General features: G+C 70.2%; 48 protein-coding genes, 1 tRNA gene and 1 riboswitch (2 of these 50 only partly in view). Of the genes, 21 read left to right on the plus strand and 28 right to left on the minus strand.

Annotated features, from left to right (window positions below; genetic code table 11):
• A protein-coding gene (locus HBH26_RS15330) for a S8 family serine peptidase (protein ID WP_168135512.1) crosses the window boundary here: on the minus strand, window positions 1–2,969 show its 5' portion. The gene continues 2,008 nt to the left of window position 1, outside the view; the window shows 2,969 of its 4,977 coding nt (coding positions 1–2,969); the start codon lies at window positions 2,967–2,969; the stop codon falls past the left edge of the window.
• A 121-nt stretch (window positions 2,970–3,090) separates the two neighbouring features.
• Between HBH26_RS15330 and HBH26_RS15335 the strand changes: the two genes are divergently transcribed.
• The gene (locus HBH26_RS15335; protein WP_168135513.1) at window positions 3,091–3,438 is read left to right on the plus strand and encodes a hypothetical protein; all 348 of its coding nucleotides are present in this window, start codon (window positions 3,091–3,093) and stop codon (window positions 3,436–3,438) included.
• Between the two features lie 91 nt (window positions 3,439–3,529).
• Here the strand turns inward: HBH26_RS15335 and HBH26_RS15340 are convergent, their stop codons facing one another.
• The 8 genes from HBH26_RS15340 to HBH26_RS15375 form a co-directional block, all read right to left on the minus strand.
• Window positions 3,530–3,949 (minus strand): hypothetical protein, encoded by a 420-nt coding sequence (locus HBH26_RS15340; RefSeq protein WP_338057416.1) that lies wholly within the window; start codon window positions 3,947–3,949, stop codon window positions 3,530–3,532.
• The gene (locus tag HBH26_RS15345) at window positions 3,936–4,142 is read right to left on the minus strand and encodes a hypothetical protein (RefSeq protein WP_168135514.1); all 207 of its coding nucleotides are present in this window, start codon (window positions 4,140–4,142) and stop codon (window positions 3,936–3,938) included. Before HBH26_RS15345 ends, HBH26_RS15340 begins: the two co-directional genes overlap by 14 nt.
• Before the next feature lie 782 nt (window positions 4,143–4,924).
• The gene (locus tag HBH26_RS15350) at window positions 4,925–5,344 is read right to left on the minus strand and encodes a hypothetical protein (RefSeq protein WP_338057417.1); all 420 of its coding nucleotides are present in this window, start codon (window positions 5,342–5,344) and stop codon (window positions 4,925–4,927) included.
• Window positions 5,331–5,753, minus strand: a complete 423-nt coding sequence (locus HBH26_RS21230; RefSeq protein ID WP_168135515.1) for a DNA/RNA non-specific endonuclease — start codon at window positions 5,751–5,753, stop codon at window positions 5,331–5,333. The genes HBH26_RS15350 and HBH26_RS21230 overlap by 14 nt, the downstream gene beginning before the upstream one ends.
• Before the next feature lie 788 nt (window positions 5,754–6,541).
• Entirely contained in the window at window positions 6,542–6,961 is a 420-nt protein-coding gene (locus HBH26_RS15360) for a hypothetical protein (RefSeq protein WP_338057418.1), read from the minus strand.
• A complete protein-coding gene (locus HBH26_RS21075; protein WP_275402976.1) occupies window positions 6,948–7,634 on the minus strand; it encodes a DNA/RNA non-specific endonuclease in 687 nt (228 codons plus the stop codon). The genes HBH26_RS15360 and HBH26_RS21075 overlap by 14 nt, the downstream gene beginning before the upstream one ends.
• Window positions 7,635–7,681: 47 nt before the next feature.
• Window positions 7,682–7,828 (minus strand): hypothetical protein, encoded by a 147-nt coding sequence (locus tag HBH26_RS15370; RefSeq protein ID WP_168135517.1) that lies wholly within the window; start codon window positions 7,826–7,828, stop codon window positions 7,682–7,684.
• 256 nt (window positions 7,829–8,084) lie between these two features.
• Window positions 8,085–8,160, minus strand: a tRNA-Thr gene (locus tag HBH26_RS15375).
• Between the two features lie 170 nt (window positions 8,161–8,330).
• Here HBH26_RS15375 and HBH26_RS15380 point away from each other — a divergent pair.
• Together HBH26_RS15380 and HBH26_RS15385 are read left to right on the plus strand one after the other, a co-directional pair.
• Complete coding sequence (locus HBH26_RS15380; protein ID WP_168135518.1) at window positions 8,331–9,605, plus strand: PAS domain-containing protein; 1,275 nt, start codon at window positions 8,331–8,333, stop codon at window positions 9,603–9,605.
• Window positions 9,606–9,683: 78 nt separating this feature from the next.
• Window positions 9,684–14,306: an NAD-glutamate dehydrogenase gene (locus HBH26_RS15385; protein ID WP_168135519.1), complete on the plus strand. Its 4,623-nt coding sequence runs from the start codon at window positions 9,684–9,686 to the stop codon at window positions 14,304–14,306.
• Between the two features lie 109 nt (window positions 14,307–14,415).
• On the opposite strand, the gene HBH26_RS15390 is transcribed toward HBH26_RS15385, so the two are convergent.
• On the minus strand, window positions 14,416–15,939 hold the full coding sequence (locus HBH26_RS15390) for a TadA family conjugal transfer-associated ATPase (protein WP_168135520.1): 1,524 nt from the start codon (window positions 15,937–15,939) through the stop codon (window positions 14,416–14,418).
• Window positions 15,940–16,070: 131 nt separating this feature from the next.
• On the opposite strand from HBH26_RS15390, the gene HBH26_RS15395 reads away from it, so the two are divergent.
• The 6 genes from HBH26_RS15395 (at window position 16,071) to HBH26_RS15420 (ending at window position 22,490) form a co-directional block, all read left to right on the plus strand.
• Entirely contained in the window at window positions 16,071–17,336 is a 1,266-nt protein-coding gene (locus HBH26_RS15395) for an acyltransferase family protein (protein WP_275402979.1), read from the plus strand.
• Between the two features lie 187 nt (window positions 17,337–17,523).
• Window positions 17,524–18,093, plus strand: coding sequence for a F0F1 ATP synthase subunit delta (locus HBH26_RS15400; protein ID WP_338057419.1), 570 nt, complete (start codon window positions 17,524–17,526; stop codon window positions 18,091–18,093).
• Window positions 18,094–18,097: 4 nt separating this feature from the next.
• Window positions 18,098–19,627, plus strand: coding sequence for a F0F1 ATP synthase subunit alpha (gene atpA, locus HBH26_RS15405; RefSeq protein WP_168135522.1), 1,530 nt, complete (start codon window positions 18,098–18,100; stop codon window positions 19,625–19,627).
• Window positions 19,628–19,724: 97 nt separating this feature from the next.
• Window positions 19,725–20,603: a F0F1 ATP synthase subunit gamma gene (locus tag HBH26_RS15410; RefSeq protein ID WP_168135523.1), complete on the plus strand. Its 879-nt coding sequence runs from the start codon at window positions 19,725–19,727 to the stop codon at window positions 20,601–20,603.
• 23 nt (window positions 20,604–20,626) lie between these two features.
• Complete coding sequence (atpD, locus tag HBH26_RS15415; RefSeq protein ID WP_168135524.1) at window positions 20,627–22,108, plus strand: F0F1 ATP synthase subunit beta; 1,482 nt, start codon at window positions 20,627–20,629, stop codon at window positions 22,106–22,108.
• Window positions 22,109–22,238: 130 nt separating this feature from the next.
• Window positions 22,239–22,490, plus strand: a complete 252-nt coding sequence (locus HBH26_RS15420; protein WP_168135525.1) for an ATP synthase F1 subunit epsilon — start codon at window positions 22,239–22,241, stop codon at window positions 22,488–22,490.
• A 90-nt stretch (window positions 22,491–22,580) separates the two neighbouring features.
• On the opposite strand, the gene HBH26_RS15425 is transcribed toward HBH26_RS15420, so the two are convergent.
• The 4 genes from HBH26_RS15425 to HBH26_RS15440 form a co-directional block, all read right to left on the minus strand.
• Window positions 22,581–23,510, minus strand: a complete 930-nt coding sequence (locus HBH26_RS15425) for a cobalamin-binding protein (protein ID WP_168135526.1) — start codon at window positions 23,508–23,510, stop codon at window positions 22,581–22,583.
• Complete coding sequence (locus HBH26_RS15430; protein WP_168135527.1) at window positions 23,510–24,049, minus strand: hypothetical protein; 540 nt, start codon at window positions 24,047–24,049, stop codon at window positions 23,510–23,512. Before HBH26_RS15430 ends, HBH26_RS15425 begins: the two co-directional genes overlap by 1 nt.
• A gap of 282 nt (window positions 24,050–24,331) precedes the next feature.
• Window positions 24,332–24,548: riboswitch (cobalamin riboswitch) on the minus strand.
• Window positions 24,549–24,568: 20 nt separating this feature from the next.
• The gene (locus tag HBH26_RS15435; protein ID WP_168135528.1) at window positions 24,569–25,090 is read right to left on the minus strand and encodes a metallophosphoesterase family protein; all 522 of its coding nucleotides are present in this window, start codon (window positions 25,088–25,090) and stop codon (window positions 24,569–24,571) included.
• Window positions 25,087–26,172 carry an SPL family radical SAM protein gene (locus HBH26_RS15440; RefSeq protein ID WP_168135529.1) on the minus strand — a complete coding sequence of 362 codons (1,086 nt, stop codon included), beginning with the start codon at window positions 26,170–26,172 and terminating at the stop codon, window positions 25,087–25,089. Before HBH26_RS15440 ends, HBH26_RS15435 begins: the two co-directional genes overlap by 4 nt.
• A gap of 90 nt (window positions 26,173–26,262) precedes the next feature.
• On the opposite strand from HBH26_RS15440, the gene HBH26_RS15445 reads away from it, so the two are divergent.
• Complete coding sequence (locus HBH26_RS15445) at window positions 26,263–26,445, plus strand: hypothetical protein (RefSeq protein ID WP_168135530.1); 183 nt, start codon at window positions 26,263–26,265, stop codon at window positions 26,443–26,445.
• A gap of 26 nt (window positions 26,446–26,471) precedes the next feature.
• Here HBH26_RS15445 and glsA read toward each other — a convergent pair whose 3' ends face one another.
• The 8 genes from glsA to HBH26_RS15485 all read right to left on the minus strand — a co-directional run bounded on the left by glsA (window position 26,472) and on the right by HBH26_RS15485 (window position 36,988).
• Window positions 26,472–27,392 (minus strand): glutaminase A, encoded by a 921-nt coding sequence (glsA, locus tag HBH26_RS15450; protein ID WP_168135531.1) that lies wholly within the window; start codon window positions 27,390–27,392, stop codon window positions 26,472–26,474.
• Window positions 27,393–27,410: 18 nt separating this feature from the next.
• Window positions 27,411–28,718, minus strand: a complete 1,308-nt coding sequence (gene pncB, locus HBH26_RS15455) for a nicotinate phosphoribosyltransferase (protein ID WP_168135532.1) — start codon at window positions 28,716–28,718, stop codon at window positions 27,411–27,413.
• Complete coding sequence (locus tag HBH26_RS15460) at window positions 28,718–29,602, minus strand: NAD(P)H-hydrate dehydratase (RefSeq protein ID WP_168135533.1); 885 nt, start codon at window positions 29,600–29,602, stop codon at window positions 28,718–28,720. Before HBH26_RS15460 ends, pncB begins: the two co-directional genes overlap by 1 nt.
• On the minus strand, window positions 29,599–30,372 hold the full coding sequence (locus tag HBH26_RS15465) for a histidine phosphatase family protein (protein ID WP_168135534.1): 774 nt from the start codon (window positions 30,370–30,372) through the stop codon (window positions 29,599–29,601). Before HBH26_RS15465 ends, HBH26_RS15460 begins: the two co-directional genes overlap by 4 nt.
• A 61-nt stretch (window positions 30,373–30,433) precedes the next feature.
• The gene (locus tag HBH26_RS15470; RefSeq protein WP_168135564.1) at window positions 30,434–31,927 is read right to left on the minus strand and encodes a tryptophan halogenase family protein; all 1,494 of its coding nucleotides are present in this window, start codon (window positions 31,925–31,927) and stop codon (window positions 30,434–30,436) included.
• Window positions 31,928–31,929: 2 nt separating this feature from the next.
• A complete protein-coding gene (locus HBH26_RS15475) occupies window positions 31,930–32,970 on the minus strand; it encodes a cupin-like domain-containing protein (RefSeq protein ID WP_168135535.1) in 1,041 nt (346 codons plus the stop codon).
• The gene (locus tag HBH26_RS15480; protein WP_168135536.1) at window positions 32,967–33,677 is read right to left on the minus strand and encodes a SapC family protein; all 711 of its coding nucleotides are present in this window, start codon (window positions 33,675–33,677) and stop codon (window positions 32,967–32,969) included. Before HBH26_RS15480 ends, HBH26_RS15475 begins: the two co-directional genes overlap by 4 nt.
• A gap of 128 nt (window positions 33,678–33,805) precedes the next feature.
• Entirely contained in the window at window positions 33,806–36,988 is a 3,183-nt protein-coding gene (locus HBH26_RS15485; protein ID WP_239024845.1) for a TonB-dependent receptor, read from the minus strand.
• Between the two features lie 238 nt (window positions 36,989–37,226).
• Between HBH26_RS15485 and HBH26_RS15490 the strand changes: the two genes are divergently transcribed.
• From HBH26_RS15490 to HBH26_RS15540, 10 genes are all read left to right on the plus strand, one after another.
• Window positions 37,227–38,246, plus strand: coding sequence for a LacI family DNA-binding transcriptional regulator (locus HBH26_RS15490; RefSeq protein WP_168135538.1), 1,020 nt, complete (start codon window positions 37,227–37,229; stop codon window positions 38,244–38,246).
• A 69-nt stretch (window positions 38,247–38,315) separates the two neighbouring features.
• Window positions 38,316–40,850, plus strand: coding sequence for a glycoside hydrolase family 3 protein (locus tag HBH26_RS15495; protein WP_239024846.1), 2,535 nt, complete (start codon window positions 38,316–38,318; stop codon window positions 40,848–40,850).
• A gap of 192 nt (window positions 40,851–41,042) precedes the next feature.
• Window positions 41,043–43,412 carry a TonB-dependent receptor gene (locus HBH26_RS15500; protein ID WP_168135539.1) on the plus strand — a complete coding sequence of 790 codons (2,370 nt, stop codon included), beginning with the start codon at window positions 41,043–41,045 and terminating at the stop codon, window positions 43,410–43,412.
• A 1-nt stretch (window position 43,413) separates the two neighbouring features.
• Window positions 43,414–44,724, plus strand: a complete 1,311-nt coding sequence (locus HBH26_RS15505) for a spinster family MFS transporter (RefSeq protein ID WP_168135540.1) — start codon at window positions 43,414–43,416, stop codon at window positions 44,722–44,724.
• Window positions 44,721–46,337: a carboxylesterase/lipase family protein gene (locus HBH26_RS15510; protein ID WP_168135541.1), complete on the plus strand. Its 1,617-nt coding sequence runs from the start codon at window positions 44,721–44,723 to the stop codon at window positions 46,335–46,337. Before HBH26_RS15505 ends, HBH26_RS15510 begins: the two co-directional genes overlap by 4 nt.
• Window positions 46,334–47,890: an AMP-binding protein gene (locus tag HBH26_RS15515; RefSeq protein WP_168135542.1), complete on the plus strand. Its 1,557-nt coding sequence runs from the start codon at window positions 46,334–46,336 to the stop codon at window positions 47,888–47,890. The genes HBH26_RS15510 and HBH26_RS15515 overlap by 4 nt, the downstream gene beginning before the upstream one ends.
• A gap of 40 nt (window positions 47,891–47,930) precedes the next feature.
• Window positions 47,931–48,629 (plus strand): TetR/AcrR family transcriptional regulator, encoded by a 699-nt coding sequence (locus tag HBH26_RS15520; RefSeq protein ID WP_338057423.1) that lies wholly within the window; start codon window positions 47,931–47,933, stop codon window positions 48,627–48,629.
• Window positions 48,630–48,698: 69 nt separating this feature from the next.
• Window positions 48,699–49,565, plus strand: a complete 867-nt coding sequence (locus tag HBH26_RS15525) for an SDR family NAD(P)-dependent oxidoreductase (protein WP_168135543.1) — start codon at window positions 48,699–48,701, stop codon at window positions 49,563–49,565.
• A gap of 47 nt (window positions 49,566–49,612) precedes the next feature.
• Complete coding sequence (locus HBH26_RS15530) at window positions 49,613–51,325, plus strand: tryptophan-rich sensory protein (RefSeq protein WP_239024847.1); 1,713 nt, start codon at window positions 49,613–49,615, stop codon at window positions 51,323–51,325.
• Window positions 51,322–51,816, plus strand: coding sequence for a DUF427 domain-containing protein (locus HBH26_RS15540; protein WP_168135544.1), 495 nt, complete (start codon window positions 51,322–51,324; stop codon window positions 51,814–51,816). The genes HBH26_RS15530 and HBH26_RS15540 overlap by 4 nt, the downstream gene beginning before the upstream one ends.
• A 7-nt stretch (window positions 51,817–51,823) precedes the next feature.
• On the opposite strand, the gene HBH26_RS15545 is transcribed toward HBH26_RS15540, so the two are convergent.
• Entirely contained in the window at window positions 51,824–52,228 is a 405-nt protein-coding gene (locus HBH26_RS15545) for a DUF4174 domain-containing protein (RefSeq protein WP_338057425.1), read from the minus strand.
• 87 nt (window positions 52,229–52,315) lie between these two features.
• Between HBH26_RS15545 and HBH26_RS15550 the strand changes: the two genes are divergently transcribed.
• Window positions 52,316–53,950 (plus strand): FAD-dependent oxidoreductase, encoded by a 1,635-nt coding sequence (locus HBH26_RS15550; RefSeq protein WP_168135545.1) that lies wholly within the window; start codon window positions 52,316–52,318, stop codon window positions 53,948–53,950.
• Window positions 53,951–53,958: 8 nt separating this feature from the next.
• Here HBH26_RS15550 and HBH26_RS15555 read toward each other — a convergent pair whose 3' ends face one another.
• The 5 genes from HBH26_RS15555 to HBH26_RS15575 all read right to left on the minus strand — a co-directional run.
• On the minus strand, window positions 53,959–54,549 hold the full coding sequence (locus HBH26_RS15555) for an NADPH-dependent FMN reductase (RefSeq protein WP_168135546.1): 591 nt from the start codon (window positions 54,547–54,549) through the stop codon (window positions 53,959–53,961).
• 323 nt (window positions 54,550–54,872) lie between these two features.
• Window positions 54,873–55,142, minus strand: coding sequence for a hypothetical protein (locus HBH26_RS15560; protein ID WP_168135547.1), 270 nt, complete (start codon window positions 55,140–55,142; stop codon window positions 54,873–54,875).
• 93 nt (window positions 55,143–55,235) lie between these two features.
• Entirely contained in the window at window positions 55,236–55,607 is a 372-nt protein-coding gene (locus HBH26_RS15565; protein ID WP_168135548.1) for a response regulator, read from the minus strand.
• On the minus strand, window positions 55,604–57,136 hold the full coding sequence (locus HBH26_RS15570; protein ID WP_168135549.1) for a sensor histidine kinase: 1,533 nt from the start codon (window positions 57,134–57,136) through the stop codon (window positions 55,604–55,606). The genes HBH26_RS15565 and HBH26_RS15570 overlap by 4 nt, the downstream gene beginning before the upstream one ends.
• Before the next feature lie 221 nt (window positions 57,137–57,357).
• Window positions 57,358–57,671 carry the end of a hypothetical protein gene (locus tag HBH26_RS15575; RefSeq protein WP_168135550.1) on the minus strand. 1,054 nt of this gene lie beyond the right edge of the window, so only the last 314 of its 1,368 coding nucleotides appear in the window; its start codon lies beyond the right edge, outside the window; the stop codon is at window positions 57,358–57,360.

A 57,671-nucleotide genomic window follows, 5' to 3' on the forward strand; every position in this document is an offset into this window, starting at 1 on the left:
GCGATGTCGAATCTGGCGGCCTGCCGCATCGCCTCGACAAAGGCGGTGCGGTCGGTCGCGTTGACATAGATGCCGGGGTTCAGCCCGCCCCCGGAATAGGGGTCGAAGATGTTGATCCCCGTCACCGTCGCATCATAGGCGACGCCCACCGCGCCGATGCCGTTGCGCGACGCCGCGATCAGGCCCGCGACCGAGGTGCCGTGCCCGCCCGACAGGGGGCGGAAATCGCCGTCGAAGGTCTTGCCACCGATCACCACGTGCAGGCCGGCGTCGTAATTGGCCGCCAGATCCTCGTGGCCATATTCCACGCCGCTGTCGTAGACGCCGACCTTGACGCCCTTGCCCGTGTAATCCCGCCAGATCGCATCCATGTCGCCCAGCTTGGCGAGGTGCCATTGCTCGGCGGCGAACGGATCGGTGATGCTGGCGGGCGCCGGGTACGTCGCGGCCGGGGCGGCGCGCGCCGCATCGCGGGCCAGCGTTTCGGGGCCCCAGGTCGTGTAGCGCGAGGTCGTGTCGGCAGTCGCCTGCGTGACCGCCCGGCCCATCGAGTCGAGCGGAACGTCGGCATCGACGACGGCGCCCAGCGCAGCCAGGCCGGGCGCGTCGGTGATCGCCGCCGGCCGCGCCGGCGTCGGGGCGACCGCCCCGTCCTCCGCCTCGTCCGCTTTCTCGATCGCGCCGTGCGGTGCGGGCACGATCCGCATCACCGCGTCGTGATCCACCGCATTGCCCGACACCCAGGCGTAGCGGTTGAACCCCGTTCCGCTGCCCAGCGACCTCAGCACCGCGCCGGCCTGACCGACCAGTTCGATCGAGTTGCCGGTCGCCCCCAGCAGCAGCAGGCCGTCCGGGCCCACGGTGATGGTGCCGTTGCCATCCACGCCGGACAGGGCGGTGGTCGTCTCGATCAGGTCGCCCGCTTCCCAGTCCAGCACCCGGTCCTGCCCGGACGTGCCGGTGAAGCGGAAGATGTCGACGCCCCGCCCGCCGGCCAGCGTGTCGTTGCCCGCGCCGCCGTTCAGCGTGTCGTTGCCGCGCATCCCGTAGAGGATGTTCGCGCCGGCGGTGCCCGTCAGCACGTCGTTGCCGTCGCCGGTCACGGCATTCTCGATTGGGGCCGCGCGCGCGATCGTGAAGGCGGCGACGCCGCCGAACGTGGTGCGCGTTCCCGCGACCAGCGAGAGGTTGACGTTCGAGGTGACGGCGGCGGCGTTGATCCAGTCGGTGCCGCCGTCCGTGTCGGTCAGGATGCGGCGACCGCCCCGGGGGTCGACCCGCACCATGGTGAGATATTCGTCGGTATAGGTGTGGACGTCGTCGGCGTCGGGCGCGCTGCCGTAGAGGTCGAGCTTGGCGCTCACGATGTCGGTGATCATGTTCGGACCGGCATTCTCGAACTGCAGCGTCCACGTGCCTTCCGACCGGACGCCCCGAAGGTTGGCCAGGCCGAAGGTGAAGCTCTGCTCGCCTGACGTGGCCACCACCGCCGCCAGGTTGGTGTCCACGAACGAAACGGTGCCGTCGGGCGCGATCAATTTGATCTTGGTGCCCCACAGGGCGGTGGGCCGACCGACGAAGCTGTTCAGGTAATTGATCGTCAGGTCGGCGTGTTCGACATCGACGGTCCCGTCGACCTCGAACGTATATTCGGTCGGCTCGCCCACGAAATCGTCGCCGTAGAACGAGGTGTCGATCAGGTTGTTGGCCGATCGCAGCCCCACGGCCATGGTGCCCGTGGTGGCGCCGGACTCGTTGGCGGACGTCCTGGCGGGGCCGAACAGCGAGGCGACCTCCGCCATGCGGACCGCGGCATGGGCGTTGACCGCACCATAGCCGTAATCGCTGGAATAATGGTGGCCGCCGCCGTTCCAGTTCGCCCCCGAAGCGCCGGCGACGGAGAAGTAGCTCTCGTTGGCCCTGACCTGCGACGTCGCGCCGTTCGCCAGCGTCACCGGCACGGTGCCGTTGCGGTCGTTCCAGTCGATCGGCAGCGATGCGGAGGCGGCCAGGATGCCGGACACGTCGCGCCAGCCCAGTCCCGCGTTCGCCTCCAGCATCAGCGCCACCACGGCGGCGGTGGTGGAGGCCGCGGCGGCCGTACCGGTCACCAGGTTCGTGACGTCCTGGTCGCCGCCCGGATCAAGGCGAAGGTTGCTGCCGAAACGGCCCAGAAGGTCCGTCGCGATCAGGCTGCTGCCGTTCGGATCGCCCGACGGCGCGGAAACCAGCAGGCTTGCGCCGCGGCCGCTGGTCGTGGTGGCATACCCTTCTTCCTGCCGATAGGCACCGACGGTGATCGTGTGGCGCGAGGTGAAGGCGCTGTCCGCCTGCGCGTCCTGGCGCGTGTTGCCGGCGCCGTTCAGGCTGATCGTGCCCAAGCCGCCGCGACCGGTCTGCGCCGCGTCCTCGAACGCCGCGGCGAAGCGCGCGGCGTCGGTGCCGGCGACGCCGCGCGACGACGCGCCGGCGAAATCGGGTGTCGTGCGCCCCCATCCGTCGACGGCGACGTCCATCGTGTTGCGCTGCTGAAGCGCCCGCGCGAACAGTTGGCGACCGGGCACGTTGATCCAGATGCCCGGATCGAGGCCCTCGCCCGAATAGGGATCGAGGATGTTCACGCCCGTGATCGTCGCGCCATAGGCGACGCCGACCGTCCCGGCGCCGTTGTTCTCGGCCGCGATCAGGCCGGCCAGCGAGGTGCCGCGCCCGCCCGACGCCGGGCGATAGTCGCCGTCAAAGGTCTTGCCGGCGATCGTGACGTGCAGGCCGGTGTCGTAGTTCGCGTCCAGGTCCCAGTGCGAATATTGCACGCCGCTGTCGTAGATGCCGACCTTGACGCCCCGGCCGCTATACTCGGCCCAGACCGCCCCGATATTGCCCAGCTTGCCGAGATGCCATTGTCCGCTCGCCAGCTCGGCAGACAGGACGGGGGGGGCGGACGACGCCGGCGCATCGGCGTGACTCATCGTTGCTGCGGCGTCACCGGACATGAATTCCCCCGTTTTCTGGTGTACGCGGCACTAATCCATCCCTCCCACGGTCAGTCAACGCGAAATCGTTAACATACCGGAGTCAGGGGGAATTGAGGTGTTGGTCGCGATCTGGTCCACGGTTTCGCAGGAGAATCGTACCAGACAATTGTTCCGGCCAGCCGGAGAGCAGATGTGGCGGCGTAACGATTTGTCGATAAACATGCCGATATTGCGTGGCAGGTCACTGATTACCAAGCAGAACTTGGCGATGTCGGGCGGACGGCGGTTTGTGCGGCTCGCGCGACCGGCCGATCTGCCCGTGGATCCCGGTGCCACGGCATTCGTCGTCCCGGCGGCTGGCGGGCCGGTCGTCGGCTACCGTGGCGATGACGTCGGCAACATCGGACTGCGGGTCGACGCCGCGGAGCGGCGATGCCGCTGTGACCAGGGTGCCCGATCTTGACCGGAAGCGGTGCCCCACAAAGGACAAAGCTGGGCACTCAGATCATCGGAGAATATCGATTCCGCGCCGAACGCCCGCGACAGGACATGACCTATACTTCGGAGTTTTGAGTTTCGTCCTCCAAGAGCAGGGGAGGGTAGACGATCGGCTTCTCTCCGAAATGCCGCCGCAGTGCACGCTCCCGGCGTTCGATCACATCTTCCTGGAAATCGATTTCGTCCGGATAGAAATACGCCACCTCGAATGGACCGTCGTGCAGCACATATTCCAGTTCCGACCACCGATCCCGCTCGTCCTGCGCTTCCCACAATTCGAGAAGCGCGTAGGTCAATCGCTCGTTTGCGGGCCATCGATAGAGCAACTGATTGCCGAGTTCCTTGAAGATCGACTCGCCAATCATATTATGATCGAGTTGCGCATAGAGCAGCGTGGGTTCCGACGGATAGTCGCTGTCCTCCATCAGTAATCGACCGATCTCGTTCAGCAGACGCTCCGATTCAGTTTCCGCCACGGCGCTTCTCCGGTTGTTCGTTGGCAAATCCTAGGCTCTTTGTCTTGCCATCGTCGCTCGCCCGACGTTCTGGGCCGCCCGCCTGCGCTTGCGACGCGCGAGAACGGATCGGAACATCGGTAACCGTCAGCGCACCAGAAACACGCCGCGTCCGCTCGCGTGCGTCGATTTGGTAGATATAGCCGTTGCGCACGACCGTGCGGAATTGTTCGCTGGACGCGCTTGCGGGTCGCGCGGCTGCTCTGTTCGTCTCGGAAGCGCGATCCGAAGACGCAACGGCAGTTGCCGAACCTGGTGAATTCTCCGGACGACGGTTCGGATCGGGTGATACCCACGTTCCTGACGCTCCCGCTCCACCGAAGCTGCCGCCGCCTCCCGAAAAACCGCCACCAGTCCCTGCGCGTTGGGTGGACGGTTTGTGAGCCGCGACATGATTGCCTTGGGAGGCGCGGGTCCGTTCTTTGGAAATGGCGCGGTTCGCCGAAATTTGCGATCTTGGTCGGGAGGACCGGGTTGGCCAATCTCCCGAACCGGTCGCGCCGCCACCGCCACCCCTGCCGCCTCCGCCACCAGGAAACCCACCGCCGCCCCACTGGCTATAATGCCGTCCGGCACCGACGAAGGTGAACCGTCCGGTTTCTGGATCATGCCAGGGATTGAACTTGAGCTCGATCCCTTCCGCATTTCTCAAGGAGGGCAACCTGCCGGTCCGCAGCCATATTGAAAAGGCGCGCCGTCGCTCGGTATATCGATCATGATGCCCCGCTATACACGCGGCAAGAACATCTGAGCAACATTTTCCAGCATGTCAAGCCGAAGTCGGCCGCCATCTTGCTCGGCACCGCGATGAGGTGTCCATTTTCGTCCTCTACGAGGTGCATTTTCGGGAGAATGGTGCCCCACAGAGGACAAAGATGGGCGCTCAGATCACTGGGAAATTTCCATGCTTCGCTGAACGATCGGCCAGGTCGCGACCTAAAGGTCGTAGTCCGGCGCGTCGTCCTCGGGGGGCCAGGGCGGATACACGATCGGCTTCTCGCCGAAGTGTCGCCGAACCGCCCGTGCGCGCCGCTCCACAACATCCTCTTCGGCATCGATCTCATCGGGATAGATATAGGCGACTTCGAACTTACCGTCGCGAAGCACATATTCCATCTCTGACCACCGATCGCCGCCGCCTTGCGCTTCCCACAGGTCGAGCAGCGCATACGGCAACCCCTCGATCACCGGCCGCCGATACAGGATCTGGTTGCCGAGTTCCTTGAAGATCGATTCGCCGACCATGTTCCGATCGAGCTGGGCGTAGAGCAGCGTCGGTTCGACCGGATACTCACGATCCTCCATCAGCAATTGGCCGATCTCGTTCAGCAGCTTCTCGGCTTCATCGTCCGCCACGGCTTTTCTCCGATCGTTCGTTGGGGAATTTCAGACTCTTCTCGTCGCCATCGACCGTCCACCACACGTCGATCGCCGATGGTCGCACGGACTCGTCCTCGAACCGCGGCACGATCCTGACCGTGACAGTCTTTCCGCCTCGCTTCTCTCTCGCCCACTCATCCTCGAGCACGCGATAGCCGCCCCGATTGAAGTTGGCATCCTGCGCAAAGTGGTTGAACGCCTCGGTCGGTCCATTGAAGCGCGCCGCGATGTAGTGGCCGCCATCGTCGCTCGCCCGACGTTCTGCGCCGCCCGCCTGCACTTGCGAAGCGCGAGAACGGATCGGAACATCGGTAACCGTCAGCGCACCAGAAACGCGCCGCGTCCGCTCGCGCGCGTCGATTTGGTAGGTATAGCCGTTGCGCACGACCGTGCGGAATTGTTCGCTGGACGCGCTTGCGGGTCGGGTGACAGTTCTGTTCGTCTCGGAAGCGCGATCTGAAGACGCAACAGCGGTTGCCGAACCTGGTGAGTTCTTCGGACGACGGTTTGGATCGGGTGATCCCCATGTTCCCGACGCGCCCGCTCCACCGAAGCTACCGCCGCCTCCCGAAAAACCGCCACCAGTCCCTGCGCGTTGGGTGAACGGTTTGTGAGCCGCGACATGATTGCCTTGGGAGGCGCGGGTCCGTTCTTTGGAAATGGCGCGGTTTGCCGACTCTTGCGATCTTGGCCGGGATGACCGGGCCGGCCAGTCTCCTGAACCGGTCGCGCCGCCACCGCCACCCTTGCCGCCTCCGCCACCAGAAAATCCACCGCCGCCCCACTGGCTATAATGCCGTCCGGCACCGACGAAGGTGAAACGCCCGGTTTCTGGATCATGCCAGGGATTGAACTTGAGCTCGACTCCCTCCGCATTTCTCAAGGAGGGCAACCTGCCGGTCCGCAGTCATATCGAAAAGGCGCGCCGTCGCTCGTTATCCGATATATCAATCATGATGCCCCGCTATCCACGCGGCAAGAACATATGAGCAACATTCTACAACATGTCAAGCCAAAGTTGGCCGCCATCTTGCTCGGCACCGCGAGGCTGTGTCGATTTTCGTCCCCAATGGGCTGCGATTTCCTGAGTATGGTGCCCCACAGGAGACAAAGCTGGGCACTCTAATCATTGGAGAATTTCGATCTCGCGCCAAACGCCCAACATGATGTGACCTACAAGCCATAGCTCTGAAGTTCGTCGTCCGTGGGTAAGGGTGGGTAGACAATCGGCTTCTCTCCGAAATGTCGCCGCAGCGCACGCTCGCGGCGCTCGATCACGTTTTCCTGCGGATCGATCTCGTCCGGGTAAAAGTAGGCCACTTCGAATTGGCCGTCGCGAAGCACATATTCCAGTTCCGACCATCGGTCCTGTCCGTCCTGCGCCTCCCACAATTCGAGGAGTGCGTCGGGAAGGCGTTCGTTCACCGGCCACCTGAAAAGGAGCTGATTGCCAAGCTCCTTTACGATCGATTCGCCGATCATATTATTATCGAGTTGAGCGTAGAGCAGCGTGGGTTCCAAAGGATATTCGCTGTCCTCCATCAACAATCCGCCGATCTCAACCAGCAGCTTCTCCGATTCAGTTTCCGCCACGGCGCTTCTCCGATCGTTCATTGGGAAATTGCAGGCTGTTGATTTTGCCATCGACCGTCCACCACACATTGATCGTCGATGGTCGCACAGAACCGCCGTTGAATTGCGGAACGACCTTCACTGTAACCGCCCGTCCGGCACGCTTGTCGCGCGCCCACTCATCCTCGAGCAGGCGATAACCGCCCCGGTTGAAGTTGGCATCCTGCGCGAAATGGTTGAACGCCTCGGTCGGACCGTTGAAGCGCGCCGCAATGTAATGGCCACCGTCGTCGCTCTTGCGGCGCTCTGCTCCACCAGCGTGTCGCTGTGACGTACGAGACCGCGATGGGGCGTCGGCAACCGTCAACGTGCCGGATACTCTCCGCGTCCGCTCTCGCGCGTCTATCTGATACGTATAGCCGTTGCGAACGACCGTACGGAATCGCTCGCTTTGTGCGCTGGCAGATCGTGGCGATGCCGTGTTCGTCGCGCCGGAACGATCCGAAAACCCGATGGCAGTCGCCGAACCGCGTGAAACCGGCCGACGTGTCGCCTCGGGGGACCCCCACGTGCCGGATGCTCCCGCCCCACCAAAGCTACCACCGCCACCTCCCGTGAACCCACCACCGGTCCATGTGTCTCGAGCGGACGGCTGCGAAGGGGCCGGCCGCTTGCTCGGAGAAGCAGTCCGCATCGAGCTTCTTGAAGTCGTGTGCTTTGCCGAATTCTGCGATTTTGGTCTCAATGGTCGAACCGGCCAATCCCCTGATTCGGTCGCACCGCCACCCCCGCCGTTCCCGCCGCCACCGCCGGAAAAACCACCGCCGCCCCACTGACCGTAATGCCGCCCAGCACCGGCGAAGGTGAACCGTCCCGTTTGAGTGTCATGCCACGGATTGAATATAAGCTCTATCCCATCAGCACTTCTGACCGATGGCAGCCTACCGGTCCGCAGCCATATCGAGAAGGCGCGTCGCCGTTCGTCGTCTGATATGTCGATCATGCTGCTGCCCCGCTATCTACGCGGCGAGAACATCTGAGCAACATTCTCCAACATGTCAAGCGGGAGCCCCCCGGGCAGGGAGTAGCTCGGCACCTGGGCGGTGCCCAGTTTTGTCCGGTACGAGGCTCGCTTTCACGAGTATGGTGCCGCTTACAGGACTCGAACCTGTGACCCCCGCATTACGAATGCGATGCTCTACCAGCTGAGCTAAAGCGGCCTGGTCGTCCACGCCATGGGCGCGTCGTGGGGCGGGCGCTTAACAGGGCGGGCGGGGGCTGGCAAGCGGGTCGGGGGACAATCGCGCGTTAACAGCGTCTTTACCATGCCGGGCGCACACGGACCGTCGCAACCCGCGCCACGCACGGCGCCACGACGGGACAGCAGACGATGGATAGCGCGCACGGCTACGACCAGATGGGCGACGATCGCCGCCACGACGACGATCCGACCGAGGGCGGCGTCGGCGAGGCCGAGATGGCGATCGTCGACGAGCGGCGGATGCACGTGCGCGCGTACAACCATTGGGTGTCGCTGCTGGGCGAGCGGCCGTTCCCCGCCATCGCCGACCTCGATCCGGCCAGCATCGCCGATTTCGGGCCGCACAGCGTGCTGCTCGACTTCACGGAGAGCCTGGAGAACCCGGCGATCCAGTTCCTCGGCCGCGCGCTGCGCGAGGAATGCGGCATGGGCGATCCGGATGCGTCGCGCATCGCCGACGTGCCCGCGCGCTCGCTGCTGTCGCGGCTGACCGACCATTACCTGCAGATCATCGCCAATCGCGCGCCGATCGGGTTCGAGGCGGAGTTCGTCGGCACCCGCGGGCTGCCCACGCTGTACCGCGGCATCCTGATGCCCTTCTCCTCCGACGCGGAGACGATCGACTATATCTACGGCGTCATCAACTGGAAGGAGCTGGTCGCGCCCGAGGAGGAAGCCGCCATCGCCGCCGAGCTGGTCGCCGCGCGCGCGCCGCAGCGGCCGGACGCCGCGCTCGCCTGGGCCGACGGGCCGGGGGCGGGAACGCCCGCCGGGGCGGGGCTGGCGCCCGATCATGGGGGCACCGAGCACGGAAGCGTCGATCAGGGCGGCGCCTCGCTGGAGGACCGGCTGGCCGCCGCGCGCGCCAGCGCCGCCGCGGCGCGGGCCGCCGACACGCGCAGCCACGCCGCGCTCTATCGCGCGCTAGGCCGCGCGCACGATTTCGCGCTGGCCGCGCAGCAGGCTCCCGCCGGGCTGGAGGCGCTGCTGGCCGACGCCGGCATCGTCGCGCAGGCGCGCGCGCCGCTGACCGCGGTGGCCAAGCTCGTCTTCGGCGCCGACCACGACAAGACCCGGCTGACCGAGATCGCGACCGTGCTGGCGCACGCGCGCCGCCACGCCGTGCCCGAGGGCGGCCTGCCGCGCGTGCTGGAGGCGACGCCCGGCGGCATCAAGGCGATCGTCGCGGACGAGCGCGCCGCGCGACGCCCGGTGAAGCCGCGCGCAGAGCCCGCGCCGCTGGCCAGGCGGACGACACTGGCCACCGTGCCGCTGGCCACCGGCGCGGCGGAGGGCGAGGCGGTGGTGCTGCTGGGCCGCGCCGCGGCGGACGGGACGATCGAGGTGGTCGGCGCGATCGCCGACGCGCGGCTGGCCGGCACGCTGATGAAGCGCATCGGCTGAACCGGGGATACGGGGAACGAGGGGGGGGGACCCGGAGCGGGGGTTGAGCAAAGCCGGCCGCGGGCGCATAGCGCGCGCATGTCGGAAAAGTCTCAACGGATACTGTCCCAGGCACTGGCCGAACGGCTGACGCAGCGCGCGCTGCCGGGCGAACTCGACGATTTCGGCGCCGCCGAACAGGGCGAGGCTGCCGCCTTCCTGATCGCGACGGGCCTGTCGCGCGCGCCGGGCACGCCCGCGATGGCGCTGGACCAGCTGCCGGAAACGGGCGGGCGCCGGCGGATGCGGCTGGCCATCGTCAACGACGACATGCCGTTCCTGGTCGATTCGATCGCCGCCGCCATCGGCGAGCGCGACATCGCGATCGACCGCATCATCCACCCCGTCGTGCGGGTGACGCGCGACGCGGGAGGCGTGCTGAGCGCGATCGGCGATGCCGGCGGCACGACCGAGTCGATGATCTACATCGAGCTGGAGCGCGTGGACGCGCGCGACCGGCGCGAGCTGACCGACGAGATCGCCAAGGTGCTGGCCGACGTGCGCGCCGCGGTGCGCGACTGGCGCGCGATGCAGGCGCAGCTGGCGTCGGACGCGGGGATGCTGGACGACACCGGCGGCGACGCGGAGGGAGCGAGCCTGCTGCGCTGGTTCCTCGACCGGCATTTCACGCTGCTGGGTCACGAGCGCTGGCACGCCGACGGGCGGCAGGAGGCCGCGCCGCTGGGCATCGCGGGGAACGCGCACGACGTGCCGATCCTGGCCGAGCGGTCGCGCCAGCTGGCGGTGGATTATTTCCAGTCGGGCGGCCCGGCACCGCTGCTACTGAAGTCCAGCCTGATCTCCCCCGTCCACCGCCGCGTGCCGCTGGACCTGGTCGTCGCGCCGCTCGCCACCGCGGGCAGGGTGACGGGGCTGTCGATCCATTCCGGCCTGTGGACCTCCGCCGCGCTCAACGCGCCGCCGCGCAGCGTGCCGCGGCTGCGCCAGCGGCTGGCCGAGTTCGAGGCGAAGTTCGGCTTCGATCCGACGAGCCACACGGGCAAGGCGCTGACCCACGCGCTCGCCTCGCTGCCGCACGATCTGGTCACGGGCGTATCGGCGGAGGCGCTGGAGGAACTGGCGCTGACGGCGATGAGCCTGGCCGACCGGCCGCGGCCCAAGCTGGTGCTGGTGCCCTCGCCGCTCGGGCGACACCTGTTCGCGTTCGTGTGGCTGCCGCGCGACGACGTGACCACCGCGCGACGCGTGGCGATCGGCGACATGCTGGCGAAGGCGGCGAACGCGCGGCTGCTCAACTGGTCGATCAGCCTGGAGGACGGCGTGGTGGCGATGCTGCGCTACACGCTGGACCTGCGCGACGGCGGCACGCTGCCCGACGTCGGCCCGCTCGACACGCGGCTGGCACGGATGGTGCGCGGCTGGGTGCCCGAGGTGGAAGGCGCGCTGGCGGAGCGGATCGCGCCGGCGCGCGCGGCGCGGCTGGCGCTGCGCTGGGCCGCGGCCTTCCCGCCCAATTACCGCAACGTGTCCACCGCGGCGGAGGCGGCGGAGGACATCGTGCGCCTGTCCGCGCTGGAGACCGCGGCGGACCGGCAGGTCCACCTGTACCCGACCGTGGCAGGCGAAGACCACCGGCTGAAGATCTACAAGCTGGACGGCGCGTTGGCGCTGTCGGACGCGGTGCCGGTGCTGGAAAATTTCGGTTTCCGTGTGATCGGCGAGCTGCCGACGCGGCTGAAGGAGGCGGAGAACGCCTTCGTCCACGATTTCGTCGTGGAGGCCGCCGACGCCGCGTTCGACCATCAGCCCGAGGTGCTGGAACAGGCGATCGCCGACGCGCTGCGCGGCGTGGGCGAGAACGACGCCTTCAACAGCCTGATCGTGGACGCCGGGCTGACCCCGCAGGCGGTGGTGCTGTTCCGCGCCTGGTTCCGCTACCTGCGGCAGGCGGGGCTGACGTACGGCATGACCACCGTGGTCGATGCGCTGCGCCGTGCGCCGGACCTCGCGCGCGCGCTGGTGACGCGCTTCGGCGAGGCGCACGACCCGTCCGCCAGCCGCGACTGCGCGGACACCGACGCCGCGATCGAAGCGGGGCTGGACCAGGTGACGGCGATCGACGACGACCGCATCCTGCGCGCGTTCCACGCGCTGATCGGCGCGACGCTGCGCACCAACGCCTATACCCCCGCCGCCAACGAGGCGCTGGCGTTCAAGCTGGACAGCGCCAAGATCCCGGGCCTGCCCAAGCCGCTGCCGTGGCGCGAGGTGTGGGTGTATTCGCCGCGCGTGGAGGGCATCCACCTGCGCGCGGGCCCGGTTGCGCGCGGAGGCCTGCGCTGGTCCGACCGGCGCGACGATTTCCGCACCGAGATCCTGGGCCTGATGAAGGCGCAGCGGGTGAAGAACGCCGTGATCGTGCCGACCGGCGCGAAGGGCGGCTTCTACGCCAAGCAGCTGCCCAGCCCGTCGAACCGCGACGCCTGGCTGGCGGAGGGGACGGAGGCGTATCGCATCTTCATCCGCACCCTGCTGTCGATCACCGACAACATCGTCGGCGGCAAGGTGGTGCATCCCGCCGACGTCGTGGTCCACGACGGCGAGGACCCGTATTTCGTCGTCGCCGCCGACAAGGGCACGGCGACGTTCAGCGACGTCGCCAACGCGATTGCGCTGGAGCGCGACTTCTGGCTGGGCGACGCCTTCGCCAGCGGCGGCAGCCAGGGCTACGACCACAAGGCAATGGGCATCACCGCCAAGGGCGCGTGGGTGTCCGTGCAGCGCCACTTCGCGGAGCGTGGGCTGGACGTGCAGACGCAGCCGATCCGCGTCGTCGGGTGCGGGGACATGTCGGGCGACGTGTTCGGCAACGGGATGCTGCTGTCGACGCAGATCAAGCTGGTCGCCGCGTTCGACCATCGCCACATCTTCCTCGACCCCGCGCCCGATCCGGCGGCGAGCTTCGCCGAGCGCGAGCGGCTGTTCGCGCTGCCGCGGTCGAGCTGGCTCGACTACGACCGGGCGCTGATCTCGCCGGGCGGCGGCGTGTTCGCGCGCGACGCCAAGTCGATCGCGCTGTCGCCCGAGATCCGCGCCGCGCTGGACATCCAGGCCGAGACGATCGAGCCCGCCGCGCTGATCTCCGCGATCCTGAAGGCGCCGGTGGACCTCATCTGGTTCGGCGGCATCGGCACCTACGTGAAGGCCGCGGCGGAGAACAATGCGACGGTCGGCGATCCCGCCAACGACCGCCTGCGCGTCGACGCGGAGGAGCTGCGCGCGATCGCGATCGGCGAGGGCGCGAACCTGGGCGTGACCCAGGCGGCGCGCATCGCCTTTGCCGCGCGCGGCGGGCGCATCAACACCGATTTCATCGACAATTCGGCCGGCGTGGACTGTTCGGACAACGAGGTGAACATCAAGATCGCGCTGAACCGCGAGATGATGGAGGGCCGGCTGTCGTTCGAGGATCGCAACGCGCTGCTCGGTTCGATGACCGACGACGTCGCGCACCTGGTGCTGGAGGACAACCGGCTGCAGACGCTGTCGCTGTCGATCGCCGAGCAGGACGGGGCGAAGGCGCTGCCGAGCTACGTCCGCGCGATCGAGATCTTCGAGAGCGCGGGGCGGCTCGACCGGCGGGTGGAGGGGCTGGGTTCCAACGTCGACCTGCTGCGCCGCGCGACGGAAGGGCGCGGGCTGACCCGGCCCGAGCTGGCGGTGCTGCTGGCGACCGCGAAGCTCGCGCTCCAGGACGAGATCGAGCGCGCGGGCCTGGGCGACGATCCCGTGCTGGAGCACGACCTGCACGCCGCTTTCCCCCCGGCGATGCAGGACCGGTTCGGCAAGGCGATCGACCAGCATCGCCTGCGCGGGCAGATCGTCGCGACGAAGCTGGCGAACCGCATCGTCAACCGCATCGGCATCCTCCATCCGTTCGAGCTGGCGGAGGAGGAAGGCGCGGCGCTGGGCGACATCGCGGCGATGTTCGTCGTCACCGAGCGGCAATTCGCGCTGGATGCGCTGTGGCGCGAGATCGAGACGACCGCGATGCCGGAGAGCGGGCGGCTGGCGCTGTTCGACGAGGTGGCGGTGGCGGTACGCGCGCAGATCGCGGACCTGCTGCGCGTCACCGCGCCAGGCGACCGCCCGTCGGCGGTGCTGAAGCGGCTGGGCAAGGGCATCGCGCATCTCGAGGGCGCGGCGGGCGAGCTGCTGCTGGAGGAGGCGCGCGCGCAGAGCAAGCGCATCGCCGGCACGCTGGAGGCGGTGGGCGCGCCGCCCGCTCTGGCGGCGAAGGTGGTGCGATTGTTCGAGCTGGACGGTGCGGTCGGCCTCGCCGACCTCGGCGAGCGCTCCCGCGTCGACGAGACCAAGCTGACGCGCGCCTTCACCCGGCTGGGCCAGGCGTTGGGGCTCGACTGGGCACAGGCCAATGCCGCACGGATCGCGCCGAGCGACCCGTGGGAGCGCCTGCTGATCGCGGGGCTGGCGCGCGACTTCCAGCAGTTGCGCTTCGACTTCCTGGCGAAGGGCGGGAAGGGCGATCCGGAGGCGCTGGTCGATCGCTGGCTGGCGGACAATGCGGCGCGCGTCGGGCAGTTCAAGGCGGTGGTCGACCGCGCCCGCAACGCCGCAGAGCCGAATGCGGCGATGCTGGCGCAGATCGCCAGCCAGGCACGGGTGCTGCTGGGGCGGTAGCGAACGCCGCCCTCACCCATCCGCGGCTTCGCCGCTCCCTCCCTCTCCCGGCGGGAGAGGGTAGGGGCCCATCGCCCAAGGCGATGGGAAGGGTGAGGGTGATCGGCGCTTAGAGACACGCCTCCAGATACGCGCTGTCGAAGCCGTACTGCTTGGCCTTGTCCAGCGTATAGGGGCGCAGGCCCATCGAGCGGTACTCGCCGATGATCTTGCCGTCGGCGCTCTCGTCGAGATACTCGAACTTGAACAGTTCCTGCGTGACGATGACGGGGCCTTCCATCCCGATCACCTCGGTCACGTTCGTCACGCGGCGACTGCCATCGCGCAGGCGCTTCACCTGGATGATCATGTCCACGCTGTCGGCGATCTGACGACTGATCGCTTCCTTGGGCACCTTGATGTCCGACATCATCACCATGTTCTCCATGCGCGCCAGCGCCTCGCGCGGCGAGTTGGAGTGGAGCGTGCACATCGAGCCGTCGTGGCCGGTGTTCATGGCGGCGAGCATGTCGAAACATTCGCTGCCGCGGATCTCGCCCAGGATGATGCGGTCCGGCCGCATGCGCAGCGCGTTCTTCACGAGGTCGCGGATGCTGATCTCGCCCTGTCCCTCAAGGTTGGCGGGCCGCGTTTCCAGCGGCAGCCAGTGCGGCTGCTGCAGGCGCAGCTCGGCCGCGTCCTCGATGGTCAGCACGCGCTCGCCCGGGTCGATCATCTTCGACAGCGCGTTCAGCATCGTCGTCTTGCCCGAGCCGGTGCCGCCGGAAATGACGATGTTGAAGCGGCTGGCCCCCGCCACCTTCAGCGCGGTCGCCATCTTCGGCGACATGCTGCCGAAGCCGACGTACATGTCGAGCGTGATCGGCTTCGCGGAGAACTTGCGGATCGAGATCGCCGTGCCCTTGAGGCTGAGCGGCGGCACGATGACGTTGACGCGGCTGCCGTCCTTCAGCCGGGCGTCGGCGAGCGGCGTCGTCTGGTCGACGCGGCGGCCGACCGAGTTGCAGATGCGCTGCGCGATCTGGAACAAATGCTCCTCGTCGCGGAAGGCGATCTGCGCCAGCTCCAGCCTGCCCTTCTTCTCGACGAAGGTCTGATCGGGACCGTTGACCATGATGTCGCTGATTTCCGGATCGGCGAGCAGCTCCTCGAGCGGGCCGAGGCCCAGCAGCTCGTCGACCAGCACCTTCTCCAGCGCGAACTGCTCGCGCCGGTTCAGCGTCAGCTTCAGCTCGGCCAGCACCTCGCCGATGATCGGGCGGAATTCCTCGGCCAGCTCGTCCTTGCCCAGCGTCGCGGCGGCCTCGGGATCGACGCGCTCGAGGAGGCGCGGCAGCACCTGCTCCTTGATCTTGTGGATCGACGCCTCGAACCCCTCGACCCGGCTGGAACCCGCGTCGCCGCTGGCGTTCTGCCGTTCGGTCAGGCGTGCCATGGCGTCGAGCTGCGCGGGCGGCGTCAGGTCGTCGCCGTCCAGCGCCAGCGCCAGCGCGTCGAGCGGCGGGAACTGCTCGCCCGCGGGCGCGGCGGGTTCGGGGCGGACGGTTCCCCCCTGCATCGGGCGCGCCACGCCGAACCCCGGGCGCGATCCCGTACCGCCGCCCATTCCGCCCCGTCGCCCGAACGCGCTCATTCCATCAATTCCTTACGTCTCGCGGCGAATAGCTACGGGCGAAGGCTTGAGAATTGCCTAACCATGATCGTTCCACCGCCTCCGACTGGCGCGGCGGCGTCATGCCGGTGCCGTCGGGGGAGAAAACGGGGATGCGCGGGTGGCGCGACGCAGCGGCCCGCCCGCAGGGGCGCTCCATCCCGATCCAGGGGAGAACCGCCCCGCCTTGTGCGATCCCGACGCCTCTGCGACAACGATCGAGGGGGCGAGCATCAAGGTCGGGGAAAGCAGTGGTCGCGGATCGCCTTCACTACATCGATCGATGCCGCGCCATGTTGATGCTGATGGGCATCCCGTATCACGCGGCCATGTTGTACTCGCCGGGCTGGGGGCCCGCGCAACATGTCACCTCCCGCTTCTGCGACGTCGTGAGCCAGGCGATCACGCAGTTCCGGATGCCGGCGTTCTTCCTGATCGCCGGGTATTTCGCGGCCATGCTGCTGTCGAGGAGGGATAGGGCGACGTGGTTCACGTCCCGCCTTCAGCGACTGGGGATACCGCTGATATCGGCTTCCCTGACGCTGATCCCGATCCAGTTGTTCATCTATGCGATCGGCAATGCCGGCAGCTTCGGCCAGGCCGTCGAATTGTTCCAGCGACGGATCGTCACGCCGTCTCCGGCCTGGATCAGTCATCTCTGGTTCCTCTACGATCTCATCATCTACTCGGCCATCGTCGCTGTCGCCTGGCCGATCGTGGCGCGGCTCGTCCGCGCCGATCAGCCGCGTGCCTGGGCGCGCTGGCCTTTCCTGACGATGCTCCTCGTCATCGTCGTCGTGGCGCTGCCGCTCTCGCTCTTCAATCCCCTTTTGGGAACGACTTTCTGGGGGTCGGTGGTGAACCGGCTGCTACGTCACAGCGTCTTCTTCGCGGTGGGCGCGGTGCTGTACCTCAGTCCCCCGTTCTTCGAGCGCTGGGTGACATGGCGCTGGCAGCGGGCGGTATCGGCCCTCGTCATCATCGCGGCGGCGACCGCGCTCGCCGTCAGCAGGGATCATTATCGCCCGGCCCTTCTCGCGAGTGCCGGCGCCGCGATCAGCGGCGCGTGGCTGGTGCTCGCAGCGATGAAGCGCTGGGGCGATGCGCCGAACAAGCAGGTGAAGCTGCTCGTCGACGCCTCGCTGACGATCTACCTTCTGCACCACCCCATCATCGTGGCGCTTGGTCTCGTCACCGCGAGAATTTCGCTTCCACCCGCCGTCGAGTGGGCGGCCGTCTCGGTCGCCACCGGTGCGCTGTCGTTCGGCGGATATCTGCTGCTCCGGCGCGTCCCGATCCTCTTCTTCTGCTTCAACGGTCAGCTGCCGCCGAGCCGATCCGGGCGACCCGCGACGCAGCGGATCGCCGCGAAGGTCTAGCGGCTGCCGGTATCCGGGCGGCGCGATTTCCACGGCCTGCCGGGTCGTGCCGCGCCGCTCGCCGCCGACCGACCCGGTTGCATCGCGGGAGGGCCGATGCTACGCGCCCGCCAACTCAGGCGAGGCGCGCTCCGGCGGCACCTGCTCGCCCGAGGCCCATTTTCGCGGCACGAGGAAAACGAATCGCGTGGATCACTCCAGCGGTAATCAGGGAAGCAGCATCCAGGCGTCGCTCGGCGGGCGCTACGCGACCGCGCTGTTCGAGCTGGCGGCGGATGCCAGGAGCATCGACCAGGTCGAGCAGAGCCTGACGGCGGTGCGCCGGGCGCTGGACGAATCGCGCGACTTCAAGGAGCTGACCACCTCGCCGCTGATCGCGCGGGGCGACGCCGCCAAGGCAGTGCTGGCCGCGGCCGATTCGCTGGGCGTCGACACCACGACGAAGAGCTTCCTCGGCGTTCTGGCGGAGAACCGCCGTCTGGCCGAACTGCCCGCCATCATCCGCGCGTTCCGCTTGCTGGCCGCACGCCACCGCGGCGAGACCACGGCCGAGGTCGTCAGCGCGCATCCGCTGAGCGAGGAGCAGGTGGGCGAGCTGAAGCAGCAGCTGCGCCAGCGTGTCGGCCGCGACGTCACCGTCGACCTTTCCGTCGACCCCGCGCTGCTGGGCGGCCTCGTCGTCCGCATCGGTTCGCAAATGATCGACAGCTCGATCCGTACCCGTTTGAATGCGCTGACCAGCGCGATGAAGGGCTAATTCCATGGACATCCGCGCCGCAGAAATCTCCAAGGTCATCAAGGACCAGATCGCCAACTTCGGTTCCGAGGCCCAGGTCAGCGAGACCGGCCAGGTGCTGTCGGTCGGCGACGGCATCGCGCGCATCTACGGCCTCGACAACGTCCAGGCGGGCGAGATGGTCGAGTTCGCCAACGGCGTGCAGGGCATGGCGCTGAACCTGGAAGCGGACAATGTCGGCGTCGTGATCTTCGGCTCCGACGCCGAGATCCGCGAGGGCGACACCGTCAAGCGCACGGGCACGATCGTGGACGTGCCGGTCGGCAAGGGCCTCTTGGGCCGCGTGGTCGATGGCCTGGGCAACCCGATCGACGGCAAGGGCCCGATCGTCAGCGACCAGCGCAGCCGCGTCGAGGTGAAGGCGCCGGGCATCATCCCGCGCAAGTCGGTGCACGAGCCGGTGCAGACCGGGCTGAAGGCGATCGACGCGCTGGTGCCGGTCGGCCGCGGGCAGCGCGAGCTCATCATCGGCGACCGCCAGACCGGCAAGTCGGCGATCGCGATCGACACCTTCATCAACCAGAAGTCGGTCAACGCGGGCAGCGACGAATCGAAGAAGCTGTACTGCGTCTACGTCGCCGTCGGGCAGAAGCGCTCGACCGTGGCGCAGCTGGTCCGCACGCTGGAAGAGAATGGCGCGATGGAATATTCCATCATCGTCGCCGCCACCGCGTCCGACCCCGCGCCGCTGCAGTTCCTGGCGCCCTACACCGGCACCGCGATGGGCGAGTATTTCCGCGACAACGGCATGCACGCCGTGATCGTGTTCGACGACCTGTCGAAGCAGGCGGTCGCCTATCGCCAGATGTCGCTGCTGCTGCGCCGTCCGCCGGGCCGCGAGGCGTATCCGGGCGACGTGTTCTACCTCCACTCGCGCCTGCTGGAGCGCGCGGCGAAGATGAACGACGCCAACGGCAACGGCTCGCTGACCGCGCTGCCGATCATCGAGACGCAGGCGGGCGACGTGTCGGCCTACATCCCCACCAACGTGATCTCGATCACCGACGGGCAGATCTTCCTGGAGACCGACCTGTTCTTCGCCGGCATCCGCCCGGCGATCAACGTCGGCCTGTCGGTCAGCCGCGTCGGCGGCGCCGCGCAGACCAAGGCGATGAAGAAGGTGTCCGGCTCGATCAAGCTGGAGCTGGCGCAGTATCGCGAGATGGCGGCGTTCGCGCAGTTCGGATCGGACCTCGACGCCTCGACGCAGCGCCTGCTGAACCGTGGCGCGCGCCTGACCGAGCTGCTGAAGCAGCCGCAGTTCAACCCGCTGCCCTTCGAGGAGCAGACGGTGTCGATCTTCGCCGGCACCAACGGCTATCTCGACAATGTCGCGGTGCAGGACGTGGTCCGCTACGAGGTTGCGATGCTGAGCTACATGCGCTCCGATCACGCCGACGTGCTGGCGTCGATCCGCGACAGCCGCGACTTCGGCGACGAGGTGAAGGGCAAGGTGAAGGCCGCGCTCGACAGCTTCGCGAAGACGTTCGCGTAAGGTCCCGTGCTCCTGCGAAGGCAGGAGCCCAGAGCCACAGGCGGCTCGTTGCGTAACCCTGGGCTCCTGCCTGCGCAGGAGCACGAGAAGGCAGAAGATGGCGTCTCTCAAGGCCCTCAAGGTCCGGATCAACTCGGTCAAGTCGACCCAGAAGATCACCAAGGCGATGAAGATGGTCGCCGCCGCCAAGCTGCGCCGCGCGCAGGAGGCGGCGGTGCAGGGGCGTCCCTATGCCGAGCGGCTGGAGGCGGTAATGGCCAGCCTCGCCAGCAAGGTGTCGGTGAGCGAGAGCAGCCCCAAGCTGCTGGCGGGCACGGGCAAGGACCAGGTCCACCTGCTGGTGGTCGCCACGTCCGAGCGGGGCCTGGCGGGCGCGTTCAACACGAACATCGTCCGCGCCGCGCGCAAGAAGGCCGAGGAGCTGGAGCGCCAGGGCAAGACCGTGCGCTTCTATCTGGCCGGCAAGAAGGGGCGCGTGCTGCGCCGCTTCTATCCCAACGGCATCGCGGCCGATCATGAGCTTGGCCAGCACAAGGTGCTCGGCTTCGACCAGGCGCGCGAGGTGGCCGACGACCTGATCCGCCGCTTCGAGGCGGGCGAGTTCGACGTCGCGCACCTGTTCTTCGCCAAGTTCCAGTCGGCGCTGGTGCAGGAGCCGGTCGGCATCCAAATCATCCCCGTGGCGGTGCCGCAGGGCGTCGAGACCGCCAACGATGGCGGCGCGGCGGTGACGTACGAGCCGGACGAGGAATCGATCCTTGCCGACCTGCTGCCGCGCAACGTCGCGATCCAGCTGTTCCGTGCCTTCCTGGAGAACGGCGCGTCGGAGCAGGGGAGCCGCATGAACGCGATGGACAACGCCACGCGCAACGCGGGCGACATGATCAATCGCCTGTCGATCCAGTACAACCGCACCCGCCAGGCCGCGATCACGACCGAGCTGGTCGAGATCATCTCCGGCGCCGAAGCGCTCTAAGTTTAGAAGCAGGAAGAACCGTCATGGCAACCGCCGCTGAAGACATCCGCCCGACGCAGAACACGGGCCAGACCAACTCCGTCGGCCGCATCAGCCAGGTCATCGGCGCGGTCGTCGACGTGTCGTTCGACAGCCACCTGCCGGCGATCCTGTCGGCCCTGGAGACGAGCAACAACGGCCAGCGCCTGGTGCTGGAAGTCGCGCAGCACCTGGGCGAGAACACCGTCCGCACCATCGCGATGGATTCGACCGAGGGCCTGACCCGCGGCCAGACCGTGACCGACACGGGCGCGCAGATCTCCGTGCCGGTCGGCCCGGCGACGCTGGGCCGCATCATGAACGTGGTCGGCGAGCCGATCGACGAGCGCGGCCCGGTGGGCACCGACGTGCGCGCGCCGATCCACGCATCCGCGCCGCTGTTCGTCGACCAGTCGACGGAAAGCGCGATCCTGGTCACGGGCATCAAGGTGATCGACCTGCTCGCGCCCTATGCCAAGGGCGGCAAGATCGGCCTGTTCGGCGGCGCCGGCGTGGGCAAGACCGTGCTGATCCAGGAGCTGATCAACAACATCGCCAAGGGGCACGGCGGCACCAGCGTGTTCGCGGGCGTGGGCGAGCGGACGCGCGAGGGCAACGACCTGTATCACGAGTTCCTCGACGCGGGCGTCATCGCCAAGGACGCGGACGGGAACCCGACCAGCGAGGGGTCCAAGGTGGCGCTCGTGTTCGGCCAGATGAACGAGCCGCCCGGCGCGCGTGCGCGCGTGGCGCTGTCGGGCCTGACGATCGCGGAATATTTCCGCGACCAGGAAGGACAGGACGTGCTGTTCTTCGTCGACAACATCTTCCGCTTTACCCAGGCGGGTGCGGAAGTGTCGGCGCTGCTGGGCCGCATCCCCTCGGCCGTGGGCTACCAGCCGACGCTGTCCACCGACATGGGCGCGTTGCAGGAGCGCATCACGTCGACGAACAAGGGCTCGATCACCTCGGTGCAGGCCGTGTACGTCCCCGCGGACGACCTGACCGATCCGGCGCCGGCGACGTCGTTCGCGCACCTCGACGCGACGACCGTGCTGAGCCGCGCGATTTCCGAGTTGGGCATCTACCCGGCGGTCGATCCGCTCGATTCGACCAGCCGCGTGCTGGAGCCGCGCACGGTGGGGCAGGAGCATTACGAGACCGCGCGCGCCGTGCAGTCCACGCTGCAGAAGTACAAGTCGCTGCAGGACATCATCGCGATCCTGGGCATGGACGAGCTGTCCGAAGAGGATAAGCTGACCGTCAGCCGCGCGCGCAAGATCCAGCGCTTCCTGTCGCAGCCGTTCCACGTCGCCGAGGTGTTCACGAACATCCCCGGCAAGTTCGTCCAGCTGGAGGATACCGTCCGCTCGTTCAAGGCGGTGGTGAACGGCGAGTACGACCACCTGCCCGAGGCCGCCTTCTACATGGTCGGCGGCATCGACGAGGTGGTCGCCAAGGCCGAGAAGCTGGCGCAGGAGGCGTAAGCTTCAGCTAGCCCTCTCCCCTACGGGGAGAGGGTTGGGTGAGGTGGCGCCGCGAGCGTTGCCCTCGGTGAGACCCCTACCCCTCACCCCAGCCCTCTCCCCGGAGGGGAGAGGGAGCCAAGGTTAAGACATGCTCCACTTCGAACTCGTCACGCCCGAACGCCTCGTCCGCAGCGAGGACGTGTACATGGTCACCGTGCCCGGCAGCGAGGGCGACTTCGCGGTGCTGGAAGGCCACGGGCCGCTGATGTCGACCATCCGCGATGGCGAGGTGCTGGTGCAGAAGAGCGCCAACACCGCACCCGAGGCGATCGCGATCCGCGGCGGGTTCGCCGAGGTGAACGCCAAGGGGCTGACCGTGCTGGCCGAACACGCCGGCTGACGGCGACCGCTCCGGTTCCGTACGGTCGACGACGCCGGCGTTCCCCCAGGGGGACGCCGGCGTCGTCGCGTCGGGCGTCGCGTTTTGCGGCTAGGCCGGAACCGGGGCCAGGCGTCGCCAGCCCGGTCCTTGCGCCGCGTCGGTGTCGCGGAGCGTGTCCGCGATGATCTGCGCCGATTCGACCAGCCGCGGGCCGGGGCGGTTGAAGTAATGATGTCCGTCGGCGACGAACACGCGGCCCTTCCGTACGGCGGACAACTGCCCCCAGTCCGCCCTGCCGGTGAGCGCTGCGAGGTCCGCCAGCGTCTGCGGAATCTGGAAGCCGCACGGCATCAGCACGATCACGTCGGGATCCGCGGCGACCAAAGCCTCCCACTCCAGCCAGGGCGAATGCTGCCCGGCAGTCGCGAACAGCGGCTCGCCGCCCGCCGCCTCGATCAGCTGCGGCACCCAATTGCCCGCCGCCATCAGCGGGTCGATCCACTCGATCGCCGCCACGGTGGGACGCGGGCGCCGTGGCGGGACGCCGGCGGACAGCGCCCGCATGCGGCGCCGCAGTTCCGCCACCGCCGCGTCCGCCGCGGGCCGAGCGCCCACCGCGTCGCCGACGCGCTGGAGATCGGACCACACGTCGTCCAGGTCGTCGGGCGCGAGCGAGACGAGGACCGGCGCGGTGCCGGTCCAGTCCGCCAGCGCCTGTTCCAGGTCGGCCGGCGTGACCGCGCACACCGCGCATTGCGCCTGCGTCAGGATCACGTCGGGACGGAGCGCGCGGAGCCGGTCGGTGTCGACCTCGTACACCGACAGGCCCTGGCGCACGATCTCCTGCACGCGATCGTCGATCTGGCGGGAAGTCAGCCCCTTCTCCAGCTTGGTCGCGGTCAGCACCGGCAGGTCGCGGACGAAGGGCGGGAAGTCGCACTCGTGCGACCGGCCGAACAGCTGCCCGCCCAGGCCCAGCGCCACCGCGATCTCGGTGGCGCTGGGCAGGAGCGAGACCACGCGCGGGAGCGCGGCCATCAGGCGAGCCGGAGCGCGGTGGCGCGGCCGAACACGCGCGGGGCCGCGCTGGCGAGGATCGCGTGGAGGGCCGCGAGCCCCACCAGCCAGCCGGCGTCGTTCGCGAGGATCTGCCCCACGATCGCGGGGGTGAAGGTGCCGGTGCCGCCCGCGACGATCGCGAGGGCGAACAGCAGGCCCTCGTAGGCGACGAACGCCGCCGCGAAGGCGAGCGCCAGCCGGGGCAGCGCGCGGCGCCCGCCGCACGCCACGCGACGGGCCACGACCTGCGCGGCGATCGCGGCGCCGCCGAGCGCCGCACCCCAGCCGATCGCGTGCGCGTCGACGGGATAGCCGAGCCAGCCGAACCCGAGCAGCTGGTTGGCCGACCACACGCCGAGCACGGCCGCCACCGCCTGCCCGCGCGGCATCGTCGCCGCGGCGATGGTCGCGATCGCGACGAAGGGCATCATGCACGCCGTCGCCAGCGTGCCCAGCACCGCCGCGCCGGCGAGCGCCAGCGGCCACGCGACCGGTGCCGCGCGATCTTCCATGTTCATGTGCAGATCCTTTTCAGATGCCGGCGCGAGATCCGGCGGAAGGGGGGAAGGCCGCGCTCGCGCAGCCGCGCGGCGACGGACGGACCGGTGGAGGGCAAGCAGGTCGTCACGCGCGCATCGTCCCGGCGTCGAGCGACCAGGCCGGGGCGTCCGCGCGAGCGGTCGGCGGCCGCCGGCGGCCGGACGCGGTGCGCCCGCCGGCTGCTGCCGATGCGGCCCCGGCCGCACGTTCGTCGCTCAGACGAAATCGGTTCCGCGCCCGGTCAGTCCCCTGGACCCGGCAAGAGCGACATGCGCCGGTCGGTCTCCTGGCTCGCGGGTCGCCGCCCGGCGTGCGCCTTCCCGGATCCGCGGCCCGGGCCGCCTCGTCCAGTGGCTGCGAACCGTCGCCGGTCCGCTTGCTCGCCGTGCTCGCCGCTCACAGTTGCAGGGTCAGCCGCAGCATTGCCCGATCGTTCGAGCGCACTGCATTCCCGTTACCGGCGCGATGTGTCGGTCCATTGGACCGACCACGCCGTTCTACGCGCCGTCCGGCGACGGCGCAACGCCCTGCCGCGTGCCGGCGATCAGGCGGTCGAGCGTGACCGGGGCGTAATCGCGCGCGTCGACGCCGACGTCGAACTGGCGCGGGACAGGCTTCAGCCGGCCGTGGCTGTGGCCGTGCAGGTTGATGGCGCCGCGATGCTGCCCGTTCCACACGCGAAAGGCATAGTGGCACAGCACCAGGCGGTGCCCGTCGAGATCGAGCTCGGCATAGTCGCCGACGCTGGCCCAACCGGCGGCGGAGGCCGTGTCCGGCGGATCGTTGTTGCCGCGCAGGAGGTGCTTGGTCCCCTTCAGCCGGGCGAGCAGCGCGGGCACGTCCGCGGCCCGCCGCGCGACGTCGCCCAGGTGCCACACCTCGTCGGCATCGGTGACGACCGTGTTCCAGCGCTCCACCAGCAGCGCGTCCATCGCCGCAACGTCGGCGAAGGGACGCCGCCAGATGTTGAGCGTGCGGTGGTCGCCGAAATGCGTGTCGGCGGTGAAGAAGACGGTCATGTCCAGTAGAGCAATCGCGCCGTCGGCAGCGCGCGGGCGATCCGCTGTTCGAAGAAGCCGCGCAGGCGGCGCATCGTGTCGGCGTCGTACACCTGCTTCTCCGTGCCGAACTTGGTCCGCTTGGTCATGCGGTTCGCGTCGGTCATGTCGAGCGCCGAGCCGGGATACCATCGATCGAGCACCGCCTTCGACCCCGCGGTGAAGCGGTGGGTGATGAGCTCCACCGTCAGGTCCAGACCGGGCGCGTCGCCCAGCCGCGCCGCGGCGGCGTCGATCAGTCCGCCATAGGCGTCTTCCCAGCCGGGCGCGGCGATGATCGGCGCGATCGTCAGGCCTACGGGATAGCCGGCATCGGCCATCGCGCGCAGCGCCACCAGCCGGTCGGCCACGCGCGCGGTGCCGCCCTCGAATAGGGCGAAGGCGGGCGGATTGATCGAGGCGCGCATTCGCGTGCGGCGCTGGTGATCGAGCGCCAGCAGCGGGGCGACATCGGCGAACTTGGTCGTGAAGCGCAGCTGCGCGTCGGCCCGCCAGCGCCCGAACCAGGCGACCAGCGCCGACAGAGATCCCGTGACCGGCTCGATCGCCAGCGGATCGGTGTAGCAGGACGCCTCGTACGTCGTGCCCTCCTCCACGCGCGCGCGGTTGCGCGAGGTGATCGTGCCCTGGCCGAGATAGTCGGGCAGCGCCGCGCAGATCTCGTCCAGATTGGCATAGGCGCGGGTGACGGGCGGACCCTTCAGCGATCCGGCGAGATAGCAGTAGCTGCAATGCGCCGGGCACCCCTCCGCCAGGTCGACGCGCCAGTCTGCGCTGGGCGCGATCGGCTGCAGCCGCCGCTTGGACGGCGGGGCGACGACGACGGCGAGCGTCGCCTTCGCCTCGGCATAGGCGCGGCGGGGGTCCTCGTCGTCGCGCATCGTCACGCGGTCGCCGGCCAGCTCGACGACGTCCACGCCCAGCGCCGCCGCGCGCGCCATGATGGCGCGTCCGTGCGCGAAGCCGCGCGCCGCCCGGGTGACGAGCAGGCGGCGCGGTCGCCACGGCGGACGCGCGCGGGCCGACGGTTCCTCTTCGGTCATCCCCGCTCGACCGGCGGGGAGCGGAAACGTTCCGCGGATCGCGCGACCTTCGCGACGGCGAAGCGTTGGACGGCACGAAGGAGACCGACGATGACGAGCCAGCCGCGCGATGAGGAACCCGGCTTCGAGGCCGACGTGGACGAGCTGCCCGAGGACGACCGCGGCTCGCCCGACACGCTGGAGGACGAGGCGCTGCCCGAGGACGACCTGCCGCAGCTGGACGAGGCGCAGGAGCAGGCGGCCGAGGAGCGCAAGGAGGGCGGCTACCAGTAGGCGCCGGGCGGTCGGGCCGCCGGTGACTATCCCTCGCCCAGCGGCGGCCCGAACACCGACCATCCCGTGCGCGCCACCAGCATCTCCAGCGCGCGCACGCCGAGGATGGAATTGCCGTTCTGGTCAAGGTTGGGGGACCAGACGGCGATCGACGCGGTCTGCGGCGCAATCGCCAGAATTCCACCGCCGACGCCGCTCTTCGCCGGCAGGCCGACGCGCACCGCGAAGTCGCCCGACGCGTCATAGTGGCCGCACGTCATCATCAGGGCCAGCACCGTCCGGTTCTGCCGCGCGCGACAATCCTGCACCGCGTCGTCGCTCGCCACTCGGGTGGGGAGCAGGAAGCGTCCGGCGCGCGCCAGCCCGGCGACGTCGACCGAAACGGCGCACTGGCGGGCATAGGCGTCCATCACCTCATCGCTCGCCGAGCGCACGTTGCCGTGGTGGCGCATGAAGCTGAGCATCGCGCGGTTGAGGTCGCCGCCCTGGGACAGCACCTCCTCGTCCAGCGGCACGTCGGCGCCGATCTGGTCGCGGACCAGCGCGATCACCGCGTCGCGCGCCTCTGCCCCGTGCCGCTCGACCAGCATGTCCACCACCACCAGCGCGCCCGCGTTGATGAAGGGATTGCGCGGCAGTCCGTGGGTCCGCTCCAGATCGACGAGCGAGTTGAACGGGTCCCCCGACGGCTCCCGCCCGACGCGCTCGAACACGCGATCCTCCAGCGCGCGCAGCGCCAGGTCGAGCGCGAAGACCTTGGAGATGCTCTGTATCGGGAAAGGGTGCTGCGCACCCGCCGTCACCACCTCGCCCGCCGCAGTCGCGACGGCGATGCCGAAGGGCCCGGGAGCGACGTCGTCGCGCTTTGCATCCGCGGCCTGCTCGATCGCCTCCGCCTCGCGGTCGATGTCGGCGGCGATGTCGGCCAGTATCCCTGAAAGGTCCATTCGCGTTTCCTGTTCTCGCTATACCGGCGTCGCGGCGTGCCGCATTCCCTCGGTGCCGAAGACGCGGCGGTAGCGCTGGATCGCGGCGGGATCGCCGGACGCCTTGGCCGGATTGTCCGACAGCTTCACGGCGGGGCGTCCGCCGGCGGAGACGACCTTGGCCACCAGCGAGATCGGCTCCAGCCCCGCCGCGCCCATGGGATCGCACTCGCGAAAGTCGTTGGTCAGGTTCGTGCCCCAGCCGAAGCTGATCCGCACGCGTCCGTCGAAGCGGCGATAGACCTCCTCGATCGACGCGACATCCATCCCGTCGGAGAAGATCAGCAGCTTGTCGCGCGGGTCGCGGCCGTGCGCGCGCCACCAGTCGATCAGCTGCTCGCCCGCCGCGACCGGCGGCAGGCTGTCGGGCCGGAAGCCGGTCCAGTCGGCGACCCATGCCGGCGCGTCGCGCAGGAAGGCGGCGGTGCCGAACGTGTCGGGCAGCACGACCAGCAGATTGCCGGCGTAGAGGCGCTGCCACTCCTCCAGTACGCGATACGGCGCGCGGCGGAGCGCGGCGTCGTCGTCACCGGCCAGCGCGGCGAAGACCATCGGCAGTTCGTGCGCGTTGGTGCCGATCGCCTCCAGGTCGGCGTCCATCGCCAGCAGCACGTTGGAGCTGCCCCTGAAGCGGTCGCCCAGCCCCTCCTTCAGCGCCTCCACGCACCAGCGCTGCCACAGGAAGCCGTGCCGACGCCGCGTGCCGAAGTCGGAGAGGGCGAGGTCGGGCAGTGCGCGCAGCCGCTCCACCTTCGCCCACAGCTTCGCCTTCGCGCGGGCGTAGAGCACGTCGAGCGCGAAGCGACCGTGGTGGCGCACCGCGGCGCGCGCGCGCAGTTCGTTGATGATGGAGAGCGCCGGGATCTCCCACATGGTCGTCTCGCACCACGCGCCGGCGAAGTGGAGCCGATACTGCCCGCCGTCGCGCGACAGGTCGTACTCGGGCAGGTGGAACCCGGCGAGCCAGGCGAGGAAGTCGGGCGCGAACATCCGCGCCTCGCCGTAGAAGCTGTTGCCGGCCAGCCAGATCAGCTCCTTCTTCGTGAAGCGCAGGGTGCGCGCATGGTCCAGCTGCGCGCGCAACTCGCCCTCGTCGATCGTGTCGGCCAGCCGTACCCCGCTGGTCCGGTTGATGACGGCGAACGTGGCCTCGACGCTGCGGTGGTGCCTCCAGATCAGTTGCAGCATCAGCAGCTTGTAGAAATCGGTGTCGAGCAGGCTGCGCACGATCGGGTCCAGCCTCCAGCCGTGGTCCCACGTCCGCGTGGCGATATCGGTGATCGCCACTATGCGGTGGCCTGCGCCGCCAGCAGGCGCGGGACGACGGGCAGCAGCTCGCGCGCCAGGAAGCCCAGCGGGCCGACCGTGGTCGCCAGCGTGGCGCCGGCCTGCCCGTGCAGCCACACGCCCCAGGCCGCGGCCTCCAGCGGCGCCACGCCGCGCGCCAGCACGCCGCCGATCACGCCCGCCAGCACGTCGCCCGACCCGGCGGTGCCCAGCCCCGGCGAGTCGCTGACGAAGGCGAGCAGCGTGCCCGACGGGTCCGCCACGATCGTACGATCCTGCTTCAGCACCACGACCGCGCCGAACCGGGCCGCGGCGTCGCGCGCGGCGGCGACGGGATCGCCCTCGATCGCCTCGCGCGCCGCGCCGGTCAGCTTGGCCAGCTCGCCGGGATGCGGCGTCAGGATCGCGCGGCCGCCCAGCGCCGCCACCGCGTCGCGCGCGTCCGCCACGGCGCCGAGCATTCCCGCGTCGATCACCGCCGCCTTCGCATCGACCAGCAGGCGGGCGAGCAGCGCGGGCGTCTGCGCGCGCTGCGCCATGCCGCAGCCGAGCACCATCGCCTGGCATCCGTCGAGGTGAGGCGCGAGCGCGTCGGCGGCGGCCAGCGCCACCTCCCCGTCCGCGTCGACGGGCAGCGCGACGATCGCCATCTCCGGCATGGCGGTGCCCAGCGCGGTCGCGTGCGGAGCGGGAGCGGCCACCTGCACCTTCCCGGCGCCCGCGCGCAGCGCCGCCTCCGCGGTCAGGCGGACCGCGCCGGGCACGAAGGCGGAGCCGCCGAGGACGAGCACCTGCCCGCGCGAATCCTTGTCCACGCCGGCACCGATGCCGGGAAGCGGATGAGCGGCGCGCCAGGCCGCGTCGATCGCGACGGGCGCGCTCACCCGCGAACTCCGGCGCGGTCGTTCGCATCGGTGACGGGCACCGCCTCGCGCTCCAGCGGCACGGCGTGGTTGTAGCGCGCGAGCACCAGCCCCTCCCCCGGCACCAGCCGGTATTCGGTGACCGAGCAATTGGCGACGTCGCCGGCGCGGTCGATCGCCAGCAGCCGCTCCTCGTCCAGGTTCTCGATCACGTAGCGAAGGCACAGCACCACCACCTGATGCGCCACGATCAGCACGCGCCGCCCGGCGTGGTGCAGCGCGATCGTATCCAGCACGGAGCGCAGCCGCAGGATGACGTCGCACCAGCTCTCCCCGCCGGGCGGGCGGTGGTAGAACTTGCCGAGGATGCGGCGGAACTCCGCCTGTTCGGGCAGCAGGTTGGCCACGCCAGAGGTGGTGAGGCCGTCGAGGATGCCGAACTCCTTCTCGCGCAGCCGCTCGTCGACGCAGAGCGGGACCTCCCCCGCCACGCCGCCCGCGTCGCGCACCGCCCGCGCGGTGGAGATGGCGCGCGCATAGGGGGAGACGAGGAGGGTGTCGGGCCGCTCCGCCGCGGGCATGTCGGCGAACCAGCGGCCGAGCGCGCCGGCCTGCCGCTCGCCCAGCGCGCTCAGCGCGACGTCGACGTCGCGCCCCTCCACCGCGATCCGGTCCGCGCGGGCGAGCTGCGCGGCGTCGCGCGCGACATTGCCCAGGCTCTCGCCGTGACGGACGACAAACAGGGCGGCGGGCCAGCGCCTGGCCGACCGCGCGGCTTCTCCAACCTCCACACCAACTCCTTGCGCTGCCTCGTCAATTCCATGGAGGCGAACGATCGGATCGGGGCTGGGTTCACGCCATGCGCGATCCCGTCTGGCGCGGCGCGGCCTCCGGACAATAAGCGTCGAGGAAGTCCTGATGGCTCGGCAGCCGGGCGGCGGCGGCGGCGACGCCGGCGCGCAGGTCGCCCAGCGCCTGCGCCAGCCGCTCGCGCGGCATGATCGCGCCGAGCGGATGATGCCGCCGCGGCTCCAGTCGCTGGCCCAGCATCACCTGCACCCACGACGCGACGCGGAACAGGTCGTGGCTGTCCTGATAGGCGTGCGCCCCTTCGGCGAACAGGGCGATCCGCTCCGCCAGCGTGTCGGGCGGGGGCGTCTCGCGGCAGCGCCGCCAGAACGGCTCGGGCCGCTCGTTCAGGTGATAGTGGAGGACGATGAAGTCGCGCACCGCCTCCATCTCGCGGCGGGCCTGCTCGTTGTAGCGTGACACCGCGGCGGGGCTGATGCCGCCGGCCGGCAGCAGCTGGATCAGGCGGGTCAGCGCGATCATGATGAGGTGGATCGACGTGGATTCGAGCGGCTCGACGAAGCCGGAGGCGAGGCTGAGTGCCACGCAATTGCCCTCCCACGCCTTCACGCGGCGGCCGGTGCGGAAGCGGATGGGGTTCGGCTCGACCAGCCGCTCGCCCGCCACGTTGGCGTAGAGCCGCGCTCGCGCCTCGTCGTCGGAGAGATGGTCGCTGCAATAGACGAGGCCGTTGCCGACGCGATGTTGCAGCGGGATGCGCCACTGCCAGCCGGCATCGTGCGCGATCGCGCGGGTGTAGGGGCGCGCCGGCTCGACCGCCGCGGTCTGCACGGGAAGGGCGCGGTCGGTGGGGAGCCATGCGCCCCAGTCCTCGAAGCCGACGCCCAGCGCCTCGCCGATCAGCAGCGCGCGAAAGCCGGTGCAGTCGAGGAACAGGTCGCCGGCCACGCGGCGCCCGCCGGAGAGGTGTAGCGCCGCGATGTGGCCGCTCCGCCCGTCGCGCTCCACCCGCTCGATGCGCCCCTCGACCCGCGTCAGCCCCGCCGCCTCGCACCGCGAGCGAAGATACCGGGCGTAGCGGCCGGCGTCGAAATGATAGGCGTAGTTGAGCGGCGGCTCTCCCCCGGTGGCGAACCGCCCCTCCGCCGCGGCGCGGTGTTCCAGGGAATAGTCGCCGATCTCGCCGGCCATGCCCTGCCCACGCCCTTCGAGGAAGAAATGGTGGAAGTCGCCCATCCACGTCGACCGGCCGAGGTCGCCGAAGGAGTGGATGTAGCGGTCGCCCGCGCGCGCCCAGTTCTCGAACGAGATGCCGAGCTTGAAGGTGGCGCCGGTGGCGGCCATGAACTCGGCCTCGTCCAGCCCGATCAGCGCATGGAACGCGCGCACGGTGGGGATGGTCGATTCACCGACGCCGACGGTGCCGATCTCCTCCGATTCGACCAGCGTCACGTCGACCAGCGGCGCGAGCTGACGCGTCAGGATCGCCGCCGCCAGCCAGCCCGCGGTGCCCCCGCCGGCGATCACCACGCGCATCGTCACCGCGCGAGCCGGTCGGCGATCTTCGCGCGCAGCCGCCGCGCCGCGCGCTCGTCGAGCGGGCCGAGCTCGCCGCGGACCTCATCGGGCAGGTGCGCGCCGGCGAGCGCGGGGTCGCCGAAGACGTAATGGTCGAGCATCGCGCGCCACGCCGCCTTCTCCGCCGCGGGGCGGTCGCGCAGCGACAGCAGGGCGTGGAGCAGCGTCGTCATCGGCGTGTCGGCGAAGGCGGGCGTCGCGTTCCACCAATAGTTCACCAGCACGTTGAACGGCGCCAGCGCCTCGACATGGTGCCACCACAGTGCGGGGTAGAACAGCACGTCGCCCGGCTCCAGCTCCGCCACCTGCGCCGCGGCGAGCGCGTCGGCGAAGCGGGGAAAGCGATCGAGATCGGCGGCGTGCAGGTCCACCATGCTGACGACCTGTCCGCCGGGCGTCGGCTCCAGCGGGCCCGGGTAGAGGTTGGAGACCTGATCGGGCGGGAACAGCGTGAAGCGGCGGCGGCCGACGACGCACACCGCCAGGTTGTTCGACATGTCGTGATGCGTCTGCGCGATCGTGCGGTTGCCGATCCAGATGCTGGCGAGCGCGGGATCGTGCCCGGCGGGCGGCACGGGCAGGGGGAGGTCGTTCTCCGCGCGGAAGCCGGGCAGGTACGCGTCGAGGTCGGTCGACCCGATGTAGATGGCGGGCGGCGCACCGTCGCCGAGGTGCGCGGCGATGCGATCGAGACAGGCGGTGAGGCCGACGCGCGCGGCGGAGAAGTTCAGCCCGCTCCAGTCGTCCCGATAGAAGAAGCGCCCGCCGATCGCCGCGTCGCCGGTGTAGGCGACGACCGGGCGAGCGGCGTCGAAGCGCTTCAGATAGGCGATCGCCGCCGTCGCGCCGTCTCGTCCGGCAACGGCGAGCGGCCAGTCGCGCGCGAGGCCGCGGAAGATGGTGGGGCGCCCGTCCGCGAGCAGCGCGTCCGGCGGGGGCAGGGCGGCCGCCTCCACCACGCGGGTGCGGCGCAGGTCCGCCACGGCGGCCGGCGCGGTCATCCCGCGACCTTCCGGCGCTTCAGCTCGATCAGCCGCGCGACGTTGTCGAGCGAGGCGGCCGCCATGGTCGCGGCACGCAGCACGCCGCTGCGATGCAGCTCCTCCAGCGCCGCGCCGGCCAGCGCGGCGAGACGGTCGCCGTCGATCGCGTGCACGTCGTCGATGCGGTAGCTGAGCCCGTCGCCGATCTCGACGTCGAGCGTCACCGGCTTCAGGAGCCCGTGCGCGGCGAGCGCGGCATAGGTCGGCGCGGCGGAGGCGTGGCCGTGGCGCAGCGCCGCCAGCACGTTGCCGATGTGGCGCAGATAGGGCGCCGCGCCGCCGTGGCGCAGGAACAGCGGCTCGCCGTCCGGCGCGCCGACGCGGGAGTCGTCGAGGTCGATGTGGATCGCGGGCGTTTCCCCGTCGTGCGCGGCGGCGTCGGCGGCGAACGGGCCGCGCTGCTGCACGGCGGGGACGTATCGGGTAGTCCACGCCTCGCCGTCGAGGAACAGGTTCTCGTCGCGGTCCAACCCGGTCAGTGCCACCGCGTACCAGCCCGCGCCCTCGTCGTGGCGGAACAGGATCGGGAAATCGCGCTGCGCCTGCTCGAACTCGGTGGGAAAGACGAGGCATTGGTTCACCGCGTCGCCGAATGCCGCACCGTGGCGGATCGCCACGCGCAGGTCGGCGTGATCCACGTTGTCGAGCCTGACGTGCCGGGTCACGGGGATGCAGTCGCCTTCTGTCGGGTCGCCTGGAAGATGGCGTGGAATGATAGGCGCGCCGGGCGCGTGCTCAAGCCCCCTACAAAAAAGCGGGCCGCCTCGAAGGGCGGCCCAGGGGGAGGAACCGGTCAGAAGCGGTAGCGCGCGCCGAGCAGGAAGCGCGGCTTCAGCTCCTGCGCGAAGACCAGCGCGGTCCGGTCGCGGCCGTATTGCACCAGCGGCTCGGACAGGAGGTTCACGCCTTCGAAGGACAGTGCGAACTGCTGCGACAGGTCGTAGCTGATGTTGAAGTCGACCGTGCCGAAGCTGTCGGTGAAGATCGGGTTGCGATCGTCGCCCTGGTTGGTCGCGGACAGGAACTTCTCGCGCCAGTTGTACGTGACGCGCGCCGACAGCCCGTCCTTGTCGTAGATCAGCGAGGCGTTGGCGCTGTCGCCCAGCCCCGTCAGCGCGAAGACGTTGACGTCGGGATTGGCGGTGACGTCCACGTTCACGTCGCCGTTCACCTTCGTGTACGACGCCGCGACGCCGAAGCCGGTGTCGCCGAAGAAGTGCTGCCCGGCCAGCTCGAAGCCGTAGATGTGGCCGTCCTGGTTGTTGATCGGCTGCGAGATGGCGAAGTTGAACAGCGGGTCCTGCCCGTCGGCCACCACGTCCACCGCACGCAACAGGTCGTTGGCATATTGCGCGTTGAACTCGCCGTTCGTCGAGTTGGCGCGATAGGCGGCGTCGGCGCCGGCCGTGCTGCCGCCGTTCTGCTGAAGCAGCGCGGTGTAGCTGAACAGGTTCACGTCGTTGATCGTCGCGCCGAGCGCGGCCAGCCGCTCCAGCGCGATGCCCGAGCGCGAGCCCGGCGCGCCCGCAGACGGATCGCGCAGGCCGAAGGCGTCGCGGTTGAAGATGCCGGAGCCGAGGAAGTTGCGCACCCGCTTGTCGAAGAAGCCGACGGAGACGAAGCTGGACGGCTTGTAATACCACTCGACGGACACGTCGAAATTGTCCGACACCAGCGGCTTCAGATTGGCGTTGCCGCTGCTGCCCGTGCCCACGCCGTCCAGCGCGGTCGGACGGGTCGGGCCGCCGACCGTGGTGGAGGCGAACAGGTTGCCGTAGTCCGGCCGCGCCAGCGTGCGGCTGGCGGAGGCGCGGGCGATGACGTTGTCGATCACCTCGATGTTGAAATCGACCGAGGGCAGCAGGTTGGTGTAGCGGCCGCTCTGCTGCACCTGCACCGGCGTCGCGCTGGCGATCGACGGCAGCAGGTTCGCGAAGTCGTTGTCCGACTGCCACAGGATCGCGGTGGGCGCGACCTGCAGCGCGCGGGAGCGCACGCGCGTCTCCTCGTAGCGGGTTCCGAAGACGAGGTTGGCGGTGCGCCCGGCGATCTCGCCCTTCCAGGTGATCTGGCCGTAGACCGACCACACCTTCTCGCCCACCTCGTCGAAGTCGCTGCCGGTCACGTTGACCGGGTTGGCGGCGTAGAAGGGCGACAGGATGTCGAGCAGGTCGATCGCGTTGCCGCGGAACGCGACGCGCGCGGATCCGGTCGCCTTCGGATCGAAATGGTCGAACTTGCAGGCCAGGCAGAAGGTGTCGACCAGGTCCGGCGCCAGGCGCGAGATGATGCCGGGATCGCCGATGCCCCAGTCACCCAGCTGCTGCTGCGTCTGCGTGCGCGTGCTCGTCATCTTCGTCGCGGTGTAATTGCCGCCGAAGTCGAAGCGGCTGCCCTCGCCCAGGTCCCAGCCGAAGTCGACGCGCCCGCCGTTGATCCGCTGGCGCTGGCTGGACGCGATGGTGCGCGCCACCTGCGAGCCGAGGTCGCCGAGGTCGAGCACGCCGTTGCCGTTGCCGCGCACCGCGTCGTTGATGTTCTGCACCTGCACGGGGAAGCCGCTGGAGAAGTCCACCGACTGCGACGCGCCGACCGGCGCGCCCAGGCTGACCAGCGTCGCCGAGGTGCCGTTCCGGTTGTCCGGCGTGGAGGTGGACACCGCGTGATAGCCGTCGGCGTTGACGCTGAAGCGGTCGGTCAGCTCCCACTTGGCGTTGAGGCCGTAGGACTCGAGCCGCGTCTTCGTGGCGCGCTGCTGCTGCTCGTAGCCGAAGTCCTTGGCGCCGTCGTCGGTGCGTTGGAGGAACACCGCGGTCGGGATGGCCTCGTTGCCGCCGAACTCGACCTGGTTGAACGGGCGGTTGAACCAATTGGTCTGTTCCGATCGTTGCTCGCGCAGCCGGTTCTGCGCGAACAGCGCGTCGGCGGTGAAGGTGATCGTGTCGGTCGGCCTGAACTGCGCCACCGCCTGGCCGTTGATGCGCTCGCGCCGGTTCTCCGAGAATTGATAGCGGCTGTCGTTGGGGATCAGGACATAGCCCGACGTCGGGCGGGTGCCGCTGATCTGCGTCGTCGGGCTGATATAGTCGCCGGGCGTGAAGAAGGCGTCGGTGGCGACCACGTTGAAGTAGTTGGGCGCGCTCTGCACCGAGGCGCTGTCGCGGCGCTGGTAGCTGCCGAAGACGGACAGGCCGAAGCGCTGGTCCGCGTCCGACCAGCTGACGAGGCCCGACAGCTCGGGCAGGATCTTGCTGCCGTGGCGTTCCTTGTCGCTGAGGCTGTCGTCGTACAGCGCCTTCGCGCCGACCGATCCCGACAGGCCGGGCTCGCGCGCGTCGAGCGGCTTGCGCGTGACGACGTTGATCGCGGCGCCGATGCCGCCCGAGGGGATGGCGGCGCGCCCGGTCTTGTACACCTCCAGCGCACTGACGCCTTCGGACGCCAGGTTCTGGAAATCGAAGGAGCGGCTGGTGCCGCGGGCGAAGTCGCCCGAGCCGCTGGTGTCGACGTTGGACGCGGGCAGCTGGCGTCCGTTCAGCGTGACGAGGTTGAACCCGCCGGAAAAGCCGCGCACCGACACCTGCGAGCCCTCGCCGTTCACGCGGTTGATCGACACGCCGGTGATCCGCTGGAGCGATTCGGCGAGGTTGGTGTCGGGAAACTTGCCGATGTCCTCCGCGGAGATCGCATCGACGACGCCCGCCGAGTTGCGCTTGATGTCGATGGCGCGGTCCAGGCTGGCGCGGATGCCGGTGACGACGATGTCGGTCGTCGGATCGGTATCGGGCTGGCCCTGCGGGTCCTGCCCGGTCTGCTGGACGCTGCTCGATTCGGTCGCGGGCGCATTCGACGGCTGCGCGTTGCTGGCCTGCGATCCCGGCTCGACCGGCACCACCGTCTGCGCGGCGGCGGGCAGCGCCAGTCCGGCGGCGACCGCCAGCATGGACGTGGAGCGTACCAGCGTCGTGAAGGCCATTGTTCCCCTCATCATCCTTCTCCCTTTTTTGCGGGCGATCACGCGTCGGCCCGTCGCTTCACGATAACGCTAACAGTTTGTCCTACGTTGTCAATCAGGAACTAGCGCTTCCGCCCGTGCTCACAGGAATTTTCCCGACCGTAGTGTCGGATCGGGCAATCTGGCAGCCACGAACCGCTTGCCCGTGGCCGTCAACGTCGTCAGGACCAGAGGCGCGAATGAAGGGACGGCAAGGGGCATGAGGCAGCAGAAGCGCGCGACCATCGTCGATGTCGGCCGCTCCGCCGGCGTGTCGACGAAAACGGTGTCGCGCGTGTTCAACGGCGAGCCGCACGTCAGCGATTCGATCCGGCAGCGGGTCCGTGCGGCGGCGGAGGCGCTGAACTACCACCCCAACGTCATGGCGCGCGCGTTGGTGCAGCGGCGGTCGAACCTGATCGGCCTGGTGTACGAGAACCCGTCGTCGAGCTACGTCACCGAGTTGCAGATGGGGGTGCTCCACCGCCTGCGCGGCGAACGCTATCGATTGGTGGTGATCCCCATCGAATCGGTGGCCGAACATGCGGGAGAGGTGGTGGCATTGCTGCGGTCGGCCGGGCTGGACGGCGTGGTGCTGGCCCCGCCAGCCTCCGACGATGCCCGTATCCTGAACGACCTGGCGAGTGCCGGCATCCGCTGCGCGCGCATTGCGCCGACCCGGCTGCTCGACGCGGCACCCGGCGCTACGGTCGACGATGTCGTCGCAGCGCGGGAAATCGCCGCGTATCTCATCGACTTGGGGCATCGCGACATTGCGATCATCAAAGGCGACCCGACCCATGCCTCCGCGGAGGCGCGGCTGCTCGGCTACAGTCAGGCGTTCCACGCCGCCGGTCTGGCGCTGCGGCTTGATCGCATCGAACCGGGGCTGTTCACGCGCGACAGCGGCTACGAGGCGGCGATGCGATTGCTGGCGCGACCCGACCGACCGACCGCGATCCTGGCGCAGAACGACGAGATGGCTGTCGGCGCGCTGATCGCCGCGCGTGAATGCGGGCTGGGCGTTCCGCACGACCTGTCCATCGTCGGCTTCGACGACTCGGACGTGGCGCGCATCGCCTGGCCGGCGATCACCACGGTTCGCCAGCCGGTGTTCGACATGGCGGTGGCGGCGGCGGACATGGTGGTCGCGCAGCTCGAAGGGGGACTTGCCGAAACGCTGCGAGCGCACGATCACGCGCTGGTCGTGCGCGGATCGGCCGCCGCGCCGTCGGCTTGACATCCCTATGACAACGTTGACAATGCGAGCGGACGCGGACGATCGATCGTCCCTGGGGAGAGGATCACGATGCATCGTCGCTTTTCGCGCCCGGCACGGCTGATGCTGGCCGTCGGTTCGCTGACTTCCGCACTGCCCGCCGGCGCCGGGGAAGCGCAGCAGCCCGCCGCGGCGGACGGCGCCACGACCGTCCACCCCGCGCAATGGCCCGCACCGCGCTGGCCGCTGGCGCGCGACGCCGCGGTCGAGCGCCGCATCGCTGACCTTGTCCGCCGCATGACGCTGGAGGAGAAGGTCGGGCAGGTGATCCAGGCCGACATCGCCAGCGTCACGCCCGACGACGTGCGCCGCTATCACCTGGGCTCCGTGCTGAACGGCGGCAATTCCGGCCCGGGCGGCGACGACCTGGCGCCAGCGCCCAAGTGGCTCGCGCTGGCCGATGCCTTCTACGCGGCGTCAACCGACCGGCGGGACGGCGGCGTCGGCATCCCGCTGATCTGGGGGACGGACGCGGTGCACGGCCACTCGAACATCGTCGGCGCCACGCTGTTCCCGCACAATGTCGGGCTGGGCGCCGCCAACGATCCCGCGCTGGTCGAGCGGATCGGCCGCGCCACCGCCGCGGAGATCCGCGTGACCGGCCAGGAATGGACCTTCGCGCCGACCGTGGCCGTCCCGCAGGACGCACGCTGGGGCCGCGCCTACGAGGGCTATTCGTCCGATCCCGCGCTGGTCGCCCGCTACACCGGGGCGATGGTGCGCGGGTTGCAGGGGCCGGCCGGCGGGGGCGCGCTGCTGAAGGGGCCGTACGTGCTCGCCTCGACCAAGCATTTCCTGGCCGACGGCGGCACGTTCGAGGGGCGCGACCAGGGCGACGCGCGGATCGGCGAGGACACGCTGCGCGACGTCCACGGCCGCCCCTACGGCCCCGCGATCGAGAACGGCGTCGCGACCGTGATGACCAGCTTCTCCAGCTGGAACGGGCTGAAGATCGCGGCCAACCGCGGGCTGGTGACGGACGTGCTGAAGGGGCGGATGAACTTCGACGGCTTCGTCGTCACCGACTGGAACGCGCACGGCCAGCTGCCCGGCTGCACCAACGCCAGCTGCCCGGTGGCGATCAACGCCGGGGTCGACATGTACATGGCGCCCGACAGCTGGAAGCCGCTCTATCACTCGCTGCTGGCGCAGGCCAAGGACGGCACGGTGCCGATCGCGCGGCTGGACGATGCGGTGACGCGCATCCTGCGCACGAAGATGCGGCTGGGGCTGTTCGAAGCGGGCAAGCCGTCGTCCCGGCTGCTGGCGGGCCGGTGGGACCTGCTGGGCGCGCCCGCGCACCGCGCGCTGGCACGCGAGGCGGTGGGCAAATCGCTGGTGCTGCTGAAGAACCAGGGCGTGCTGCCGGTGAAGGCCGGTGCGCGGGTGCTGGTGGCGGGGGACGGGGCGGACGATGTCGCGCGCCAGTCCGGCGGCTGGACGCTGACGTGGCAGGGTACCGGCCTGACCCGCGCGAACTTTCCCGGCGCGACGTCGATCTACGACGGGCTGCGCGAGGCGGTGACGCGCGGCGGCGGCACCGCGACGCTGAGTGCGGACGGACGCTTCACGACGAAGCCGGACGTCGCGATCGTCGTGTTCGGCGAGACTCCCTACGCCGAGTTCCAGGGCGACCTGAAGACGCTGCAGCTGCGCGCCGACCAGCGCGGTCCGGTGGAGACGATGCGGCGGCTGAAGGCGCAGGGCGTGCCCGTGGTGGCGGTGATGCTGACCGGGCGGCCGCTGTTCGCCGGGCCCGAGCTGAACCTGGCCGACGCATTCGTCGTCGCGTGGCTGCCGGGCAGCGAGGGCGCGGGCGTGGCCGACCGGCTGATCGCGCCGCCCGGGGGCCAGGCGGGCGGAAAACGGGCGCCGGGCTTCACCGGGCGCCTGTCGATGCCGTGGCCCGCGACGGCGCGGGCGGACGGGCCGGTGCTGTTCCCGCTGGGCTATGGCCTGACCGGGCGCGAGGCGGCGCGGCGCTGGACGCCGGTGTCCGAGGACCCTGGCGTGGCCGATGGGGACGAGGGCGGCGTGTTCCTTTCCGACGGTGCGCCGGCGGCCGGATGGTCGCTGCGTGTCGAGGGCGCGACGGGCGAGAGCACCAGGATCACCACGTTGCCCGCGGTCGCCGCGGGCGGGCGGGTTCGCGTGACCGCGGTGGACGCGCGCGTGCAGGAAGGCGCACGTCGCTTCGACCTGGCCGGAGGCGGAGTGCAGCAGGTGGCGCTTGCCGCCAAGTCGCCGCTCGACCTGACGCGGCAGTCCAACGGCGACGTGATGCTGGTGGCGACGATCCGCTTCGACACGCGCCCCGCCGCCGACGCGGTGCTGCTGGCGCAATGCGGGCGCGGATGCGCGGAGACCGTGCCGCTCGCCCCGGCTGCGGCGGCGACCGGCAAATTCGTCACGCTGGGCGTGCCGCTCAAGTGCCTGGGTCCGGACCTGTCCGCGGTCGAGGTGCCGTTCGCGCTGCGGGCGAGCGGGCGCATGTCGTTCACGCTGGCGCGGGTCGCGCTGGGCACCGTGGCGGACCGCGTTCTGGCGTGTCCGCCGGCGCGGTAGCAGGCAGCGATACCAGGCAGCGATACCCCTCATCGGTGAGAGCTCGGCGCGCGACCCGCATCGCGCGCCGAAGCCGCGTTCGTCACCCTCACGAAAACATTCACTCGCGTGAGAGTGACTGTTGACAAGGGTGAACGTTGCGGGCAGCTTCGCCTCAGATGCCGATCGAAGAGCGGCCGCACAGGAGGGGTTATGAAGGTGAAGCTACTGGCGTCCGCCGCCGCCGTGACGATCGCGGCCATTGCGCCCGCCGCAGCGCAGTCCGCCGCGCAGGACACCGGCCAGGCGCCCCCCTCCGACGCACCGGCGCAGAAGGTGGAGGAGATCGATCCCGCCGCCGGAGCGCAGGACCTCCTCGTCACCGCCACGCGGCGCGCCGAGCGGATCCAGGACGTGCCGATCAGCGTCAGCGCTTTCCAGCAGGAGGAACTGACGGAGAAGGGCATCGTCGGATTCGAGGGCATCGCTCGCGAAACGCCGGGCGTGGTGCTGAACCGGCCGACGCAGAACTTCAACAACTTCACCGCGCGCGGCATCGCGACCAACGGCTACAACGCCAATCTGCAGAGCTCCGTCGCGGTGTACATTGACGAGCTGCCCGTCTCGACCATCGGCAACACGACGGTGGTCGATCCCAACCTGTTCGACGTGGAGCGGGTGGAATTCCTGCGCGGGCCGCAGGGCACGCTGTTCGGATCGGGCTCGCTGTCGGGTGCGATGCGCATCCTGACGAAGAGCCCCGACCTTAACGATTTCGACACGTCCGCGCTGGTCGACTTCGGCCTGACCGGCTCCGACAGCTTTCGCCAGCGCTACAACCTGATGGTCAACGTGCCGGTGGTGGACGATAAGCTGGCGGTGCGCGCGGTCGGCTTCTACCGCCACGAGGAAGGGTATCTCGACAACGTCGGCACCGGCGTGCGCAATTCGAACACGCTGGTGGACTGGGGCGGGCGGCTGGTGACGCTGTGGAAGCCGACGGACCGGCTGTCGATCAAGCTGCTCGGCAGCTACGAGGACAGCGATCCGAAGGACTCCTCCCTCACCAGCCCGTCGCTCGGCCGCGAGAAGCGCGTGTCGGACCAGCCCGACCGCTTCACCGGCAAGCAGACGATTGCCAATGCGACGATCGACTATGAGTTCGATTTCGCCCGGCTCACCAGCTCGTCCACCTACTCGCGCTTCAACCAGCGGTTCTTCCTGGACCTCGCCGGCACCTTCCCGCCGGGCGGGTTCGCGGGCGCACCGATCGCGTTCGGGCTGGACGCGGCGGCGCGCGACCGGGTGTTCGTGCAGGAGACGCGGCTCGTCTCCGCGCTGGACGGGCCGTTCCAGTTCACGGCCGGCGGCTTCTACCTGCGTCGCCGGCGCGACACCGACTTCCTCTACCGCTCCAATCCGGCCTTCCTGGCGGCGCGCGGCTTCACCGGGCTGCCCGACCAATATTACCAGAAGCAATATACCTATCAGATCAACGAGGAGCTGGCCGGGTTCGGCGAGCTGACCTACCGCTTCTCGCCGCGATTCTGGCTGACGGGCGGCGTGCGCTACGGCCGGATCTCCGCGCAGGGCTTCACGAAGGAGGGCGGTTACCTCGCGACCGCGCCCGCGTTCGCGAACCTCAACTACCTCCAGGCGGCGCTCGCCGGGCTGCGCGGGCCGAACGGCGCCTTCCTGCCGGTGAACTTCACGCAGTTCACCCCCTATCAGCCGGTCACCGGCGTCAAGGCGACGGGGCAGAAGCCGCAGTGGAAGGCCAGCGCCTCGTTCAAGCCGAGCGAGACGCTGACGACCTACGCCACCTTCTCCACCGGTTTCCGCGCGCCGATCGTCAACGCCTTCGCCGGGCGCGCGAGCGTGGTGAACCAGAACGACATCATCATCCCCGACGGCGCCTCGTCGGACGACCTGAAGAGCTACGAGATCGGCGCGAAGGGGCGGTGGCTGGACGGGCGCGTGACGATCAACGTCGCCGCCTATCGCATCGACTGGAGCAACATCCAGGCGCAGGCGAACCGCGTGTCCGATTCGGTGCAGTTCGCGACCAACATCGGCGCCGCGGTCAGCAAGGGGTTCGAGGTGGAGATGGGCGTGGTGCCCGCGACCGACGTCTTCCTCGGCTTCAACGTGGCGTACAACGACGCGAAGATCACCGAGCTGACTGCGGCGGAGGCGGCGATCTCCGGCGCGGTGCCGGGGCACCGGCTGTCCGCGCCGCGGTTGCAGGGTGCGCTCTACACCTCCTACGGCTTCGACCTCGGCAACGGGGCGAAGGCGACGGCGGCGGTCAACGCGCAATATGTCGGATCGTACAACAGCTCGTTCCCGAATACGCCGGGCAATCCGAACCTGCGCCTCTCCACCTTCGGAGAGACCGACGAATACGTGAACGTCAACGCCAGCCTGGGCGTGAGGAAGGGCCGCTGGACGGGGCAGCTGTACGTCGAGAACGCCTTCGACGATCATTCGGTGGTGTACATCCACCCCGAGGCGTTCCTGGTCAGCCGCTTCGGCACGCTGCGCCCGCGCACGGTCGGCGTTCGCCTCGGCTACGGCATCTGACATGGCGGGCGTCGCCACCGCGCCGGCGCAGTCCGCCGCCCCCCGGCGCCCCGGCGTCGTGCTGGCGGCGCTCACCTTCGTGTACGTGCTCAACTTCCTCGACCGCCAGCTGATCGGCATCGTCGCCAAGCCGATCCAGGATTCGCTCGGCGTGACGGACGGGCAACTGGGGCTGATCGGCGGGCTCTACTTCGCGATGTTCTACTGCTTCATCGCGATCCCGGTCGGCTGGTTCGCCGACCGCACCAGCCGCGTCGGCGTGCTGTCGCTGGCCTGCGCGATCTGGAGCGGGGCGACCGTCGCGTGCGGGCTCGCCGCCAACTACACGCAACTGGTGATCGCGCGCATGACCGTCGGCTTCGGCGAGGCGGGCGGGGTGCCGCCGTCCTACGCGATCATCACCGACACCTTCCCGCCGGGGCGGCGGGCGGCGGCGTTCGGCATCTTCAACCTGGGGCCGGCGCTGGGCGCCGCGGTGGGCGTCGCGTTCGGCGCGCTCATCGCGGAACGGTTCGGCTGGCGGATGCCCTTCATCGTCATCGGCGCGGTGGGCATCGTCACCGCGCTGCTGCTGCGGCTGTTCCTGCGCGAGCCCGCGCGCGGCGCGACCGATGCCGCGATGGGGGCCGCGACCGGCGCCGCGACCGGGGCGATCCCGGCGGAGAAGGCGCGCTTCTGGTCCACCGTGCGCATGTTCTTCGCGCACCCGGTGCTGATGCTGGCGGCGCTGGGCAGCGGGGCGACGCAGTTCGTGACCTACGGCCTCGGCAATTTCGCCGTCCTGTTCCTGATGCGCGAGAAGGGCATGGTGCTGCACGAGATCGCCGTCTGGTACGCGCTGGTGATCGCGATCGGCATGGGTGGGGGCATGATCGTGTCGGGTCGCGTGATCGACCGGATGACGCGCCGGTCGCGCGCGGGCTACGCGATCGCGCCGGCGGCGTCGCTGGCGGTCGCGATGCCCTTCTACCTGGGGTTCGTCTACGTGCCGGGCTGGCCGCTGGCGCTGGCGCTGCTGCTGGTCGTGATGGTCTTCAACTACGTCTATCTCTCCGCCGCGGTCGCGCTGGTGCAGGACGAGGTGCGGCCGGACCAGCGGGTGCTGGCGGGCGCGCTGCTGCTGCTGGTGATGAACTTCATCGGCCTGGGCCTCGGCCCGACGTGGGTCGGCTTCGCCAGCGACGCCTTCAGGGCGGCGGGCGACGGCCACGCGCTGCGCACCGCACTCTACACGCTCACCCCCTTCTACCTCGTCGCCATCGCGCTGTTCGTCGCGCTGGCGCGGCGGCTCGCCCGGGAGGCCCGCGCATGAAGACGATTCTCGCCATGCTGGCCGCCGTGCTGCCGCTGCCGGCCGCGGCACAGGCCCCGGTCGTGCGCGCACCCGCGGGTGCGGTGCAGGGCGAGGTGGCGGACGGCGTGCGCGTGTTCCGCGGCATCCCCTACGCGCAGCCGCCGGTGGGCACGCTGCGGTGGAAACCGCCGGTGGCGCTGCCGGCGTGGCAGGGCGTGCGCCAGGCGACCGCATTCGGCGCAGCCTGCGTCCAGCCGCGCATCACCGCGGGCATCTACGCCAATCCGCCGCAGCGGATGGACGAGGATTGCCTGACGCTCAACGTCTGGTCCCCGCGCGAGGCGAAGGGGCTGCCGGTGATCGTGTGGATCCATGGCGGCGCGCTGGTCAGCGGCTACTCGCACGAGGGCATGTACGACGGCGCGCGGCTGGCCGCGAAGGGCGCGGTGATCGTGTCGATCAACTATCGGCTCGGCATCCTCGGATATCTCGCGCACCCGGCGCTGAGCGCCGAATCGCCCGACGGCGTGTCCGGCAATTATGGCCTGCTCGACCAGATCGCCGCGCTGCGATGGGTGCGGGACAATGTCGCGGCGTTCGGCGGCGATCCCGCCAACGTGACGATCGCGGGCGAATCCGCGGGCGGGCTCAGCGTGCTCTACCTGATGGCGAGCCCCCGCGCGCGTGGCCTGTTCGGCAAGGCGGTGGCGCAGAGCGCGTACATGATCGCCGCGCCCGAGCTGAAGGCGGCGCGCCACGGCCTGCCCGCGGCGGAGTCGGCGGGCACGACGATCGCGCGGGCGCTGGGTGCCGCGGACCTCGCCGCGCTGCGCGCGACGGACGCGCAGGCGCTGTCGCAGGGCGCGGTGGCGAAGGGGTTCGGTCCCTGGGGCACCGTGGACGGCAAGGTGCTGCCGCGCCAGCTGGTCGATACGTGGGACCGCGGCGAGCAGGCGCCGGTGCCGGTTCTCGCCGGGTTCAACACGGGCGAGATCCGCTCGCTGCGGATGCTGCTGCCGCCCAGGCCCGCCGATGCGGCGGCGTACGAGACGGCGATCCGCGCGCGCTACCGCGACCTCGCCGACCCGTTCCTGCGGCTGTACCCGGCGCGCGACATGGGCGAGGCGATGCTGGCGACGACGCGCGACGCGCTGTACGGCTGGACGTCGCTGCGGCTCGCGATCGGACAGGGCGCGATCGGGCGGGCAGGGTATCTGTACCTCTTCGACCACGGCTATCCCGCCGCCGACGAGGCCGGTCTCCACGCCTTCCACGCGGCGGAGATCCCCTACGTGTTCGGCACCACACGCGGTACCGCGCCCTATTGGCCGAAGATCCCCGATGGCGTCGCGGACCGGCGGCTGTCGGCGGCGATGATGGACTATTGGCTGTCGTTCGCGCGTACCGGCACGCCGACCGCGCCGGGGCTGCCCCCCTGGGCGCCCTACGGCACCGCGGCAAACTACATGATGTTCGGGCAGGTGCCCCGCGCGGCGACGCGCCCGCTGCCGGGCATGTTCGCGCTGCACGAGGCGGCGATGTGCCGCCGCCGCGCCGCCGGGGACCAGCCGTGGAACTGGAACGCGGGCGTCGCCTCCCCCGTGCTCGCGCCGGCGGCGGGATGCCGATGATCGACGGGACGATGCAGGACTTCGCGCTCACGCTCGACCGCTTCCTGCGCCACGCCGCCAAATGGCATCCCGATGCCGAGGTGGTGACCGCCCGCGACGGCGCGATCGACCGCCTCGGCTATGCCGCGCTGATGGACCGCGCGCTCGGCGTGTCGTCGGTGCTGGCGGGGATGGGCGTGGCGGCGGGCGACCGGGTGGCGACGCTCGCCTGGAACACGCGCGCGCATGTCGAGGCATGGTACGCGATCATGGGCATGGGCGCGGTGTGCCACACGCTGAACCCGCGCCTCACCGCCGGTCAGCTGGGCGACATGACGCGCCAGTCGGGTGCGCGGCTGATCGTGGCGAGCGCGGACCTGCTGCCGCTCGCCCGCGACGTCGCCGGCCGCACCGGCGCGCGACTGCTGGCCATCGACGGCGCCGGCGAGGGGGAGGCGGTCGCGCTCGACCCGCTGATCGCCGCCGCGTCGCGCGACGTGGCGTGGGGCGACTTCGCGGAGACCGCGCCGTCCGGGCTCTGCTTCACCTCCGGCACCACCGGCGCGCCCAAGGGCGTGACGTACACGCATCGGTCCAGCTTCCTGCACACGCTGCGCGTGCTGCAGGCGGACGTGATGGCCTTCACCGCGGACGATGCGGTGCTGGCGGTGGTGCCGATGTTCCACGCTAATGCCTGGGGCCTGCCCTTCGCGCTGCCCGCGGTGGGCGGGCGGCTGGTGCTGCCCGGTCGGCAGACCGACGGCGCCAGCCTGGCGCGGCTGATCGCGGCGGCGGAGGTGACGGTGGGCGTGGGCGTACCGACCGTGTGGCTGGGGCTGGTCGAGCACCTCGAGGCGACGGGCACCACGCTGCCGACGCTGCGCCGCGTCATCGTCGGCGGGGCGCCGATGGCGCCGGCGCTGATGGAGCGGCTGGAGGCGCGGCTCGGCGTCACCGTGCAGACGAGCTGGGGCATGACCGAGCTGTCGCCCTCCGGCACCGTCGCCCGGCCGGGCGAGCGCCGCCGCGACGCCGCGCGATCGGGCCGGCCCGCGATCGGCGTCGACCTGCTGCTGACCGACGCGGACGGCGTGCCGCTGGCAGAGCAGCGAGGACCGGAAGGGCACCTGCGCGTGCGCGGCGCCGCGGTGGTCGACCGCTATTTCGGCCAGCCGGACAGCGCGCTGGATGCCGCGGGGTGGTTCGTCACCGGGGATCTGGCGCGGATCGACGCGGCGGGGGAGCTGATCGTCACCGGACGCGCCAAGGACCTCATCAAGTCGGGCGGCGAGTGGATCAACCCGGCGGAGATCGAGGCGATCGTCGGCGCGCTGCCGCAGGTGGCGCAGGCCGCGGTGATCGGCCGCGCCGACGTGAAATGGGGCGAGCGCCCCGTGCTGCTGGTCGAGCTGCGCGAGGGCACGGCGAGCGACGAGGAACTGCTGGCGCCGCTGCGCGGGCGCGTGGCGCCGTGGTGGGTGCCCGGCGCGGTGGTACGGCTGCCGCGCATGCCGCTCGCCGCGACGGGCAAGATCGACAAGATTCGCTTGCGGGCCGACCATGGAGGCGCTTGACGGGGGCGGCGGCCGTGCCGCGCCACGACCGAGGACCCGCGTGACCGCACCCGAGCCGCCCCGCCCCGCCACCCATGCCGCGACCCGCCGCCCCTCCACCAAGGCGGAGCAGCGTGCGGAAACGATGGAGCAGATCCTGGACGAGGCGGAGTATCTCTTCTCCCGCCACGGGCTGCACGGCGTCACGCTGAAGGACGTTGCCAAGCGGGTGGGCGTGCATCACACGCTGCTGAACTATTATTTCACCGACAAGAAGGCGCTGTTCGACGCGGTGTTCGCCCGGCGCGCGGTGGTGACGAGCGAGCGGCGGATGCGCGCGCTCGACGAATACGACGCCGCGACCGGCGGGAGGCCGACGGTGGAGGGCGCGCTCCACGCCTTTCTCGACACCGACCTCGACCTCTACATCGAGGGGGGCGAGGGCTGGAAGAACTACGGCGCGCTCGGCGCGCTGGTCGCGAACACGCCCGAATGGGGGGCGGAGCTGATGGACGAGCATTTCGACCCCGTCGTGCTGCGCCTGATCGATTTGTTGAAGAAGGCGCTTCCCGATTGCGCGGAGGCGGACATCTACTGGGGCTATCACTTCGTCACCGGAGCGCTGATGATGACGCTGGCCCGCACCGGACGGATCGACCAATTGTCGCACGGCCTGTGCCGCTCCGACGATTTCGCCGCGGTGAAGGCGCGGATGGCGCGCTTCATGGCGGCCGGGTTCCGGCAGGTCTGCGGCGGCTGAGCGCACGCGCGTCCGACACGCAGACGATCAAGATATTCACTGGCTTGTGAGCGAATGAAGGAGAAGATCATGTCCATCGACGGTCGCGTCGCCATTGTCACCGGCGCAGGCTCCGGCCTGGGCCGCGCCCACGCGCTGTATCTCGCGCGGCAGGGCGCGAAGGTGGTCGTCAACGACCTCGACCCCGCCGCTGCCGCGCGCGTGGCGGACGAGGTGATCGCAGCGGGCGGCCACGCGCTCGCCGGCGCGGGCTCGGTCACCGACGAGGGCGCGATGGCGGCGCTGGTCGCGACGGCGACGGACGCGTGGGGGCGGGTCGACATCCTCGTCAACAATGCCGGCATCCTGCGCGACCGGAGCTTCGCGAAGATGACGATCGACGACTTCCGGCTGGTCGTCGACGTCCACCTGATCGGCGCCGCGATCGTCACCAAGGCGGTGTGGGAGATCATGCGCGCGCAGCGCTACGGCCGGATCGTGATGACCACCTCCTCGTCCGGCCTGTACGGCAATTTCGGCCAGGCGAACTATGCCGCCGCCAAGATGGCGCTGGTGGGGCTGATGCAGACGCTGGCGATCGAGGGCGAGAAATACGGTATCCGCGTCAATGCGCTGGCGCCCACCGCGGCGACGCAGATGACGCACGGGGTGCTGCCGGACGAGAGCCTCGCCGCGCTCGATCCCGCGCTGGTCAGCCCGGGGCTGCTCGCGCTGGTGGGAGAGGGGGCGCCGACCCGCGCGATCCTGTGCGCGGGTGCCGGACATTTCGCCGCCGCGCACGTGACGCTGACAGAGGGCGTGCGGATCGACGACGCCGACACCGACCGGGCGCTGGTCGCGCGCTGGCCTGCGGTGGTGGACCGCGCCGGGGAGATCGTGCCCGCCTACGGCTTCGTCCAGGCCGAGCGCGAGGTGGCGAGCGTGGCGGCGCGGTAACTTTCCGCGGCTGCGACGTTGTGTGCTGCGACGAAGGAGCACGCGACTTGCCGACCAGGATCCTCATCAGCGGTGCCAGCGTGGCGGGCAACGCCTGCGCCTGGTGGCTCGGCCGCGCCGGATACGACGTGACCGTGGTGGAGCGCGCGCCGGCGTTCCGCGACGGCGGGCAGAACGTCGACGTGCGCGGCGTCGGCCGCGAGGTGCTGCGCGAGATGGGGCTGGAGGCGGCCGCGCTGGCCCACGGAACGGGCGAGGAAGGGACGGCGTGGGTCGAGGAGGACGGCCGCATCGCCGCGCGCTTCCTGACCGCGGACACGGGACCGGACGGCCCGACCGCGGAGATGGAGATCCTGCGCGGCGACCTCGCCCGGCTGCTCTACGAGGCGGCGCGCGGGCACGCGGCCTATCGCTTCGGCGACCACATCGTCGCGATCGAACAGGGCGATGCCGCGACGGTGACGTTCGCGGGCGGGGCGACCGCGGACTACGACGCCGTGATCGTGGCCGAGGGCGTCGGCTCGGCCACGCGCGAGCTGGTCTTCGCGAACGAGAACCGGCCGCGCCCGATGGACCTGACGATGGCCTATTTCACGATACCGCGGCGCGCGGACGACGACCGGCTGTGGCGCTGGTACCACGCGCCGGGCGGGCGGAGCGTGTCGCTGCGGCCCGATCGCCACGGCACCACCCGCGCGATGCTGAGCGTGCAGAAGCCGCCCGAGGGCGAGCAGGACTGGACCGAGGCGCGGCAGAAGGCGTGGCTGCGCGCGACCTTCGCCGACGCGGGCTGGCAGGCGGATCGCGTGCTCGCCGGGATGGAGACGACGCGCGACTTCTACGTCGACGTGCTGCGCCAGGTGCGGATGCCGCGCTGGTCGAACGGGCGCGTGGTCCTGTGCGGCGACGCGGCCTGGTGCGTGACGCCGATCGGCGGGGTGGGCACCACGCTGGCCGTCACGGGTGCGCGGGTGCTGGCGGGGGAGATGATCCGCAGCGCGACGCTCGAGCGGGCGTTCGCCGGGTTCGAGCAGGCGATGCGGCCGATGGTGGACAAGGCGCAGGGCATCCCGCGCCTCATGCCCCGGCTGGCCAACCCGCACAGCCGTTTCGGCATCAGTGCGCTCCATGCCGCGATGGCGCTGGCCAGCCGACCGGCGGTGCGATCGGCCGCCGGCACGCTGTTCGCGGGCGGGGGCGACGCGCACGAGCCGGACCTGTCGCGCTACGAGGGGTCGGCAGAACCCGCGCCTGTGGTCGCGCGCGAGGGGCTGTCGCCGCTGGCCGCGCTCGGCATCGTCGGGCTGGTGCTCGGTGCCGGCGCGCTGCTCGGCCGCCGCAACGCGCCCGATCGGTCGCATCCCGGTATCCGGCACTGGTATCGCGGACTCGACAAGCCAGGCTACACGCCGCCGGACGCGGCGTTCGGCGCGGTGTGGCCGGTGCTGGAGACGGGGCTCGCCGTCGGCGGCTATCGCCTGCTACGCCGCCCCTCCTCGCCGCGGCGCAACGCCGCGGTGGGGCTGTGGCTGGCGAACAGCGCGATGATCGGCGGGTGGACCGAGTTGTTCTTCCGTCGGCGACGGCTCGGTGCCAGCGCGGCGGCATCGGGCGCGATGGTCGCGTCGGGCGCGGCGCTGGCGGCGACCGCGGCGAAGGTCGACCGGCCTGCGGCGGCGCTGACGCTGCCGTTCGTCGCCTGGCTCGGTTTCGCGACTCTGCTGGCGGAGCGGATCCGCCGCGACAATCCCGCGTCATGAGGCCGGTGCCCGACCCGGCCGGTCCGGGGCAGGAGAGCGTGTGGTCCTATCCGCGCCCCGCGGTCGCCCGGCGCAGCGGCCGGCACGTGCGGATCGAGCATGGCGGCGCGACGGTCGCCGACACGCGCGCCGCCGTCCGCACGCTGGAGACCAGCCATCCGCCGAGCTGGTACGTCCCGCCCGCCGACGTCGCGATCGCCCTGCTGCGCCGATCTGAGCGGCGCTCCTTCTGCGAGTGGAAGGGGGAGGCGGTCTACTGGCACCTCGTCGTCGGCGACGCGGTGCTCCGCGACGTGGCGTGGAGCTATCCCGATCCGACCGCGGCGTTCGCGATCCTGCGCGATCACCTGGCCTTCTACGCCGGGCCGCTCGATCGCTGCACGATCGACGGCGCGGTCGTCCGCCCGCAGCCCGGCGGCTTCTACGGCGGCTGGATCACCGCCGACCTAGCCGGGCCGTTCAAGGGCGTGCCGGGCAGCTTGGGCTGGTAGCCGCGCGTCAGCGCCCGCCGCCGCGGCGCATCGGCATGGCGTCGATCGTGTCCTCCAGCGTCGCGGCGGGGATCGGCCGGGCGGCGTTCAGCTTCATGCCCCCGTCCTTGCCGATCAGCGCCACCCCGAAACCCACGGCCGGCAGACCGTAGCGCCGCCGCAGCGCCGCGGCGCGATCCGCGGCGCCGGCGACGTGTTCGCCGACGATCTCGACGACGACGAGGTCGCGGTCCCGCGCGCCGGCCGTCCACGTGCCGAGGATGCGCCGCTGCTCGCGCAGGCGCGGGTCGCCGGCGTCCGCCGCGCTGACGAGGAGCACACGCCTCTCCCACCGCATCGCCGCGACGGTGGCGGGACCCGCGGAGGCGGCGGCGAGCAGGGCGGGGAGCACGATCATGCCGGTCCAACGCACGGGGCGGGCGAACGCCCACCCGCGGCGGGGCGGCACGTTGCGGGGCGAACCGCGCCCGCGCTATCGCGTCGCGAAAGGAGCATCGCGATGGAAACGATCGGCCGCGACCTGCGCGAGATGCAGCGCATTCCGTTGGCGCCCGCGCACGTCGACGCGATTCGCGCGGCGGGCACGCGGCGGCGTTATCCCGCGGGCGCGCTGCTGGCGGAGGTCGGCGCGCCGGCGGACCGCTTCGTCTATGTCGAGGAGGGCGAGGTGGAGGTCGTGAACCCGTTCACGGGCGAGCGGCTGGTGCCCTCCACGCTGGGACCGACGCAGTTCATGGGCGAGATTTCGCTGCTGTCCGGCGGCACGTGGACGATGCCGATGCGCGCCGCGGCGGACACGACCGTCGTCGAGGTGCCGCGCGACGCCATGCTGCGGCTGATGGCCGAGGTGCCGGAGATGTCGGACATCATCATCACCGTCCTCGCCGCGCGACGGCGGCGGCAGATCGAGTCCGGCGACGGGATGCTGGTGCTGGTCGGCGAGGAGACGGATCGCGGCGTCCGGCGGGTGGCGGAGTTCGCCGCGCGCAACCGCATCCCCTATCGCTCGCACCCGCTGGGCAGCGCGGAGGCGCGAACCGTGGCGACCAGTTGCGGCACGCACGCGGACGCCCCCCTGGTCGTGTTCGGCCGCGACCTAGTGGTCGCCGATCCGACGCCCGAGGCAGTGGCGCGGCTGGTCGGACTGGACCAGGACCTGCCGGAGGAGGATGCGTTCGACGTGCTGATCGTCGGTGCCGGCCCGGCGGGCGTGGCGGCGGGGGTCTATGCCGGGGCGGAGGGGCTGCGCGCGCTGGTCGTCGACGACACCGCGATCGGCGGGCAGGCGGGCACGTCCAGCCGGATCGAGAACTACATGGGCTTCCCCACCGGCATCTCCGGCGCCGACCTCGTGTGGCGGGGCGAGGTGCAGGCGATGAAGTTCGGCACCCGCTTCGTCATGCCGCGGCGCGTCGCCGCGCTGGAGGAGCTGGACACGGGCGGCTTCTGCGCGACCTTCGCCAACGGGCAGCGCGTGCGTGCCGGCGCGGTGATCGTCGCGACGGGCGTCCAGTACCGCCGCCTGCCGATCGAGCGGCTGGCCGAGTTCGAGGGGGCGGGCATCTACTACGCCGCCACGGAGAACGAGGCGCGCTTCTGCCGCGATACCGAGGTGGTGGTGATCGGCGGAGGCAATTCCGCCGGGCAGGCGGCGATGTTCCTCAGCCGCGCGGCGCGCCACGTGCGGCTGCTGGTGCGCGGCGACACGCTGGCGACGTCGATGTCGAGCTACCTGTCGAGCCGGCTGGAAGCGGACGAGGCGATCACGATCGAATATGGCGCGCACGTCGCCGCGCTGCACGGCGACGACGCGCTGGCGGGCGTGACGATCCGCAGCGCCGCGGGGGAGCGGCACCTGCCCACCTGCGCCATGTTCGTGATGGTCGGCGCGGCGCCGAACACCGGCTGGCTGTCCGGCCTGGTCGCGCTGGACGACAAGGGGTTCGTGCTGACCGGGCAGGAGGCGGGAGCGGCGTCCCCCTTCGCCACCACGCGACCGGGCATCTACGCGGTCGGCGACGTGCGCGCGGGATCGGTGAAGCGCGTCGCCTCGTCGGTGGGCGAGGGGTCGGTGGTGATCTCCGCGGTGTGGAACGACGTGCGTGGCGGCGACCGGCACGGCGGGGCTCGATAGGGCGGCGCTCAATAGGGCGGCGCGCGGCGGGCGCGCTGGGCACGTGCGGCCTCGGTCCACCAAGCGAGGTTGTCGGCGAAGCGTGGGAAGGCGCGGGCGAGCGACGCGCCGCCGTCCCCCGTCGGCTTGCCGTCGCCGTCGAAGGCGCGGCCGATCCCGCCGACCGCGATCGAGCTGGAGACGACGACCATCCCCATTTCCGACAGGATGCCGTGCCACGCCAGCCCGGCGCGCGCGCCGGCGAAGCGGCCGGCCGAGTAGCTGACGATCGCGGCGGGGCGCCAGTACCATTCCTCCAGGAAATGGTCGGTCAGGTTCTTCAATCCCGGCTGCACGCCCCAATTGTACTCGCCGGTTACGAACACGAAGGCGTCGGCCTCCCGGATCCTGGCGGCGAGATCCTCCAGCGCGGCGGGTGCCTCGCCCGCGGGATATTCCTTGTACATCCGGTCCAGCATCGGCAGCCCCACCGCCCGCGCGTCGACCAGCTCCGCCCGCGCCCCGCGCTCGGCGAAGGCGCGGACCAGGTAATCCGCCAGCCGGATGCCCTGCCGGTCGGTCCGGTAGGAGCCGTAGAAGATGAGGATGCGGTCGGCCATGCTGTCTTTCCGGTATCGTCGCACCAGCGATGGGCCGGGCGGGCGGGAAGCGCAACCGGCAGGTGAACGGCGGCCCGATCGCGCCGGAACGTCAGCGTCGCGATCTGCCTGTCGCCCGGCGGCAAGGCCGACGGGTCCGCGGGATTGAACCCGAGCGAGGTTGCGCGCACGACGCGCCTTCACGCCGCTCGGGTGCCCACCGACCTGCCGAACTGGAGCGCGGGGAGGAGGCGTGAGAGAAAAGGGGCGCCCGCATCGCTGCGAACGCCCCGTGAGACCGATCTGCGTGCTTGGGAGCGCTCGGTCTATCTGATGGATGGAGGCTAGATGCCGTTCTTCAGGTTCGTGTCCGCATCATGCGTCCGCATGTCCTCCGCCTGGTTCTCGCCGGCCGCCCGCACGCTGTCGGCCGCGTTCTCGAGATTGGCCTCGGTCGCGTCGGAAGAGGCATTGTCGGCTGCCTCCTCGAGGTTGTCCGCGATCGCCTCCGCATTGGCCTCGATGTTGTCGGCCGCCTGTTCGCGCGGGCTGGAATTGCAGGCGGCGAGCGACACCAGACCTGCGGCCATCGCGGCACCGAATAGCTTCTTCATCAAACTCTCCCCTTCTGAACGGGTTAGCAGGATAGCGGAGCCGACGAGCGCTGCAAGCGCGATGCGACGACGATGCGAGCGGCCGCGCGCCTGTCATTCCGGCGGGGCGGGGATCGTGCGCAGGGCGGTCATCAGTGTGGCGATCGTGATCGGTTTGCTCAGCTGCGGCACGCCCGCGAACCGGGGATCGCGATCTTCCAGCTCGTAGCCGCTGAGGAAGAGGAAGGGGACGTCCCGCTGCCGCAGTTCGGTCGCCACCGGATAGACCGGCTCGCCCGCGAGATTGATGTCGAGGATCGCGAGATCGATCTGCGGCAGGCGCGCGAGCTGGTCGAGGGCAGCGGCGACCGTGGCGACGCAGCCGACCACGCTCGCCCCTTCCCGCGCGAGCGCGCGGGTGAGCTGGCGCGCGAGCAGATACTCGTCCTCCACCAGCAGGATGCGCTTGCCCGACAGGGAGATCATGCGGGCGTGTACGTGACGGGAAGCGACATCAGGCACGCCACGCCATCGTCGGTGAGCCGGTAATCGAGCCGCGCGCCGAGCTGGTGCGGAAGGCCGAACTCGATCAGTTCGCGGCCCTGCCCGCGATGATCGCGGCGCCCGCTCCCCGTCATCGCGACATCGGTCTCGCGCCAGTGGACGACGAGGCGGTCGGCGCCGCCCTCTCCGGACTCGCGGGCCCAGCTGATCGAGAGCCGCGCGGCCGGCTGTGCCAGGGCGCCGTGCTTGATCGCGTTGGTCGTCAGCTCGTGGAGGGCCAGCGCCAGCGTCTGGATGCTGCTGGACCGCAGCAGGATGCCGGCCGGTCCGTTCAGCGTGACCCGGTGATCGTCCTCGGGAAGGGCGCCGAAGGCGTCCAGCTCCGCGCGGAGCAGGTCGTCGAAGCACAGCCGTTCCGACCCGGTCAGCGTGGAAAGCAGGTTCTGCGCACGCGACAGGGCGCGCATCCGGTTCTCGAACGCCGCGGCGAAGGTGCCGAGGTCGGGGCTCGTCTCCAGCGTGCTCTCGGCGACCGCCTGCACGACGCCCATCAGGTTGCGGGTGCGATGTTGCAGTTCGCCGATCATGAGGCGGAGCCGCTGATCGGTCTCGATCTCCTCGGTCACGTCCTGGGCGATGCCGCCGATCCGCCGGACGATGCCGTCGCGGTCGGGCAGGGGGAAGGCGGTGTTCTTGATCCAGCGCACGCGCGTGCGGCCGGGAAGGCGCACGCGGAAGCTGTGCGTGACGCGGTGGCCGTCGCGGACCTTCGCCAGTTCGGCGAACGCCGCGGCGCGGTCCTCGGGCACGATCGCCGCCTGCCAGTCGAACTCGATCGCGCGATCGCCGCGGCCGGGAACGTCCGCGCTCAGCAGGCTCCGCAAGCTGCCGCTGAGGAATTCGAACTCGGCGGTGTCGGTGTTGCGGAGCCACAGGATGTCGGACGACGCCTCCGCAAACTCACGGAACCGCGCCTCGCTCCTGACGAGTTCGGCCTCCACCCGCTTCCGCTCGGTCGTCTCCTCCACGACCGCGCCGATCCCGATGATGGCGCGGTCGACCCGGATGGGGAAGAAATGCTCGTTCCAGCTCCGGCCGCCGCCCAACCCCTGCGTGGAGCCGACCACTTCGACATCGCGCAGCGGCTCGCCGGTCTCCAGCATGGCGCGCCATTGATCGAGCAGGGCATCCAGCCCGGCGAGATCCGGGAAGAGGTCGGCCGGACTGCGGCCGATGTGCTGCGCCGGGCTGAGCCCGTTCATCTCAGCCAGGCTGTCGTTCACGCGGACGAAGCGGAGATCGCGGTCCCAGATGGCGAGGCCGATCGGCGCGGCGCTGAACAGCGCGTCGAGCATCGCCGTGGGCGGCGGGCTGTCCTCGACGGGGCGGGGGAGGATCGCGCGTTCGACGGCCTGCCTGAGATCGTCCGACCAGGAATCGATCGATCCGAGTGGAGTGGATGACCAGTCGTAGTCGATCGTCAACCGTTCAGCGGCCGTTGCGTCTGGCATCACCGGTCTGCTTCGCTCCCCCGGTCGCCAGAGATAGCATGCTGCGCAATGAAGCCAAGTGGTTGGTGGTGCCGGCCCGGTCACCTGCGAACACACGGCGCCCTTTCCTGCGTCGCCGACGGCATCCACTTCCTCAGGCGCGTGGCCAGTGCCGCCGTCCGTCCGGCGCGATCAAGACCAGGTCCGGTCGCGGTCCGGCGCACATGCGGCGGGCGCGCCGGTCAGTCGTCCTTCACGAACACGCGGTCGCCGATGAAGATCATGTCGCTGTCGACGCGCGGGGTCGCTCCTTCGGAACCGAGCGCGAAGAACTCGCGTCGGGTAGCACCACGAGGATCGACGAAGCTGATCGTGTGGCGCTCGATCCGATAGCGGCCGACGCCGCCCCGCCTGCGGCTGGAGGCCGCGACGTTCGCGCCGACCGCCCCCGCGCTGGAGTCGGTCGAGAAGCTGCCGTCGGGCGAGAAGGCCAGGTTGGTCTGCGCGGCGATCGCCATGGTGCCGCCCAGCGCGGAATTGCCGCCGCCGGAGATGC

This window comes from Sphingomonas corticis (genome assembly GCF_012035195.1).
In the GTDB taxonomy this organism is placed as follows: Bacteria; Pseudomonadota; Alphaproteobacteria; order Sphingomonadales; family Sphingomonadaceae; genus Sphingomonas; species Sphingomonas corticis.

Coding starts and splice junctions, on each gene's coding strand:
- HBH26_RS15490 (WP_168135538.1), top strand. CDS start 37,227: ATGAGGCAGCAGAAGCGCGCGACCATCGTCGATGTCGGCCGCTCCGCC.
- HBH26_RS21075 (WP_275402976.1), bottom strand. CDS start 7,634: ATGCGGACTGCTTCTCCGAGCAAGCGGCCGGCCCCTTCGCAGCCGTCC.
- HBH26_RS15550 (WP_168135545.1), top strand. CDS start 52,316: ATGGAAACGATCGGCCGCGACCTGCGCGAGATGCAGCGCATTCCGTTG.
- HBH26_RS15435 (WP_168135528.1), bottom strand. CDS start 25,090: ATGACCGTCTTCTTCACCGCCGACACGCATTTCGGCGACCACCGCACG.
- glsA (WP_168135531.1), bottom strand. CDS start 27,392: ATGGACCTTTCAGGGATACTGGCCGACATCGCCGCCGACATCGACCGC.
- HBH26_RS15425 (WP_168135526.1), bottom strand. CDS start 23,510: ATGGCCGCGCTCCCGCGCGTGGTCTCGCTCCTGCCCAGCGCCACCGAG.
- HBH26_RS15370 (WP_168135517.1), bottom strand. CDS start 7,828: ATGACACTCAAACGGGACGGTTCACCTTCGCCGGTGCTGGGCGGCATT.
- HBH26_RS15420 (WP_168135525.1), top strand. CDS start 22,239: ATGCTCCACTTCGAACTCGTCACGCCCGAACGCCTCGTCCGCAGCGAG.
- HBH26_RS15525 (WP_168135543.1), top strand. CDS start 48,699: ATGTCCATCGACGGTCGCGTCGCCATTGTCACCGGCGCAGGCTCCGGC.
- HBH26_RS15515 (WP_168135542.1), top strand. CDS start 46,334: ATGATCGACGGGACGATGCAGGACTTCGCGCTCACGCTCGACCGCTTC.
- HBH26_RS15470 (WP_168135564.1), bottom strand. CDS start 31,927: ATGCGCGTGGTGATCGCCGGCGGGGGCACCGCGGGCTGGCTGGCGGCG.
- HBH26_RS15540 (WP_168135544.1), top strand. CDS start 51,322: ATGAGGCCGGTGCCCGACCCGGCCGGTCCGGGGCAGGAGAGCGTGTGG.
- HBH26_RS15570 (WP_168135549.1), bottom strand. CDS start 57,136: ATGCCAGACGCAACGGCCGCTGAACGGTTGACGATCGACTACGACTGG.
- HBH26_RS15555 (WP_168135546.1), bottom strand. CDS start 54,549: ATGGCCGACCGCATCCTCATCTTCTACGGCTCCTACCGGACCGACCGG.
- HBH26_RS15510 (WP_168135541.1), top strand. CDS start 44,721: ATGAAGACGATTCTCGCCATGCTGGCCGCCGTGCTGCCGCTGCCGGCC.
- HBH26_RS15390 (WP_168135520.1), bottom strand. CDS start 15,939: ATGAGCGCGTTCGGGCGACGGGGCGGAATGGGCGGCGGTACGGGATCG.
- HBH26_RS15500 (WP_168135539.1), top strand. CDS start 41,043: ATGAAGGTGAAGCTACTGGCGTCCGCCGCCGCCGTGACGATCGCGGCC.
- HBH26_RS15385 (WP_168135519.1), top strand. CDS start 9,684: ATGTCGGAAAAGTCTCAACGGATACTGTCCCAGGCACTGGCCGAACGG.
- HBH26_RS15505 (WP_168135540.1), top strand. CDS start 43,414: ATGGCGGGCGTCGCCACCGCGCCGGCGCAGTCCGCCGCCCCCCGGCGC.
- HBH26_RS15440 (WP_168135529.1), bottom strand. CDS start 26,172: ATGACCGAAGAGGAACCGTCGGCCCGCGCGCGTCCGCCGTGGCGACCG.
- HBH26_RS15395 (WP_275402979.1), top strand. CDS start 16,071: ATGCGCGGGTGGCGCGACGCAGCGGCCCGCCCGCAGGGGCGCTCCATC.
- HBH26_RS15560 (WP_168135547.1), bottom strand. CDS start 55,142: ATGAAGAAGCTATTCGGTGCCGCGATGGCCGCAGGTCTGGTGTCGCTC.
- HBH26_RS15380 (WP_168135518.1), top strand. CDS start 8,331: ATGGATAGCGCGCACGGCTACGACCAGATGGGCGACGATCGCCGCCAC.
- HBH26_RS15475 (WP_168135535.1), bottom strand. CDS start 32,970: ATGACCGCGCCGGCCGCCGTGGCGGACCTGCGCCGCACCCGCGTGGTG.
- HBH26_RS15410 (WP_168135523.1), top strand. CDS start 19,725: ATGGCGTCTCTCAAGGCCCTCAAGGTCCGGATCAACTCGGTCAAGTCG.
- HBH26_RS15430 (WP_168135527.1), bottom strand. CDS start 24,049: ATGAACATGGAAGATCGCGCGGCACCGGTCGCGTGGCCGCTGGCGCTC.
- HBH26_RS15565 (WP_168135548.1), bottom strand. CDS start 55,607: ATGATCTCCCTGTCGGGCAAGCGCATCCTGCTGGTGGAGGACGAGTAT.
- atpA (WP_168135522.1), top strand. CDS start 18,098: ATGGACATCCGCGCCGCAGAAATCTCCAAGGTCATCAAGGACCAGATC.
- HBH26_RS15445 (WP_168135530.1), top strand. CDS start 26,263: ATGACGAGCCAGCCGCGCGATGAGGAACCCGGCTTCGAGGCCGACGTG.
- HBH26_RS15485 (WP_239024845.1), bottom strand. CDS start 36,988: ATGGCCTTCACGACGCTGGTACGCTCCACGTCCATGCTGGCGGTCGCC.
- atpD (WP_168135524.1), top strand. CDS start 20,627: ATGGCAACCGCCGCTGAAGACATCCGCCCGACGCAGAACACGGGCCAG.
- HBH26_RS15495 (WP_239024846.1), top strand. CDS start 38,316: ATGCATCGTCGCTTTTCGCGCCCGGCACGGCTGATGCTGGCCGTCGGT.